Annotated in this window: 48 protein-coding genes, 2 tRNA genes, 1 CRISPR repeat array and 1 riboswitch (2 of these 52 cut by a window edge); of the genes, 7 read left to right on the top strand and 43 right to left on the bottom strand. The window is 49.6% G+C overall.

Annotated features, from left to right (window positions below):
- A protein-coding gene (locus MHB80_RS10970) for a hypothetical protein (RefSeq protein ID WP_341282172.1) crosses the window boundary here: on the top strand, positions 1–36 show its end. It extends 1,062 nt beyond the left edge of the window; the window shows 36 of its 1,098 coding nt (coding positions 1,063–1,098); its start codon lies off the left edge, out of view; it ends in the stop codon at positions 34–36.
- On the opposite strand, the gene MHB80_RS10965 is transcribed toward MHB80_RS10970, so the two are convergent.
- Both MHB80_RS10965 and MHB80_RS10960 read right to left on the bottom strand, forming a co-directional pair.
- Positions 31–1,314, bottom strand: a complete 1,284-nt coding sequence (locus tag MHB80_RS10965) for an extracellular solute-binding protein (protein WP_341282171.1) — start codon at positions 1,312–1,314, stop codon at positions 31–33. The genes MHB80_RS10970 and MHB80_RS10965 overlap by 6 nt on opposite strands.
- A gap of 422 nt (positions 1,315–1,736) precedes the next feature.
- Complete coding sequence (locus tag MHB80_RS10960) at positions 1,737–3,068, bottom strand: PhoH family protein (protein ID WP_341282170.1); 1,332 nt, start codon at positions 3,066–3,068, stop codon at positions 1,737–1,739.
- 117 nt (positions 3,069–3,185) lie between these two features.
- Here MHB80_RS10960 and MHB80_RS10955 point away from each other — a divergent pair, with 117 nt between their 5' ends.
- A complete protein-coding gene (locus tag MHB80_RS10955) occupies positions 3,186–3,803 on the top strand; it encodes a YhcN/YlaJ family sporulation lipoprotein (RefSeq protein WP_341282169.1) in 618 nt (205 codons plus the stop codon).
- 3 nt (positions 3,804–3,806) lie between these two features.
- Here the strand turns inward: MHB80_RS10955 and MHB80_RS10950 are convergent, their stop codons facing one another.
- From MHB80_RS10950 to MHB80_RS10890, 13 genes are all read right to left on the bottom strand, one after another.
- Complete coding sequence (locus MHB80_RS10950; RefSeq protein ID WP_341282168.1) at positions 3,807–4,016, bottom strand: hypothetical protein; 210 nt, start codon at positions 4,014–4,016, stop codon at positions 3,807–3,809.
- 81 nt (positions 4,017–4,097) lie between these two features.
- The gene (locus MHB80_RS10945; protein ID WP_341282167.1) at positions 4,098–5,156 is read right to left on the bottom strand and encodes an LCP family protein; all 1,059 of its coding nucleotides are present in this window, start codon (positions 5,154–5,156) and stop codon (positions 4,098–4,100) included.
- 129 nt (positions 5,157–5,285) lie between these two features.
- Positions 5,286–5,609, bottom strand: coding sequence for a YlaH-like family protein (locus MHB80_RS10940; protein WP_341282166.1), 324 nt, complete (start codon positions 5,607–5,609; stop codon positions 5,286–5,288).
- Between the two features lie 32 nt (positions 5,610–5,641).
- Positions 5,642–7,483 (bottom strand): translational GTPase TypA, encoded by a 1,842-nt coding sequence (gene typA, locus MHB80_RS10935; RefSeq protein ID WP_341282165.1) that lies wholly within the window; start codon positions 7,481–7,483, stop codon positions 5,642–5,644.
- Between the two features lie 58 nt (positions 7,484–7,541).
- Positions 7,542–8,024 carry a hypothetical protein gene (locus tag MHB80_RS10930; protein ID WP_341282164.1) on the bottom strand — a complete coding sequence of 161 codons (483 nt, stop codon included), beginning with the start codon at positions 8,022–8,024 and terminating at the stop codon, positions 7,542–7,544.
- A gap of 245 nt (positions 8,025–8,269) precedes the next feature.
- On the bottom strand, positions 8,270–8,947 hold the full coding sequence (locus MHB80_RS10925) for a TerC family protein (protein WP_341282163.1): 678 nt from the start codon (positions 8,945–8,947) through the stop codon (positions 8,270–8,272).
- A gap of 176 nt (positions 8,948–9,123) precedes the next feature.
- Positions 9,124–10,353: a tRNA uracil 4-sulfurtransferase ThiI gene (gene thiI / locus MHB80_RS10920; protein WP_341282162.1), complete on the bottom strand. Its 1,230-nt coding sequence runs from the start codon at positions 10,351–10,353 to the stop codon at positions 9,124–9,126.
- A gap of 1 nt (position 10,354) precedes the next feature.
- Positions 10,355–11,509 carry a cysteine desulfurase family protein gene (locus MHB80_RS10915; RefSeq protein WP_341282161.1) on the bottom strand — a complete coding sequence of 385 codons (1,155 nt, stop codon included), beginning with the start codon at positions 11,507–11,509 and terminating at the stop codon, positions 10,355–10,357.
- 163 nt (positions 11,510–11,672) lie between these two features.
- Complete coding sequence (locus MHB80_RS10910) at positions 11,673–12,347, bottom strand: lytic transglycosylase domain-containing protein (RefSeq protein WP_341282160.1); 675 nt, start codon at positions 12,345–12,347, stop codon at positions 11,673–11,675.
- 327 nt (positions 12,348–12,674) lie between these two features.
- On the bottom strand, positions 12,675–13,274 hold the full coding sequence (locus MHB80_RS10905) for a nitroreductase family protein (protein ID WP_341282159.1): 600 nt from the start codon (positions 13,272–13,274) through the stop codon (positions 12,675–12,677).
- Between the two features lie 197 nt (positions 13,275–13,471).
- Complete coding sequence (locus MHB80_RS10900; protein WP_341282158.1) at positions 13,472–15,097, bottom strand: DUF2339 domain-containing protein; 1,626 nt, start codon at positions 15,095–15,097, stop codon at positions 13,472–13,474.
- Between the two features lie 85 nt (positions 15,098–15,182).
- The gene (locus tag MHB80_RS10895) at positions 15,183–15,875 is read right to left on the bottom strand and encodes a response regulator transcription factor (RefSeq protein WP_341282157.1); all 693 of its coding nucleotides are present in this window, start codon (positions 15,873–15,875) and stop codon (positions 15,183–15,185) included.
- Between the two features lie 44 nt (positions 15,876–15,919).
- A complete protein-coding gene (locus tag MHB80_RS10890; protein ID WP_341282156.1) occupies positions 15,920–17,329 on the bottom strand; it encodes a HAMP domain-containing sensor histidine kinase in 1,410 nt (469 codons plus the stop codon).
- Positions 17,330–17,620: 291 nt separating this feature from the next.
- On the opposite strand from MHB80_RS10890, the gene MHB80_RS10885 reads away from it, so the two are divergent.
- A complete protein-coding gene (locus MHB80_RS10885) occupies positions 17,621–17,989 on the top strand; it encodes a DUF6713 family protein (RefSeq protein WP_341282155.1) in 369 nt (122 codons plus the stop codon).
- A 1,207-nt stretch (positions 17,990–19,196) separates the two neighbouring features.
- Here the strand turns inward: MHB80_RS10885 and MHB80_RS10880 are convergent.
- The 12 genes from MHB80_RS10880 to MHB80_RS10825 form a co-directional block, all read right to left on the bottom strand.
- Positions 19,197–20,216 (bottom strand): DUF6602 domain-containing protein, encoded by a 1,020-nt coding sequence (locus MHB80_RS10880; RefSeq protein ID WP_341282154.1) that lies wholly within the window; start codon positions 20,214–20,216, stop codon positions 19,197–19,199.
- Between the two features lie 6 nt (positions 20,217–20,222).
- Positions 20,223–21,056: a type III-B CRISPR module RAMP protein Cmr6 gene (gene cmr6 / locus MHB80_RS10875; protein ID WP_341282153.1), complete on the bottom strand. Its 834-nt coding sequence runs from the start codon at positions 21,054–21,056 to the stop codon at positions 20,223–20,225.
- 23 nt (positions 21,057–21,079) lie between these two features.
- Positions 21,080–21,448: a type III-B CRISPR module-associated protein Cmr5 gene (cmr5, locus tag MHB80_RS10870; RefSeq protein WP_341282152.1), complete on the bottom strand. Its 369-nt coding sequence runs from the start codon at positions 21,446–21,448 to the stop codon at positions 21,080–21,082.
- Positions 21,445–22,401, bottom strand: a complete 957-nt coding sequence (gene cmr4, locus MHB80_RS10865) for a type III-B CRISPR module RAMP protein Cmr4 (protein WP_341282151.1) — start codon at positions 22,399–22,401, stop codon at positions 21,445–21,447. The genes cmr5 and cmr4 overlap by 4 nt, the downstream gene beginning before the upstream one ends.
- Positions 22,398–23,696, bottom strand: coding sequence for a type III-B CRISPR module-associated protein Cmr3 (cmr3, locus tag MHB80_RS10860; protein ID WP_341282150.1), 1,299 nt, complete (start codon positions 23,694–23,696; stop codon positions 22,398–22,400). Before cmr3 ends, cmr4 begins: the two co-directional genes overlap by 4 nt.
- Positions 23,680–25,581: a type III-B CRISPR-associated protein Cas10/Cmr2 gene (cas10, locus tag MHB80_RS10855; protein ID WP_341282149.1), complete on the bottom strand. Its 1,902-nt coding sequence runs from the start codon at positions 25,579–25,581 to the stop codon at positions 23,680–23,682. Before cas10 ends, cmr3 begins: the two co-directional genes overlap by 17 nt.
- Positions 25,506–26,900, bottom strand: coding sequence for a type III-B CRISPR module RAMP protein Cmr1 (gene cmr1, locus MHB80_RS10850; RefSeq protein ID WP_341282148.1), 1,395 nt, complete (start codon positions 26,898–26,900; stop codon positions 25,506–25,508). Before cmr1 ends, cas10 begins: the two co-directional genes overlap by 76 nt.
- A 229-nt stretch (positions 26,901–27,129) precedes the next feature.
- Positions 27,130–27,361: direct repeats of the CRISPR family, unit length 32 nt; unit sequence GTTTCAATCCACGCACTCACACAGAGTGCGAC.
- Between the two features lie 214 nt (positions 27,362–27,575).
- Positions 27,576–28,745 (bottom strand): sn-glycerol-1-phosphate dehydrogenase, encoded by a 1,170-nt coding sequence (locus MHB80_RS10845; protein ID WP_341282147.1) that lies wholly within the window; start codon positions 28,743–28,745, stop codon positions 27,576–27,578.
- A gap of 103 nt (positions 28,746–28,848) precedes the next feature.
- Entirely contained in the window at positions 28,849–29,592 is a 744-nt protein-coding gene (locus MHB80_RS10840) for a hypothetical protein (RefSeq protein ID WP_341282146.1), read from the bottom strand.
- Positions 29,589–30,287, bottom strand: a complete 699-nt coding sequence (locus MHB80_RS10835) for an ABC transporter ATP-binding protein (protein ID WP_341282145.1) — start codon at positions 30,285–30,287, stop codon at positions 29,589–29,591. The genes MHB80_RS10840 and MHB80_RS10835 overlap by 4 nt, the downstream gene beginning before the upstream one ends.
- 19 nt (positions 30,288–30,306) lie before the next feature.
- Positions 30,307–30,681: a GntR family transcriptional regulator gene (locus tag MHB80_RS10830; RefSeq protein ID WP_341282144.1), complete on the bottom strand. Its 375-nt coding sequence runs from the start codon at positions 30,679–30,681 to the stop codon at positions 30,307–30,309.
- A gap of 178 nt (positions 30,682–30,859) precedes the next feature.
- Entirely contained in the window at positions 30,860–32,566 is a 1,707-nt protein-coding gene (locus MHB80_RS10825) for a methyl-accepting chemotaxis protein (RefSeq protein WP_341282143.1), read from the bottom strand.
- Between the two features lie 156 nt (positions 32,567–32,722).
- Positions 32,723–32,806: riboswitch (cyclic di-GMP riboswitch) on the bottom strand.
- A 164-nt stretch (positions 32,807–32,970) separates the two neighbouring features.
- Between MHB80_RS10825 and MHB80_RS10820 the strand changes: the two genes are divergently transcribed.
- From MHB80_RS10820 to MHB80_RS10810, 3 genes are all read left to right on the top strand, one after another.
- Positions 32,971–33,180: a YrzA family protein gene (locus MHB80_RS10820; RefSeq protein ID WP_056041703.1), complete on the top strand. Its 210-nt coding sequence runs from the start codon at positions 32,971–32,973 to the stop codon at positions 33,178–33,180.
- Positions 33,181–33,294: 114 nt separating this feature from the next.
- Positions 33,295–33,370 (top strand) — tRNA-Thr (locus MHB80_RS10815).
- Between the two features lie 9 nt (positions 33,371–33,379).
- A tRNA-Pro gene (locus MHB80_RS10810) sits at positions 33,380–33,453 on the top strand.
- A 174-nt stretch (positions 33,454–33,627) separates the two neighbouring features.
- Here the strand turns inward: MHB80_RS10810 and crtI (MHB80_RS10805) are convergent.
- Genes crtI (MHB80_RS10805) through MHB80_RS10760 form a run of 10 tightly spaced genes read right to left on the bottom strand, consistent with a single transcriptional unit; the run spans position 33,628 to position 44,760 of the window.
- Positions 33,628–35,124 (bottom strand): phytoene desaturase family protein, encoded by a 1,497-nt coding sequence (crtI, locus tag MHB80_RS10805; RefSeq protein ID WP_341282142.1) that lies wholly within the window; start codon positions 35,122–35,124, stop codon positions 33,628–33,630.
- Complete coding sequence (locus tag MHB80_RS10800) at positions 35,100–36,296, bottom strand: glycosyltransferase family 2 protein (protein WP_341282141.1); 1,197 nt, start codon at positions 36,294–36,296, stop codon at positions 35,100–35,102. Before MHB80_RS10800 ends, crtI (MHB80_RS10805) begins: the two co-directional genes overlap by 25 nt.
- On the bottom strand, positions 36,272–36,991 hold the full coding sequence (locus MHB80_RS10795) for a lysophospholipid acyltransferase family protein (RefSeq protein WP_341282140.1): 720 nt from the start codon (positions 36,989–36,991) through the stop codon (positions 36,272–36,274). The genes MHB80_RS10800 and MHB80_RS10795 overlap by 25 nt, the downstream gene beginning before the upstream one ends.
- Before the next feature lie 4 nt (positions 36,992–36,995).
- A complete protein-coding gene (locus MHB80_RS10790; RefSeq protein WP_341282139.1) occupies positions 36,996–37,721 on the bottom strand; it encodes a carotenoid biosynthesis protein in 726 nt (241 codons plus the stop codon).
- Complete coding sequence (locus MHB80_RS10785; protein ID WP_341282138.1) at positions 37,718–38,590, bottom strand: phytoene/squalene synthase family protein; 873 nt, start codon at positions 38,588–38,590, stop codon at positions 37,718–37,720. Before MHB80_RS10785 ends, MHB80_RS10790 begins: the two co-directional genes overlap by 4 nt.
- Positions 38,574–40,097 carry a phytoene desaturase family protein gene (crtI, locus tag MHB80_RS10780; protein ID WP_341282137.1) on the bottom strand — a complete coding sequence of 508 codons (1,524 nt, stop codon included), beginning with the start codon at positions 40,095–40,097 and terminating at the stop codon, positions 38,574–38,576. Before crtI (MHB80_RS10780) ends, MHB80_RS10785 begins: the two co-directional genes overlap by 17 nt.
- Positions 40,094–41,593, bottom strand: a complete 1,500-nt coding sequence (gene crtI, locus MHB80_RS10775; protein WP_341282136.1) for a phytoene desaturase family protein — start codon at positions 41,591–41,593, stop codon at positions 40,094–40,096. Before crtI (MHB80_RS10775) ends, crtI (MHB80_RS10780) begins: the two co-directional genes overlap by 4 nt.
- Positions 41,594–41,642: 49 nt before the next feature.
- On the bottom strand, positions 41,643–42,185 hold the full coding sequence (locus MHB80_RS10770) for a hypothetical protein (RefSeq protein ID WP_341282135.1): 543 nt from the start codon (positions 42,183–42,185) through the stop codon (positions 41,643–41,645).
- Positions 42,182–43,351 carry a glycosyltransferase family 2 protein gene (locus MHB80_RS10765; protein WP_341282134.1) on the bottom strand — a complete coding sequence of 390 codons (1,170 nt, stop codon included), beginning with the start codon at positions 43,349–43,351 and terminating at the stop codon, positions 42,182–42,184. The genes MHB80_RS10770 and MHB80_RS10765 overlap by 4 nt, the downstream gene beginning before the upstream one ends.
- Complete coding sequence (locus MHB80_RS10760) at positions 43,348–44,760, bottom strand: aldehyde dehydrogenase family protein (protein ID WP_341282133.1); 1,413 nt, start codon at positions 44,758–44,760, stop codon at positions 43,348–43,350. The genes MHB80_RS10765 and MHB80_RS10760 overlap by 4 nt, the downstream gene beginning before the upstream one ends.
- A 234-nt stretch (positions 44,761–44,994) precedes the next feature.
- On the opposite strand from MHB80_RS10760, the gene crtI (MHB80_RS10755) reads away from it, so the two are divergent.
- Entirely contained in the window at positions 44,995–46,509 is a 1,515-nt protein-coding gene (crtI, locus tag MHB80_RS10755) for a phytoene desaturase family protein (protein ID WP_341282132.1), read from the top strand.
- A gap of 1,167 nt (positions 46,510–47,676) precedes the next feature.
- On the opposite strand, the gene MHB80_RS10750 is transcribed toward crtI (MHB80_RS10755), so the two are convergent.
- From MHB80_RS10750 to MHB80_RS10725, 6 genes are all read right to left on the bottom strand, one after another.
- Positions 47,677–48,081, bottom strand: a complete 405-nt coding sequence (locus MHB80_RS10750; RefSeq protein ID WP_341282131.1) for a VOC family protein — start codon at positions 48,079–48,081, stop codon at positions 47,677–47,679.
- Between the two features lie 346 nt (positions 48,082–48,427).
- Positions 48,428–51,202 (bottom strand): alpha-mannosidase, encoded by a 2,775-nt coding sequence (locus MHB80_RS10745; protein WP_341282130.1) that lies wholly within the window; start codon positions 51,200–51,202, stop codon positions 48,428–48,430.
- Positions 51,202–54,468, bottom strand: a complete 3,267-nt coding sequence (locus MHB80_RS10740) for a beta-galactosidase (RefSeq protein ID WP_341282129.1) — start codon at positions 54,466–54,468, stop codon at positions 51,202–51,204. The genes MHB80_RS10745 and MHB80_RS10740 overlap by 1 nt, the downstream gene beginning before the upstream one ends.
- Complete coding sequence (locus MHB80_RS10735; protein WP_341282128.1) at positions 54,465–55,784, bottom strand: glycoside hydrolase family 125 protein; 1,320 nt, start codon at positions 55,782–55,784, stop codon at positions 54,465–54,467. The genes MHB80_RS10740 and MHB80_RS10735 overlap by 4 nt, the downstream gene beginning before the upstream one ends.
- A 286-nt stretch (positions 55,785–56,070) precedes the next feature.
- Positions 56,071–56,988, bottom strand: a complete 918-nt coding sequence (locus tag MHB80_RS10730) for a carbohydrate ABC transporter permease (RefSeq protein ID WP_341282127.1) — start codon at positions 56,986–56,988, stop codon at positions 56,071–56,073.
- A gap of 71 nt (positions 56,989–57,059) precedes the next feature.
- Positions 57,060–57,671 carry the 3' portion of an ABC transporter permease subunit gene (locus MHB80_RS10725; protein ID WP_341282126.1) on the bottom strand. The gene runs 327 nt beyond the window's last position, so the window shows 612 of its 939 coding nt (coding positions 328–939); the start codon falls outside the window, past its right edge; it ends in the stop codon at positions 57,060–57,062.

Raw genomic sequence — 57,671 nt, 5'->3', positions numbered from 1 at the left:
GGCGAGCTTATCGTCACCTTGCAAGTCAAGCTATAGGGATTTCCCTATAGCTTGTACAGCTTGGACGAATGCTTTCATCGTGATTTCGCCTTCTGCATATTGCTGCCAAAGCAGCTGCGTATGCATCCAGCGCTCATGCCAGTCAGGATCGGGCGGCTGAGCGGAAGGCTCGCCATTCAGCACCTTAAGCCACCATTGTGGCGGACCTCCGGCCCCCGCTGTACCGTTTTCCTGACTATTATCGGCCCCTGTGTACAAGGAGTTTTTGGCGGGCAGCTTCCCTGTTACAGCATAGCTTTGCTGCTGCCCGCCAATTTCCACCATTTCTTTAATCCACGTAAACGCTTCCTCTTTCATTTTACTCGTTCCCGCGACGACATAACTCCTGCTTCCAAGCCACACATCATGCATCGCACCTTTATCAAGCAGCAGCTTATTTTGCTCCTTCACGGAAAGCTTGCTGTATATGGACCAAGGAATACTCGCAGCGGCGATATGCTGCTCCTCCATTTGCGTGCCAGTAGGCAAGCTATAATCTGCCAGAGCTGAAGACGTAATTCGTCCGGAAATCGAGTCCAGACGTTTTAGCTGTTCCTGCACAGCCTTGCTGTCAAAATGCAAATAGGCCGCTCCAGCTTCTTCTCCGTCTGCTGCCCACTCATCGAGCCAGACAAGCAAGGAGGCGACATTATGAGGCTCTACATATAGTGCCTGCCAATCTTTGGCGCCACTTTCCAGCTTATGAAGCAAAATGCTAAAAGCATCCCAATCCGCTGGCGGCTTCGATAAGCCTGCATCAGTGAGCAAAGCCTTGTTCCACACCGTCACATATGGGTTGGCATCAACAGGGATGCCCCACAAATAGCTGTTCCACCTCAGCGGATCAAGCAGCCTCGCAGGCCGCTCTGCCATCGTGTCAGAGGTGCTGGGCACATCGACGGGATTCAGCAAGCCGCGTACCGCAAACTCGCGTACCCATTCGCTATCCATGAGCATAATATCGGGCGCTGCTCCAAGCTCCAGTGCTTTTTTCCACTGGGCATAGCCATCGCCTTCATCCGCAATATTTGTCAGCTTGACCGTTGTATTGGCATGCTTCATTTGATAGCTATTCGTCGCTTCCTTAAGCTTAGAAAACTCATTTTCATCCATGGAAACGGTTACATTTAGTATTTGCGATTGATCTGCCTGCTCTTCTCCGCCCGCCGGCTCGGCATTCGTATCTCTATTTAAATTTTCAGCCCGATTAAGGGTCCTATCGCTAAAGTTTAATAGAAGAAAAATAATAATGAATAAAGCCAATACCGCTGTCATTGTAGCGTATTTCCTAATCGACACAGCAACCCTTCCCCTCTGCCTTCATCTGGGCACATTTTATATCATAGCAATTAATACAAGTATTGTCCAAATTAGTAGAGAGCGGGGATTGGTGAAAAAGGAGCGGCGCTGCATGAAAGGTTTGGCTTTCGATCGCTATTGCCGATGGATTACATGGAATTTACGCTAAAGCGTAGAAATCCATCGGCAAATGCGAACGCTCCGCTTCTACAGCTCAAACCTTTCATTCCGCTTTGCCATTTTCACCAAATGGGGAAGCGCAGAGAAAAGGACTGCGCTCATTTCGTCGCAGTCCTCTATTACAGAACCATGAAAACCTAATATCCCAGACAAATACCTTGAGGATTGAAACCTAAACTTGAGAGCTAGACCTAAGAAAGAAGCCCGAGATCCTGAGCCTAAAGCAAATCTGCTGCCAACTGGGCCAGCTTGGAGCGTTCGCCCTTCTCCAGCGTCATGTGGCCGCTGATGCCTTCGTTTTTGAAATGCTCCACAATATGCGTTAAGCCATTGCTTGTGGCATCCAAATACGGATGGTCGATTTGCTCCGGGTCGCCCATGAGGACGATTTTACTGCCTTCTCCTACGCGCGATACAATCGTCTTCACCTCATGCTTGGTCAAGTTCTGCGCCTCATCAATGATAATGAATTGGCCGGGAATGGAACGCCCGCGAATATAGGTCAGCGCTTCTACTTGAATACTGCCGAGACCCATCAATATTTTTTCAATATCTCCGGATTTTTTCGTATCGAATAAATATTCCAAATTGTCGTAGATCGGCTGCATCCAAGGGCGCAGCTTCTCTTCCTTCTCCCCTGGCAAATATCCGATATCCTTGCCCATTGGAACGACCGGACGGGCAATTAGCAGCTTTTTGTATTTATGCTCATCTTCTACCTTGAGCAGGCCCGAAGCTAGAGCAAGCAGTGTTTTGCCTGTGCCAGCTTTACCCGTTAAGGTGACAAGCGGAATTTCATCGTTAAGCAGCAATTCCAGCGCCATGCGCTGCTGCGCGTTGCGGGCCGTAATGCCCCACACTGGATCATTGCTGAGGAACAGCGGCTCCAGCTTAACCCCGTCCTGCGACACCTTGAGCAGCGCGGACTTGGAGGTGCCCATTTCATCTCGCAGGATGACGAATTCATTCGGATTCAGCCTGCTGCCAAGCTGCAAATTTTTCACCGTCAAAAACCGATACGAATAAAACTCGTCAATAATCGAAGGATGAACGAACAACGTCACATACCCGGCGTATACGTCAGAAGGTGCTACAATGCGGTCAGACATGTAATCTTCTGCCATCAGTCCGAGCACATCCGCTTTAATGCGGACGAGCACATCCTTGCTCACCAGCACGACAGAGCTTATTTCCTGGCGATCCAATTGCTCTATATGATAATTCAGCGCTACTGCCAGTATTCGATTGTCATTGGACATCTCACCGAACATTTCCTGCACCCGCACGAAGCTGCGGTGATTTAATTCTACTTTGAGAACGCCGCCGCCAGGCAGCGGAATACCTTCGTGAAGCCGTCCTTGCTCACGCATTTTATCGAGCGAACGCGAGATAGAGCGGGCGTTGCGGCCAAGCTCGTCTGCCAATCTTTTCTTGGAGTCAATCTCTTCCAATACCACCGCGGGAATGATTACTTCATTATCGCCAAAGGCGAAGATCGCTTGCGGATCATGAAGCAGCACATTTGTATCGAGCACGAATATTTTTTTCATGAAAAAACCCTCCCGGCGTGGACATTCAATTGAAAGGCCTATACATAGCCATACTATACTGCGGGCACACTAGGTTCTGACATAACGATCTGCAACAAGAAAGACGAGGTGGCTCACGTGTATAAACGGTTATTGGTTTTGATCGCAATCGCTGTTATTGCGGCTGGTTGCAGCACCGTCAAGCGAAACGAAATGGCATCACCCTCTCCACATCAAAATCATGCGAATGGCGCCGTAAGGGCGCAGCAGCTTGCGGAAGATTCCGTTAAACCATTGAAAACGAATAAGGAAGTTGCAGAGCATCTTGAAAAGCTGGCAAAAGGCGTTCGCGGCGTAAACAATGCGCATTGCGTCGTGCTGGGCAAAACAGCCGTTGTCGGCATTGATATCGACAGCAAGCTGGATCGCGCACGTGTCGGTACGATTAAATATTCCGTTGCCGAAGCTTTCCATAAAGATCCGTACGGCATGGATGCTGTTGTAACAGCCGATATGGATGTCTCTCAGCGGTTGAAGGAAATGGGAGCCGACATTAGGCGTGGAAAGCCGATAACAGGCTTCGCTGAAGAAATGGCCGATATTATCAGCCGCATCATCCCGCAAATACCACGCAATGTGACGTCTCATCAGCCGGAGCGGCCACAGACGCAATCCCACACCCAATCGCCAGTCCAGGAGCAGCACCTTCATGAGAAGCAAATCCAAAAGCACGCAACGAATGGAGACAAGCATTAATCACTAACGCAAACGCACAGAAAGCCTGACGATCGAGTGATCGTCAGGCTTTCTTATAGACGTACATACTTGTTCATGAGAAGTACAGATAACCGAAATGACGTTTGGACAAGCTGCTGCCGTCATAGCCACACCTGCAGAACCACGTTTAAAACGAGGCATGCAATCAGCTTCGATGAGTTGCTCGAAATTGGCGGCTAGGAATACGGTCATCAGCATGACCTCCTTCTAACAGGAATAGCATTCGGTATCCTTAGCTCCTATTATAGCCATTATTGAATCCAGCGTCTATGGTTATTCAGCCATTTTTGCCTGAAGCACCGCACGCGCTTCTTCAAGGGATGTTGAATCAACATATACATAAGGGCTCTTCCACGTTCCGTTTAACGCTTGGAACGCAATATCGGAGCTGCCCATGCCCAAATATGTACTCAGCATATTTTTAATTTCAGATGGAGGCATATCGAGCGTCAAATTAGTACCGACTGCGCCGATAACCTTATCGTATTTCGTAACGCCCTCAAACGATTTCATTTTATCAAAAATCGCTCCGATGACTTCCATCTCCCGACGATTGCGGTCGAAGTCGCTGGATTCGGCTGTTCCCTGATTCGATTTGCGATAACGCACATAATCGAGGGCATTTTTTCCATCAAGCACCTGCTGGCCCTTGCTCAAATTAATGTTTGTGCCATCGGCCGTATCCCGGTAACGCATATCCATATCAACATTCACCTCAACGCCATCAAGCGCATCAACAACATCGGTGAAGCCTTTAAAGTTAATAATGCCGGTATACTTCAAATCAACGCCAAAATATTTCGACAGCATATCACGCATTTCTTTCTTTGCATCCTTCTCTGCCGCCTCTTTGTCCATTTTCTTCTCAGTACGGGCATTATTGAAGAAAGTGCTGTAATTCGCATTCGCCTTCCGCTCGCGATAGCCCTCTACTTGCAGCACCGAATCCCGTGGAATCGAGACGACGGAGGCTGATTTTGTATTCGGGTTAAAAATAGCGACCAGCATAACGTCGGTATTTAAACCTCCGCCATTTTCACGAGAATCAATACCGAGCAGCACCATGCCCGTAGGCTTTTTCTTAACGGACTCCTCTTCCGGCACGACAATATTATTCGCTGAACCAATCGTATCAACCGCATTGGTAGCCACATAAGCAAGATAACCGACATAGAGCATAATTAAAATAAGAACGGAAAGCACAGCAAACATAATTTTAATCCATATGCTGCCTTTTTTCTTTTTCTTCTTAGGCTTTGGAGCTGTTTTCTTCGCACCACCCGGCCTGCTTGCAGCCGTTCTTGGGGGTAATCCTTTAGAGCCTTCGGTCATAGCAGCCACCTTCAAATCCTTTGTATTTCGTTTCTGTCCTCTTTACGCAAAGAAGCAGCGATACCCACGAATTCTCGCGGATATCGCTGCTGCAGAAGGCAGATCCGATCTTAAGAACACGCTAACGTCTCATATGCCGTTACTTCCGGAGTCTGATTCCTTTACAGCGTGCTTGTCTGCCCGTTTACTTTGCAGCTTGTCATACAGCTGGCGACCGCGAAGCATAAGCATCATTAATACAGCAATTCCCATACATTGAATAATCGGCAGCGAATCCACCTGTAAAATCCAAAGCACGAAAGAACCGAATACGATCAAAATGTAAACCAGTACTTCCTTTAGAATTGGCAGCTTCGCATTATTCGCCCGAAACACGGTATTGAAAATATAAATCGTGAATCCTAATATGAGCAAATAAGAAACGACCCAATGTTCACTAAACCATTGCTGCATGCCGTTAAACCTCCAATCAGGCGGCTAGCGCCTTAAACGCCAGCTTGTGATGTTTTGCGTTGTTTTTCTGCACGCTCGCGTTCGCTTTTGTTCAAGATTTTTTTACGAAGACGAATCGACTTCGGCGTAATTTCGCAATATTCGTCATCGTTCAAATACTCAAGCGCGCTCTCCAGGGAGAACAGGCGAGGAGTTTTGAGTTTAACTGTATCATCTTTACCAGCGGAACGAATATTCGTCAATTGCTTTTCTTTACAGATGTTAACGACGATATCGTTGTCACGCGTGTGCTCGCCAACGATCATGCCTTCGTAAATTTCAGTACCTGGCTCCAGGAACTGAATACCACGATCCTCTACGCCCATCATGCCGTAGAACGTCGTTACGCCATTCTCAGTAGCAACAAGCACGCCTTGGTGACGTCCACCAACACCAGAACCAGCAAGCGGACCGTAGCTGTCAAACGCATGGTTCATAATGCCGTAGCCGCGTGTAAGGGTAAGGAAAGAAGTACGGTAGCCGATCAGACCGCGAGCTGGGATGATGAACTCCAAGCGAACTTGGCCTGTGCCATTGTTCACCATGTTGACCATTTCAGCTTTACGCGAGCCAAGGCTCTCCATAACCGCGCCCATGCTTTCTTCTGGCACGTCAATGATCAGCCCCTCGTAAGGCTCTTGCTTCACGCCGTCAATTTCCTTAATGATTACTTCAGGTTTCGATACTTGCATCTCAAAGCCTTCGCGACGCATATTCTCGATCAGAATCGTCAAGTGAAGCTCACCACGTCCCGATACGATAAATGCATCCGGGCTCTCCGTTTCATCTACGCGCAAAGCAACATCCGTCTCAAGCTCTTTGAACAGACGCTCACGGAGTTTACGGGAAGTAACCCATTTGCCTTCGCGACCAGCAAAAGGACTGTTGTTGACAAGAAACGTCATTTGCAGCGTAGGCTCGTCAATTTTCAGAACTGGCAAAGCTTCCGGATTCGCTGGATCAGCAATCGTTTCACCGATGTTAATATCTTTAATGCCTGCAATCGCTACAATGTCGCCAGCGCCTGCTTCTTCGATTTCAATCCGTTTCAGACCTTGGAAGCCGAACAGCTTCTCGATTCTAGCCTGCTTCTTGCCGCCATCACGCGTCATAACGGCAACGGTTTGTCCTTGACGAACGATACCACGGTTTACACGGCCAACCGCAATACGACCCAAGTATTCATTATAGTCAAGCAGCGTCACCAAATATTGCAGCGGCTCCTCTACATTCTCTGTTGGCGAAGGAATATGGTTGATGATCGTTTCATACATCGCTTCCATGTTTTCATCTTGTTTGTCAGGGTCAAGACTGGAAGTACCCATCAATGCGGAAGCATAAACGACATTAAACTCCAGCTGCTCATCACTTGCACCTAGCTCGATGAACAGGTCAAGCACCTCATCCACAACTTCTGATGGACGAGCATTAGGACGGTCAATTTTGTTCAATACTACGATTGGCTTCAGGTTCGATTCCAATGCTTTGCGCAATACGAATTTCGTTTGCGGCATACAGCCTTCGAAAGCATCAACGACGAGCAATACGCCGTCAACCATTTTCATAATACGTTCAACCTCGCCACCAAAGTCAGCATGTCCTGGTGTATCAACGATGTTGATCAAATAATCTTTGTACGTAATCGCAGTATTTTTCGCCAAGATTGTAATTCCGCGCTCACGCTCTAGATCGTTGGAATCCATCGCACGCTCCTGAACCGCTTCGTTCTCACGGAAAGTTCCTGATTGCTGAAGCAGTTTGTCAACCAATGTTGTTTTGCCGTGGTCAACGTGCGCGATAATCGCGATGTTCCGAATGTTCTCTCTTGCTTGCATAACTAATAATCCACTCCATTTGTCTAATTTTGTATAATCCTAACCGATTGCTTGCCTTCTACCAGCGGGATCGTTTCCCCATCATCATCCATGCTCCGGCCGCAATCAGGATAATAGCAATCGCATATATCCCCCAGCTCCAAACGAGCGCCAAAATCAGCAGTACAGCCGATGTAACAGCGAGAATGGCGGAGGCGTTAAAAAAAACGCGTTCGCGGGATGCGCCGAACAAGTGGTACTCGTACAGCCCAACCGCTACACCCGTTATAAACAGCGGCCAAACATATTTGAGCGTTTCCCATCCGAACATGATACAAAGCATGAACAAGATCGAATAAACGATCAGCATGCCTCCCGGAATAAGAACAACTGCCGGTAACAATCTGCCGAAATACAGCACATGCAGCAGAATTCCCGGAATAAGAACGAGAAGCGGCCAAAAATTGGATCCCAAAAAGCTGAACACACCCAGTTTGCCAAGCAATATTACGATACCAGCCAGCAGCACAATAATTCCAGCGGAATATTTGTTGTTAGGCATCCGCGCTTCCGCTCCTTACAACGCCTTACGCATATCCTGACGAAAGACGACAGTTTTTATCTTTACTAGTTTAAAGGAAGTGAAGTGAAAATACCAGTGCAACTATGGCAACATGAAAAAAAAATTAGCAAAGCGCCCAAAACGCCCTCTCCCTGTAGGAGTTTTACAAAATCAACAAACGCTTGTACTGCCGTTTTGTGCCTTTCCGAACTCCTGCTGCCGACTCCTCTGGCACGCATAACGGCTTACGACACCGCCGATCGGCGCATCAGGATGCCGATAATAATGACGAACGGGATGCTCAGCAGCGGAATCGCCTGAGTAGCGGTGGCTGAGCTGCTGAATAGCAGGCGGTGCATGCCTGGATCATGCACAAGCATGCCTCCAGCCGCAAAACCGAGCAGCCCGGCGCCAATATAAATGAGCGAAGGAAATTTTTGCAGCAGCTTCGTCAGTATATGGCTGCCCCAAATGATCATCGGGATGCTTAAAGCGATTCCTACAATCAATAGCAGGGTCTCCCCTTTCGCCACGGCCGCTATTGCAAGCACATTATCAAGGCTCATAATAAAATCAGCCGTCACGATTGTCCATACCGCGGCAAGCAGCGAGTTCGCTCGGCCTATTTTATGCGAAGCTCCGCCTTCGCCACCCATTTCGCCCGCATCCGCTAGCAGCTTTACGGCAATATAAAACAGCATTACAGCGCCAATGGCTTGCAAGAACGGTGTCTGCAGCAAGGAAATCGCCGCCATCGTCAGCACGCAGCGCAGGACAACAGCAGCCGTTGTTCCCCACCAAATCGCCTTCTTGCGCTGTTGCTCTGGCAGATGCTTGCTCGCCATTGCAATTACAATAGCATTATCGCCGCTTAGCAGAAGATTAATCAGAATGATCTGCATAAATATAAAAAAGCTGTCCATTATACTCGCCCCCTATACTACCACCTGTATGTCCAAGCTGGGGCGAATATGCCGGAAAGCCTAAAGCGGGCCACTCTGCTTTCCTGCCTCTTAACAAATAAAGACCGCCTTACCCTTTTCATGGTGAGACGGTCTATACATGGAAGCAGCTTACAGCAAGCCGCTATTCGTTGCTATTAGAACCAACGGTCTTCACCGGCACTTGCTTCCGGCTCCGGGTCCTCTGGCGTAAGAAACATCACTTCCGTTTGCTGCACGGCTTCATTCAGCAGCTGATCCAGATTTTTTTGCTGATTCAAATAACCTTCAACCTTTTCCACAAACCGCAAATTCGGCTTAATGCTTGGGGATTTCGGCAAAAACAACGTACAGCAATCCTCATAAGGCAAAATCGATGTGGCAAACGTGCCCAACCGCTCCGCCTCATTAATAATTTCCTGCTTGTCCATCATTACAAGCGGCTTAAGCAGCGGCAGCACGGTCGCCCGCCCAATGACATCCATGCTGACGAGCGTCTGGCTTGCTACCTGGCCCAAGCTTTCGCCTGTTACAATGCCATGAGCGTGATTGAGCTCCGCAAGACGCTCCGTAATGCGAAGCATCGCCCGGCGCATCAGCGTAATAATAAGCGGGTCCTGTCCTGACTGGGCCAGCGTCGTCTGAACTTCCGTAAAAGGCACCAGATGCAGCTTAAGCGGAGCGCCGCTGTAATAGGAAAGCCTTTTAGCAAGCTCAATCACTTTCTCCTTCGCCTTCTCGCTCGTAAACGGATAGCTGTGGAAATGGACCGCTTCAAGCTCCAGCCCTTTGCGCATCGCCATCCAGCCCGCTACCGGACTGTCAATGCCGCCAGAAAGCAGCAGCATCGCCTTGCCGTTCGTCCCAAATGGAAAGCCGCCAGGACCGTCAACGACCTCGTTGAAAATATAGGCCGCTTCCTCCTGAATATCAACCTTCAGCTCCACCTCGGGCTTCCTGACATCCACCTTCAAATTTTCCATCGCACGCAGCACATGCGCCCCAACCAAATGGTTCATCTCCTGCGACGTATGCGGGAACTTCTTCCATGCGCGCTTAACGCTTACTTTAAAGGTCGCTGGCTCCTGCGGGATGGCCTTCATCAGCGCAAGCGCTGCTGCCCGAATCTCCGCAAGCTCCGGCTGAACGCTTACGACTGGACTAAAGGTGGAAATACCGAAAACGTCCTTGACCTTTTCCGCGATGAGTGCATAATTTTCCCCGTTCAAATTAATATAAAGCCGGCCGAACATTTTCGAATACGTCAGCGCGGCGAAATCCTTCAATCGCAGCTGAAGCTGCTGGAGCATCCGCTTCTCGAACATCCCGCGGTTGCGTCCCTTCATAGCCAGATCGCCGTAGCGAATAATCACTTTATCATACATCACTTTACCTTGCGCTCCTTTCAAGCGGCTTAAGCTTGCTAATTGTAAGGCGCAGCATTTCGCACAGCTGCGAAATATGCTGCTCCGTATGCTCGTCGCCCAGACTAATTCTTACGCCGCTGGCTGCCCGTTCCTGCCCTAGTCCCATCGCAAGCAGCACTCGGCTTGGCTTATTGTCGCGCGAGGAGCAGGCCGACTTCGTAGAAGCGATAATGCCATGCTGCTCCAGCATGTGAACGACAACCTCCGGCTTCATGCCCGGATAGGAAAAATGGACAATATGCGGCGCCATGCTCTCCGGCGCTCCGCCAGTCAAGCTCAGCTCCGGCGCAGCCTCAACGAAATCCGTCAATTGCTGGCGCAGACGGTACATCCGCTCGCGCCGCTCCGGCGCCGATTGCATCGCCATGCGCAGCGCCTTCGCTGAAGCTACGATGCCGGGCACATTTTGCGTCCCCGCGCGCATGCCCTGCTCCTGCGAGCCGCCTGAAAGCAGCGGCGTCAGGGTAACACCCTCGCGGACATACAAATAGCCGATCCCTTTGGGTCCGCGCAGCTTATGCGCAGAGCCGCTGAGCAGATCAATACCCCAGCCTCGCAAATCAATCGGCAGCTTGCCGATGCTTTGCACCGCGTCCACATGCAATAGCGTGCGTGGATGCCCTTGCAGCAGCTTGCCAATGTCTGCGAGTGGCTGCACACTGCCAACTTCATTATTCACATGCATAATGCTGACGAGAATCGTGTCGTCGCGCAAAGCCATCCGCAGCGCTTCCAGGTCTACCTGCCCCGCCTTGTCAATGGGCAAATAAGTGACCTCGTAGCCTTCCTGCTCCAGCTGCTTGAACGTATCGTAGACGGAGGCATGCTCCATTTGGGTCGTAATTAGATGCTTGCCGCGGCTCTGGTACTGCTTTGCCGCTCCTTTAATCGCGAGGTTGTTGCTCTCCGTGCCGCCAGAAGTGAACAGCCACTCCTCAGCCTTTACGCCAAGCAGCTCGCCAAGTAGCGAGCGTGAGCGCGAGATTAGCTTATCTGCGTCTGCACCGGCATGATGAATCGATGATGGATTTGCATAATGCGCCTTCATCACCTCAGTCAGCGTATCAATAACCTCCTCGTAAGGAGGCGAAGATGCGCAATGATCGAAATATAACATGAGCCGAACGTTCCTTTCCTACTAAAAAAATAAAAAGATCAGCGACGGCAAGCGGGTTGCCATTCGTGATCTAAAAGAAGTGCTTTTACAGCCTAGAGACTGCGACGAAATAAAGTACCGCTAATTTGTTGACAAAAGCGGGTACTCATTTCCTCGCAGCTCCTTAGTAACGTGCTGCTTGTACTTTCACAATATAGCGCTGCGTTTCCTCAGGAAGCTTGTCCAAATTCGCCATCAATTCGCTGTCTGTCTTAATACCGAGACGGTCGATACGACCTGGGCCGGCATTGTACGCGGCTAGAGCTACTTGCTCATTGCCATTGTATTTGCGAAGTAGAAAGGATAAATAACGGGTCCCGCCATCGATATTTTGCTGCGGATTTAAGGAATCTGTTACGCCAAGGCCGCGTGCCGTGCCGTCCATTAGCTGCATGAGCCCTTTGGCGCCTGCACCGGATACGACATCTGGCTGGAAACCGGACTCCGTGCGAATGACGCCGCGGATCAAAGCGGGATCTACGCCATATTGGGCTGCTGCCTGGGCAATCATTGCATCATAGTCAGTCGAGCCAGCTGCAAACGTCTCGCCCTCCGCCTGATAAGCGTTATTCAAGCTGGCAAGCTGCGCCAGCGCCTCGGACGCTTGAGCGGATACATCCGTGTCTTTACTTGAGCCATTCGAAGCTTCATGCATATATTGGGACAGCAGCATGTCGAACAATGAAGTTACACTTTTGTCCTTATTCGTGCCTAGCGGATTCGCTACTGTCTTAAAGTCAAGATTAGGAGCAAGCTGTGTCTTGATCATTTGCTTCATAATGCGCGGATCGATACTCATAATTTCCTCCTTGAACCAAATCGCTTGGCTCTGCTGGTCTAAGCGTAAACGGCTGAAGCCGTCCTTTGGCGGCAAAGTAACCGTTTCGCGATGAAATATAAGCCTATTTATAAGGGAAAACTTATAAATGCTTATATTTTAAAAAAGCTCTATAATGATGTATCGGTTTTTATTGTACATGTTTTTACCCCTATTCGCCAGCAAATCGTAAAATACGCAAGTTTATTCGATTGGAGGATTAGCGAATAGCGCACAAAAACAACCTCCCAAGCTTGCTTCGGAGGTTGTTTAGGTTCTATTTTAAGCTTATTCGTTCTATATTAAAGCTTATTTGAATACTTTAACGCGATCTTCAAGCGGCTGGAATGTTTTCTCGCCTGGCTCTGCTGTCGGCTTGCCGAAAGGCATTTGCGCAATCAGGCCCCATGATTCTGGCAGGCCAAATGTCGATTTCACCTTTTCGTCGATCAGCGGGTTGTAATGCTGCAGGGAAGCGCCGAAGCCTACTTCTTCCAACAGATTCCATACTACAAATTGCAGCATGCCCGAAGATTGGTGCGACCAAAGCGGGAAGTTGTCAGCATACGAAGGGAATTGCTGCTGCAAGCCTGCAACAACATTGTGATCCTCGAAGAACAAAATCGTGCCGTAGCCATTATTGAAGGAAGCAATTCTGCCTTCTGTCGAAGCGAATTGATCAGCAGGAACGATTGCGCGAAGAGCCTCCAGCACAATGCTCCACAATTTATCATGATTTTCGCCGAGCAGAACGACTGCTCTAGCACTTTGAGAGTTAAAGGATGAAGGGGAATGTTTAACGGCTTCGTTAACCAATTCTACGATTTTCTCATCAGAAACAACGGATTCTTTGCTAATTCCGTAGTAAGTACGTCTTGCTTGCACTGATTCCAAAAAGCTTTGTGACATAATCAAATACCTCCAGTTAAATGGTTTAGTTCCGTGCTTGATTAGATGCACACCAAAGTAATATTAATTACTTTACGTAAGTAACAATAATATATTACCCCTCGATTTGTCAAGCTTTTCCGCTGGATTTTTATCAAAATAAGCCTTTCGCACCGCTTTATTCATTCCCCAATTGTTCATCTTTCATGAGCCGACATTCACACATTATCTTTCTTGTTATCAGTGTCTGCACCATGCTGCTCCCAAGACTGGTCGCCAAGCTCTCTTACTTTATTCCATTTGCCATTGATCCAAGCGATGAGGAAGGAGATTCCCCCCAGCAATAGCAGCACAAGCACCTTGTACAAGCTTTCCTGGCCGTTCAGGTCGAAGAAAATGGCTTTAATGGCTGTCAGCCCCAAAACCGAGAAGCCAAACCAGCGGAACACCGATTGACCGCGATTGACGCCCCACAATACGAGCAGCAGCGCATATACGCCCCAGGAAGCCGACAGGCTGAGCTGCATATAGAAGCTTGGAAGATCGTAAAGATGCTCCTGAAACAACCGAATCATTTGAACAGTCAGCAAACCGCCGATTATTAAATGCGAGCACAACGCATACATGTTCCCCATTACGCGATTGCCTGCATCGCCAAGTGACGCAAATTTCTCCCGTGCCGAATAATAGAAGCCCAATGCCGCAAGCGCCAGCCATGCCATCGCGCCCCAGTTCAGAAACGGAATGAAGACGCCGAACCATTCGCCGCGCGGTGTAAACCATGTGATGACGTACCAATAGCATACCGTCGTAAACCATATAATGAGCGATGCCAGATTCAAAGCTTGCCAGCGGAACCTTTTGCCCGCTAATACAAGCAACGCGGCCACAGCCGACCATAGGAACACATTAAAGATCGGTTTAACAGCAAGACCGCTGCCAACCTGATTAAGCGCAAGCAGCATCAGCAGCACACCAGCAGAACCATACGTAGCCGAGGCTGGCTCCATGCGCTTCATATGATAGTGAATAAACCAGCTGGCAAGCAGCAGCACAAAGCCGATAAACGCCAGCGGATATGCATAATGCACTTCACCATGAATGAGCAGCAGCGACCAGAAGCCAAAAATAACGCCATTGGACAGTCCCGCAAACATATTCATCCCGTCAAAGCTTTGCTTGTTTGCCCGCGAAGCAAGCAGAAAGCCGATCTGATAAAACAAAAATGCGGCGAGCGCGTAGCGCAGCGGCAAATTCCATACCCCTTCCACTACGGGATCGAAGGTGAAAAAGTAAACGATATACATGATCCAGCTTCCTATAAAAGAGGTCAGTCTGAGCTCATTCCAGCTCTTCACCGTGCTGAGCCAGAAAAAAGCGGAATTGAGCACGAGCATATACAGAAATAAAGTAAATGCTTGATCCGTTTCCGGACGCATGAGCAGTGGCGACAGCAGGCCGCCCGTTAAAGCAATATTGATTAGCAGACGCGATTCAAAGCGGTAAGCATAAACCGTAAGCGCCGCAGTAACGGCTGTCATGCCCAGCAGCACTGTCATCGAGTCCCACATTTCATAATAGACACCGGCAAAAGCGGCCGTCGTATAAAGCAGGCAGGCACCTAGTCCGATTAACAGCTCGCCGACGAGCGGCCATTTTTCCCGCTTAATCAACGAAAATCCTGCTGCGGCAAAGCCTGCACCGCTCAGCAGTCCCAGCCCGATTTTCATCGCATTCGTTACCCAGCCCTGCTCCACCGTATATTTGAACAAAGTGACGAACGCTGATAGGACAAATAACACGCCGAGCAGCAAAGTCCATTGTTTGCGAATCCATACATTCATTGGTTGTACCTCCGTTTAGCTGCATTTTTGTGACTTGGTCTTAGTTCTATTTTAGAAAAATAGGGCAAAAAAAATAGTACCAACTTTACGTGGTACCATTTCCATCCTTATTTTCTTTTTCTAATAGACCAAGCGCTTTCACCTGCTGCGCAGCCTCTTTCGAGCCGCCCAGCTGCAGCTTCTTCAGTATATGGTTAATATGGTTTTTGACCGTTCGAATGGAAACGAACAGCTTATCTGCCATTTGCGACTGCGAATAGCCTTGATCGACCAGCTCCAGCAATTGCAGCTCCGCAGGCGTAATCAGATCGCGCACCTTCTTCACTTCAAAATCCCGCTCCAGCTGCTTCAGCCTGCGGAATTCCTCGCGCATCTGCTCCGCCGCCGCCGCACTGATCGGAGACTGGCGCTTTGCCGCCGCCGCTATTGCCGCAGGCAGCGATTCAAAGTCGGATTTGATCTGGTAATCGATCGCCCCCACCTGAAAAGCTTGCAAAATCAGCTCCTTCTCCTCCATCGACGTCAGCATAATGACCCTTGCTCCCGTCGACATCGCCGTCGCCTCCGCCAGCTCAATGCCGGCAGGCTCATCACCAAGCATAATATCCATTAGCACGACATCTGGCGCCTTGCGCTCGCCCGCGAGCGCATCCCGTACTTCCTGCGGATTATCCGAAGTGAATACGACTTCAATGTTCGGCTGGGCCGCTAGAAAAGCTTTTAGCCCGCGCAGCCAATCTTTGTCGTCCTCCACAATCCATACTTGTATGTTATCCATCGGCATGTTCCCCTTCTCTCAGCCTTATCTCTGTCTATTTCTATTTATCTCTCTGACTCTTTGTGCCCGGATGCAGAATCGGCCCCCGATACGTGCCGCGCCTGAATCGCCTTTTTCTTGAATATCATCGATACGAGCGTTCCTGCTCCTATCCTGCTCTGAATATGCAAAGAGCCGCCATGCTTGCGCATCACATGATACGCATATGGCAGGCCAAGGCCGAAATTCGTACTGCCCCCGCGTTTGGTCGTATAAAAGGGCTCGAACGCTTTGGCCGTCTGCGTACGATCCATACCCGGCCCCGTATCGCGCACCTCTATCATGATATCGCGTTTCGTCTCTTTCATTATAAGACTCAGCGCGCCTTTGCCATCCATCGCTTCAATGGCGTTCGAAATCAAATTGCCGAGAGCTTCGGTAACCTGCGCGCGGTCAATCATACAGCTCCAGCCATCAGGCAGGCTGCTTGTAAAATGAACGCCTTCGGCAAGCAGCTTATACGGCTCAAGCGTCATGAGCAGCAGTTCCCCAAGCTCTTCCTGCGTAGGCTTCAGCGCCAAATCCTCGGTGCCATGATGGACACGGCCAATCATTTCCTGGATGTGCCGCGTCGTCCGCAGCATCGTCTCCGCATCGGCAAGCAGCTCCTCCTGGTTCGTGGATGCCGCGTAAGCGCGCATCTTCTCGCCGAAGAGCCGCATTTTTCCGACATCATTTTTAATCGCATGATTGAGAATAGCCGTACCTGATGTAACCGCTCGCAGTGTCGAATCCAGACGGCGACGGTCGATAAATACACGCACCCCCAGAAATCCGTAGGTAAACAGACCTACAACAAAAACGAGCGCCCCTATGCCGACAAACCAGGTATTGTACACCCACATCCGCAGGAAGCCGAGGCTTGGCAGTACATAATTCATCGTTGCGCTAAACAGCACCGGAGTCAGCACCGATGTGCATACGATCCAGTGGCGTCTTGCTTGAGCCAAATAGCCCGGATTTTTCAATAAAATATTCACAGCTCCGACCGCTACATAAGGCACAGCCCACCAGACAACAACTGTAAATGTAATCGGATACGTTTCCATGTAGCCCGGTGTAAACAGCAGACAGGCCGCAATCGGAATAAACAGCAGCAGCGGCAATACACGCTCATAAGGCTGCAAACGGTCAATTGGACGATACGCTAGGGCAAACAGCAGGAAGGTGTACGGCAAGCCGTAGTAGGACAGCAGCGAGCAAAAGGCTTGCAGCATGTACAACAGTTGGTCAGCCGTTTCATTCATATAATGTTGACTTACATAAGGAATAATTCGCTCATCCAGCACGACAGACATCGCCCCGGCTCCGCCCGTAAAAGGTACCCCGCTAAGCCGCCTGCTCACAACCGAACGTGGGTCGGACAGCATCAAAATCAAAGCAATTCCCCATAAGGCAATTAGGACAAATAACACGCCGCAGCCCTCTTCTCTCTATGTGCTCTCTTTAATGCTCTGCTCTAACCATATAGCGGAGCGCGGAAAGCGTCAAGCCTCTGAGAAAATATGTGCGTCGATTGGCATAGTACTGCCTGCCTATTCATGAGATTAAGAGTTCAGACATTTTTTGTACATACCTCAAAATGGTTATTTTGTTACTTTGTCGTCATTTATACGTATAGAGAAGGCGGCTTATATATTTTCAACATAAATTAAAGCTGAAGTATCTGAAATATCGTACTGATATAAAATTGTAGGAGGCCACTTATGCCCGATTTTTTGCTTGTGCTATTTTTGTTCAATCTATCTTTATTTCTGCTCCACGAAATGGATGCGATCCGCCATTCGGAATGGCGATTGTTTATCTTCCTTAAGGATATGGAGGATGCGAAAGCCTATAAGGTGTTCACCTTTATTCATCTTCCGATGTACACGATCATACTCGCTCTGCTATTCAGCGATTATCAGACGGTTACGTTTTGGGTGCTGGATTTGTTTTTTATCATCCATGCTATTTTGCATCTCTTTTTTGAAAAGCATCCGCGCAATGGCTTCAAAAATACGTTCTCGCGCGCCTTTATTTATCCAATGGGGATAATTGCGGCGATTCATTTATTGCTGATGGTTATGGAGTGAGTGCCTGGATATGTTCGGATATGTTTAGATATGTAGGGTTCAACGAGGTTGAGAGTTGTTGCGCTTAGGGGAGCCAATACGAATCGTTATAAAAATGCGTGACCGCCTGTGACTTTTGGCGGTCTTATTTTTGTTTATTTGGTGATTAATAGTCATGAAATTGAACGCTCATTTGGACCACGAATCCTTATACAAACCTAAGTTGCTCTGCTCCACATTGCATCGGACATTTGTTTGAGGCACGTACCTTCTAAACTAATTATTCAAGTTCGCGGACTGGAGGAAGTGATAATGTGAATGAATGGTCAGATGGGAACCGTTTCCTTTTTAGAAGGACTGAGGTTCCGCTATTTTAGCTTTTTATTTGTTTTCAGCCTGTACGCGGACAGGAGATCCGCTATTGCCTTCCTCATTCCTTCAAAAGGGCAATTGGCAGTGCATTAGCGGCTCCTGTGTCCGCCTAATTCTCAATGAAGCGTTATCCGGTTAAATAGCGGATTCTGTGTCCGCCAAGTTGCCGATATCCCTTTTATCGTATGCATACACACCCTGATATGGCAATCGTTTATTCGCTCCACCAAGACAATAAAGGCACATCATTCGAAATGGATATGGCATATCGACCAAATGTAATCCCTCAGTTAAATATTAGCTTGAAAAGAAAGCATAACCTATTTGAGAATCAAAATATGTTTATTAATATTGTTACTTAGCAAAAAGAAGCCTTATACAACAAAGCTTCTTATGCTTTTAGATATATGGCTATTAACAGATTTAACAAGTTTCCCCTAACCTTTTAAGATGAGTAGCTTAATTACGTGAAATTTCACCCACTCATATAGAGTGCGACGAGCAGGTCTGAATACATGGGAGGGAACGACAGTGGTTTCAATCCACGCACTCACATAGAGTGCGACGGCGATAGCTAGTAGGTGACGAAAATATTTTCGATGTTTCAATTCACGCACTCACAAAGAGTGCGACGACTTGAAGGGAAGTAACTCATGGTATCGCGAAAGTTTCAATTCACGCACTCACACAGAGTGCGACAGCGAAAAACAGATAAATAAGTGTTATTATGGCATTCAATTGTCTCAATCGCAAGAAAATAATGCTAACATATCCACAGAAAAGTCTTGACTTTTAAAGAACCGACTCATTTCACCCTTGTTTCGACAAATTTCGAGGTGCGAATCCCCTAGGGATTTCATGTGAGCTTCACATTCGCACCTGCATCAGACGGTTCAAACTCATCATTAAACATTTTCACATAAGCCATATGAGGGAACAAAATTGGATTATTTATAAGCATAAGTAATTGATTTAATTGAAACGTAAGTGAAAGCAGGGAAATCTCTTCCTTTTCGCCTTCTGCTCCACCATAGACACGGTAATTATCAATTTTCAAAACGTCGTTGAAATCTTTCGATTGATTGTCCACTTTAAACGGCTCTCTAATGTTTTTATATTTCTGATCATTCACATGATTCAATTTATCGTACCAAGCAGGTAGTGTTTTCAAGTCCGAAGAGATTTTGACTTTCAAGCGATCACCGTTCTCATCAGGGCAGATATTGATGTCAAAAGGCTCAATGAAATCGTTGGCACTTTTGTCCCGAATATGACATAGAATTTGAATCGGACGAGTGGATGTTTGTGTTAGAGATTTTCCATCTCCAAGATTCAAGCTCTCGCCATCTTTATTGACTTCATAGGCATATTCGCCCAAAGCCATATAGGCATGCATCCTAGAAATTGATTTTAACGACGTTCTCAGTTTAGTTATACTTGCAGCCCATTCGGTTAAATTCTGGAGGTTCTTTTTTCCTGTTACATTGTTGCTTTTGCACTGTACGACAACAGCAACAGCCTCAATCGGAACATATTTAATACGGCCCAGGCGAAAAATATAGGGGGTATACTGTTCATCAAAAATAGCCAGATCAACTTCCTTGGATACTTTTCCATTGGAATCAATAATGAATACGGACTGTTCAATCGTAAATTTGCGAGGGATAATCTGCTCAAAAAGTGTCTTCCATATATCTTCACGAAATGTACCATTGGTTACGTGATGCTTTTTGATGCTTACACGCAGTTGGCTGGAAATACTCTTCTCCAATTGAACATAATTTTGACCAATCTCACGGATAATTTCTTGCTCTTCTTTCTTAATATCCTTTTCCACTTGTTCCTCTGACTTGGCTTGTTTTTTATTTTTAGCCATGATTACCTACCCCTCCCCCTTTTTTAATCGCATTATGCCGTATCCAGCATTTGTTTTCCCCCCGACGCCCTCTTTCTCAAGTGCATGCATCAAAATCTCTTGGGCGATCGACAGCCATTGCTCTGCATGATCCTCTGGCAAAGCATGATCCGGACAAGTGAGCATAATGCGGAACTGACCTCTCACAGCGAGAAACGGAATCGGTACAGGATCATCGTCATCACGCGGAGCGAAATCAGCATAGTTTTGCTTATTGTCTGGTCGAATTGAATTGTACTTCTGATGATGAGGGGTCAGAACGTCCAACAACAAGGAGGAGGCTAGGCTGTCCGGCGTGATCCACGCATCATGGAATTCAATATATCCAGCGTTGGATGTTGATCCGAATAAAGCTGTGTAATAGGGCTGTCCCTCTTGAAACAAAGGATTATCTACACCAAGAAGGCGACGACAGTACTGGGCTGTTAACCCTTTCAGAGTACTGCCCGGGATATAGGGAACACCGTAGGTGCGGTGCAGCATCAGCGACGTTTCGAGCACTGATACACCTCCGTGACCGACAACCATTGGAGAAACGTTCTCCATTTCCAACGTAATTATACGATTAGAAGACAAACTTCCCACCAAGGCCTCCTTCATTTGATCATAACGGAGTTTATAGCCCTTCTGGTATAAGGGAGATGCCCACTTTTCTTTAGACTGACGAATGACGTCTTGATAAAACCTTGTTTTGGCGCTACCCGTGTCCTGGGAACTTTGAATAATATTCAAAAGGTTCGGGGAGTCGGAGCGACCGGATTCAAGCCCAAATCCTTTCGAAAGTGCCAGATATACATTCATTTCGCTTCCTCCTCTCCTGTAACTTAGTCTTCTGCCATTTCAGCCGCATCCACTTTCAGAATAGCTTCTGCATATCGTTTAAACCAGACCGCTGCATCCAGCGAATGTTTGGTCAGCTTTCCGTATTCTGTAACCCCGGATGGCAAATCTGAAAATAGATCAGTATCAAGGGCTTTCCCCAGATCATTTATAAAATCGGCATGACAAGGCTCCTTAACAGATTTACTTTGAAAAAAAGCAACGGTTAAGCGCAGTCCGTTAACCTGTACCATGGAAGGGAAAGAAATACACAATCTCCCATAGTCTTTGCTGTATTTTTCGTGCTCCTTCATCTGTACGTTGCGTATGCTGTTTAGAGCTTGAACGGCATAGGTATGTGTGATGGATTTCATTTGGCTGCACCTCTCTGGATATAGTTGCAACGTACACGCCCTTTGCCAACAGTAGCATTGCCACCGATTTGGAGAAATGCTTGATCAGGAAGCTTTGATAACAAATTTTCATCCTGATTTTTCAAACTGCTTTTTCCACTCAAACTGGTGTCGCACCATATGATTCCATATAGAATGGCTTCCGCTGGCAAATATTCTTCATTCCACAATGCACCCTGCCCAACGGTTTTTGTGTTGGTATCCATTCGAATACGGGGTACAATCTCACTGCACATTGTTACAAAATATTGAAATGCTTCGTCGCTAACCAACACAATTCGCTCAGTTAACATCGTTTGTGAAATGGTATCATCTTCAGGAAAGATTTGCTTTGCCAGAGAGGATGCCCATTCCGTAAATTCAGGATTTTTTTCAGCTTCAAACTTAAACTCATCCAGAGACAATGTATCCGTTGAAGAGCCGCTATTTGTCCCCTCTGCCTGAAATAACAGCTTGCTGTCTTCATGAACAAGCGCGGTTTTCTGTAGAAGATTAACTTTATCGAGAATATTGTGAATTCCCGGCATGTCCATATGGGTAGCCTTTAAGTCACGATGCAGCCGCTTAAGAACAAGTGGACAAGTCACATACGCAAATGTGCCATGACCGCTCGCCACAGGGAAGACCAATATTCTGGCATCCGACATCACTAGCGCACCTGCAGCGCCACCGTCCGTATCACTCCCAGAGCTTTCTTTTCCAAAAGCTATATTCACATAAGCATCAGAAGATAGCCCAGCATTGTTACGGAAATAATCTCGATGCACACCCTTGATACTTGAACCGGGGATGTATGGCCACTGAGTCACTTTTTCTCGAATCATTGGCATATCAATTGCACCAACACCTTGCCCTGCTCCAACATGAACCGGAGTCATGCAATGCAGCATATAGATCACATTATCTGTTTTCATTGGGTATCCTCCTTGGATTTCTGCGGGGTCCAGATGCCCCATGTAGCCAGTCCATAACCGTCTTCCTTATCAAAAAAAGCAAGCCGACGATCCCTGTCTGACATCGATTGCAGCCAAAATTTCCTGACGAATTCCACAGGATCCCCCTCCAGCACTTCAAAAAAGTAGACACTTCCAGCTGGTGCCATCCTTCTCACAGCCTTGGGTTTCTTAGCTCCGTAGCTCCAGCCGGATACCGCATTCCAATGCGGAACACAGGCCCAACGAAGCTTAAGTTTAACCAGCGGAGGGCATTGTTCTTGGTGATCAAGCTTCAGCTTGTCCGTTGATTCCAGATGCTCATCCAACCAGCCAGGTATCCACCCTTTAGAGAAGAATGCAGGTGTAGCCAACACCATGCGTAAATAGGTGGTTTGTTGCGTTACAGTCTGTTTCTCTACTGCTTGTAAAATAGCATCGGGACATGTCCAGATATCTTCTGAACAATCTGTACTAGTTAACTCTTGAAAATGGGCAAGCCGACGTTTACCTCCAAATGAATGTAACTGATTAATATCTTTCGTAAGCTCAAGCCACTCCGGTGTTTTGAATTTGGCAATAAACGATAAATCTGGGGGCAATACAAGAGACTCTGTCGAGAATAGCTGTTTATCTTTAGCCGTATAAGTTGTTTCATCTATAGCCGTGTGTGTACGAATTTCCTTAGGGAACGCTTCAATAAAACTGCTACTTTGCTTTGTCGATCCCCAGGAATCAACCTTCTTACTCCACTGCTCCTCATTAAGTTCATCACACAACCATCTAATCATCAGATCCGCTGAAATGTAGGCTGGAGGTGATTTAAGAGGTTTCAATAATTCTACGGGCATCTGAACAGGCCAAAGCTTGTCTTCATGAAGTCCGGTTACACCTGTGCCCAGAAACCCAAATCCCATTTCATCTTGATGTTCTTTTTCCTCGACAGGCCTCCTCAAAAAAGTCACAGCTCCTTGATCAGAAGCATCGGGTTCGTAAAATCCCACATCCTGGGGCATTGGGAAATACACACTCTCCCCGAGTGTATACAATGGTCCGCGCACAGTTATTTGGGAAACAGGGGAACCTTTCTTATTTGTGGAAACTGATATATCCTTGTTTAGAATTTCCTGCCTTAACAAGCTTCGTAGTGTTCCAGCTACTACCCCCGGAGTAACTGTATCTAATGTGTGTGCACGGGCACCTGCTGTTTTGCCAAAAGGCCGTCCATCACGGATCATAAGTGGATCAAGTGGTTGAATCTTAATCGTATGTTCCATCAGTTTCACCTACTTTCTTAAGGGTTATGGCGAGAATACTTTGTTCTGCAAGTCGGTTCAACATGCTTAGGGGCTGTTGTTGAGACTCTCCGGCTGATGACAGTCCGACGAAAATAGTCATGATTTTACGTAATACGAATCCACTGACTTTTTCCTTAGGGACTCCCTCTGTTTTTTTCTTAAGAAGCAGACGACGAATTTCAAGCTCCAGCAATGGGAGCAGCTCATTGTCCGGGATACTTGACCCCACTTGCTCAAGTTGGAGATATTCTGTATGCAGTTTTCTCAGATCATAGGCAAATGAAGATGAAATATATCCTTTTTTATATAACAACTGCAGCTGAACGATGCTCTTCACGGGATCCGGCTCAAAAGGAAGACTAACTCGCATTTCTTCACTTCCGCTTCGTTTTTGAAAATGAACAGCCAGTTCATTCCGTTTCTGTTTTGCCAGCTTCTCCGCAGCTCTCGCGAGCTTAAGCGATTGTTCCAGCGGCTCCACCATATGCACAATGGTTACTCCAATAGATAAGGTGGGGCGGCGAATATGTTCAGGTACAGCTGCATTCATTTGACTTGTAAATGCTTGTTGGATAGAACGTGCTGCTTTCAGACAATGATGCAGCGGGAGAATGGCCATCAGATCGTCACCACCGCTGTAAATCATTTGCCCTGAGCATTTCTCTGTAACAATGGTATCAACAGCCGAAGCGAAATCGGAAAGTTTACGTGTGAACTCCTGATGCTGTTTAATCGACTTCATATTTCGCAAGCAATCTCCCATATGGTCGCCATCTCCAACCAGCAGCGCGTAATAGGATGTAGGCCGCATACTCGTATTGGCGAGTAAATTATTCAATTTTTCAGTAAAGGTATCAGTCAGTTGGATATGGACGTTGTCTTCCAACATTTGATAAGCCCTCACTGCCGGCATCAGCTCTATAATGGCCTCTTCTATTCGATTCGGATAAAAGAAATCATATGCGTTTTCTAAATCAAATTTATTTAGTTTGTTTTGTTCCATCCCCATAGATTTCAGTTTACTGACGATTTCTTTTATGTAACTGTTCGCCTGCTCACGAAGATTTTGGTGCTGTTCCTGAGCCAGTGCATCTGTAAACTGTCGAAAAGCAACCTGGCATACGGATCTAAAATTTCTTTTTTCTTCCAGAGTGCGATTGGAAACACGTTTAACCAGTGAAATGGAATCTAGATATTCACTTGGCTTAATGCCTAAACGCTGATATTCACCATTTTTCTTTAATTTCAGAACAGACTCTCTTCCACCATCCAGACTGGATTTAGGATCACCAAGCAAATCGGCGGGTTCGTTGGGTTTAAAATCACGCAAGGTTTTGCGTGCTGACATAAGTTGCTCTGCTTTTTTTAACGTTTCGGAATATTGATCCTCATGATGAAGAGTACACCACACAGCATAAAACTCAACAAAATCCTTGACTTGTCTATCCCACATGGGGCCAATGATGCTGGTGCCCAGATGTTCCTTGGCATCCTTAGCGTAATTCAGCCATTTCAAGGTCACAGCCCGTCTTACATCCAACGCGACTTGTTTCGGATTGCTGGTATTAACAATCGCAACGACTTTATTCGCAACTATAAGGTTATCAACACCTTGTTCCAGCATTTCTTGATTTAAATAGGGGAAGATCATTCTGGCTTTGTGAACTTCCACTAATTGACGGGCGGCTGCCTTGCTAATCTCGGATAATACATGCGACCCAAACCACAGATCCCGCGTCTTACGTGCCTGGGCAATAAATTCCTGCACAGGACCAATGGAGAAGAGCATTATTTTTTGCTGGGATACTTGTTGGTTCTCGTGCGAGATTGTGTGGTCTTTTGGCTGTGAGTTTCCGATTTCCACTGTTTAACCTCCTCACTTTGTAGAAATGCCTCAATTGCAGAAGTTGTGTTTATTTTTTTATAAGGATTTTTGGAATAGTTTAGCTCTTTATAAATATGTTCTCGTGTGAGGGTATACTTTTTGATACGTTCCTTGACTATGTTTAATTGTTTATCGTTTTGTTTGGTCCATTCCTCTGAAACAACGATGTCCAGAGCTTCCAAATCTGGATGAATTAATTGAAAGATTATCCCAACGCCCATGGTCTCACTCGTCGCAAGCGACTTTATGATTAGCGGGGATGAAAGCCGGTTTTTGCCACCAGGACGAAGCTGTATCGTGTAGGGTTCACGTTTGTCGGAATGTGACCGGGATAGCTCACGATCTTGTTTGAATTGAAAATTAATTGGTAGTCCCATTGCAGCACGTGGAAACGCAATGTTAGTACCCTTATCTTTTGGGTGCGTATCATGCCTTGCTTCCCGCATACCTGTAATATCGCGCAACGCATCAGCTTCCGGCCAAACACTCCGTTTACCGTTAGCCTTGTAGGTCCTGAAGGATTTCAATTGCTCAATGGCATTCCTCCATAAAACTATAATATTGCCTTCGTTTTGTTGAACACATATATCGCTAGGCAAGGTCGCCCATTCCCGTTTGTTGTCGGATGGGACCATATCAATATTGAATCTGGCTACTTCCCCTTTATACCATTCTTCATAAGTTTTATATTGTGGAAAAAGCTTTGGAGAAAAATTTTCGCAATATAGACTGCCGCAACCCCGCCTTGTTCTGCTGCCTATTCCTCCAAAATTAATCCACGCCCAGAGGGCAGGATAAAGCTCATCTTTTATCATTTTTTGGTCGCTAGTCTGCACATTCAATTCAAAGGTACATGAAGCTAACATATTCATACCATTCATTTGACTGTAAGGGAAAAGTGCGTATGAAGACCATTCCTTGCTAATGACCTGCTTTTTTTGTTCATTTAAGTTGGTAGCATTTCCATAACGAGCATCTTTGACATAGTTCACCCGAATCTTGGTATTACTCGGAATTGATGTGTCGCCAAAAATCTGAACCTCTCGTTCCCTAAGCTCACCTACAGTTTTGAAAAAAGCTCCCCGAGTCGCCCGCCACCAAAAGCGCAAATGTCCACGAATGGAAGATTCACGAACCGGTCTTTCCTTGTTGACTTTTCCTGCCTGCTCCCCTCCTCCAAACATAGGGGTAACAATACTGATAAGGAAAGACTCGGTACTCTCTTTTTCAGGAGGCTTGGCAAGAATATCCCTCACCATTTTCGGATTAGGTGGTTGAATTCGCTTATTGAAGTCCAAATATCTCACCTCACAAATGATTTTTCACGAAAAATAAAAAATTTTACCTAAAAGGAAGAATGGGAGGATTTAAGCATCACTCCGCTAGGTACAGTATACTATAAATTGGAATCAGTATACTTTTTTAAATTTATTATCTTCCAATTTTCCCTATGTATCGATCATTTTCCACAAAAAAAAGGCTTGCAGCTGGAGTATACTACAAGCCTTTAACATATTGGGGAGATTAGTATTTTTGCATGCGCACATGTATAGTGCGACTACCTTTTATCATTGATCATGCAAAGACTCTGCAGTTTCAATCCACGCACTCACACAGAGTGCGACGAGAGGGTGTTATCTGTGGCCAAGTCTAAAGATTTGTTTCAATCCACGCACTCACACAGAGTGCGACGCTTCCATATGTAACAATATGTTTGGCATAAAAGCGTTTCAATCCACGCACTCACACAGAGTGCGACAGCGAAAAATAGATAAATAAGTGCCATTATGGCATCCATTTATCTAAATCACATCAAAATAATGCTAACACGTTCGCATAAAGTTCTTGACTTTTAAAGAATAGACTCATTTCAGTTGTCATTCGACAAATTTCGAGGTGCGAATCCCCTAGGGTTTTTATGGGAGCTTCACATTCGCACCACGACCCAACTCTATTCTCTATCTACAAAAATATTACTTTCCCGCCCCTTCGTTATACGCTCTCAGCAGCGTATAACGATTTGGCCGCACTAGATGCGCCTGACTCAAGCTTCGGGCAAGCAGCTCATCGCTCACACCTAGTTCAGCCGTTGTGGATGGACCACCAACCAGACTAAGCCAGCCGCGTATCGTCTCCTCATTCGGAATTTCCGCGATCAGCTGGCTGATGCGCTCCGCATGCTCCGTGCCGCTAATCGCTGACACCTGCTCAGCAGCCAAGCGGTGGTACAGCCCAGAAATTTCTGCACATGCGACGCCAACCTTCGCTCCATGCAGCAGTTGACGATTGCCAAGTCGAATATATTCCATTTCCCAGTAGTGGGACAAATGATGCTCCGCGCCCGAGGCCGAATGGGACTGCCCGAACAGCAGCATAGCAAGGCCCGATTCGATCAAGGCGCTGATCAGCACGCGAATGCCCTCTTCGCTGCGCGATGCAATCAGCTCTACATTTTCCACACACTGCATTAAAGCGTCACGCGTAATCGTCGCCACGATATCCGAATAAGCTTCGTCGCCCGCTAGCGAGCCGTAGGACCAATCGAACAAGGACGTATATTTGCCGAGCATATCGCCAAAGCCTGCGGCAACCATCGGGACAGGAGCCTGCGTCAGCACATCGAGATCGGCAAAAATCGCGTCCGGGCCAATCGCGGCGATCGTAATCTTTTCACCACGAATAATAATTGGAGCTCCCTTGGAATTGAACCCGTCTACAGACGGAGCGGTCGGGACTGATACAAACGGAATGCCCGCCGTATAGGCCGCATAACGCGTAATATCATGAAGCGTTCCAGAACCAGCCGCAATGACTACCTCCGCAGCATAATGCTGAATATCAAGCAGCAGCTGCACAATGGATACTTCGTCCGCAATGACATCTCCCTGTTTGTCAGGCTTGATCAGCGTTGCCTTAACGGAAATATCACTAGCAGCAATTGCCTCTTCCAGTTTTTTTCCAGTTATTTCGTACGTGATGCTGTCGGACACGATTAAAACGTTGCGATAGCCCTTCTTTTGCAAATAAGGTGCAACCTGCCCAGTAGCTCCACGTTCAATAAGCAGCGGTTCAATTACAATAGACTGAACGGTAGCGGCATCATAGCCTGCGACAGCCAGCTTGAATTTTTCCATTAGCGTCATGAGTTCGTTGTCCCTTCTATCTTCGAAGTTGTATACGAATATTGTCACGCGCTAATGGCAGGTTTGTCAACCTTTGGCTTGCAGGCCTTCGCTGCGCCTTCCTCTACGCATCCAGCTTTTTGCTGAGCAAGTACAGCATGATGCTCACAAGGATAGCACCGATCACGATTTCAAACGACATAACGCCCCAGTTGCCAATCGAAATTTCGCCTGTTGGGGACTTTAAGATTGTCAAGCTTGAAGAGGTAAGCTCTGAGGCCATCGTGCCGAATAAATCATCGTTAAACAACCATTTCTCCGCATAGCCCATGAAAAATTGCAGCAGGACGAAGACCGCTATTGCTACCCATGGAAAAAGCTTTTTATTAAAGAGATGCCCTACAGTAATCGAAAAATAGACCATCAGCATCAAAAATAGGAGCGTCCAAAATATCAAAATAAAAAATAGGACGCCTGTCTCGAAATTAGGCAGATTCAATAAATCCAGTGAGGCGCTTGGAGAGAGCCATTTAAACAACCAAATATGAAGCAGCACGAGCCCACTCAGCGCAGTTGATAATATGAATTGCAGCAGAAGCGGCGAAGCGATTGTTTTCCACGTGGCCAGCGGCAATAAGCGGCGACCGTACGATTTAAGGTTGTGGGAGTACGTCTTTGAGGAAAATATGATCAACATGAGGGCAACGAATAAATAGCCCATGAACATTAATGTAAGCGACATTGCAGGCTGCCAATTACGAGTTGCAGTAAAAAAGGAAAGTGCTCCCTGCAAAATAATAAGCGCCGCCGCCGAGCCCATAATTAAATTCGCATTGCGTTTCCAGTCATATTTCAATAAGTTTATCATTCTGAAAATACCTCCCTGAATAGTTCATCTACACTTTTACCATGCTTGGAGCGTATGCTCTCCACATCCTGACGCAGTGAAACTTCGCCGTTTTGAATAAAAATGACTTCATCGAAAACCCGTTCGATATCTGTAATTAAATGCGTCGAGATGAGCACACAGCTGTCTTCATTATAAAATTTAACGATGGCGTCCAAAATTTTGCCCCGCGCGACGGGATCAACGCCGCCTATCGGCTCATCGAGTAAATAAAGCTTAGCCTGACGCGACAGCGCCAGCGTTAGCTGCAGCCGCTCATTCATCCCTTTGGATAAAGAGCTAATGCGATCATTGCGATCCAGCTTCAAAAAGTCGAGCATGCTCCCCGCTTTCTCCTGATCGAAATCCTTATAAAAATCACTGAAAAAACGAAGGGCATCCTTCACCCGCATCCACGACTCGGTTACCGGCTGATCTGGCATAAAGGACGTAACCGCCTTTGTCCCGATGCCAATCGGCTCTCCGCAAATTCGAACGCTTCCTGAGGTTGGCTGAATGAGTCCTGCCGCCAGCTTCATGAGTGTACTCTTGCCGCTGCCATTGCTGCCAAGCAGACCAATAATTTTGCCAGCTTCCAGGTTTAAATTAATATTATGCAGCGCTTTTCTCGATCCGTAGTTTTTCGTTACGGCTTGCAGTTCAACAATCTTCTTCATTCGTATATTCTCCCCCCGCCTATTTCTGCTCTTCCTTGCTAACTGCTTCCGATACAATCGCTACAATGTCCTCCTGCTTAAAGCCCAAATCCCGCATCCCCTGTATGAAACGTCCAAGCAGATCAGCCGCCATCTCTTTCTTAATGCTCACAATCGCCGCCTCCTCGCTCGTTACATATCTTCCAAGTCCGCGCCTTGTTTCGACGATGCCTTCACGCTCCAGTTCCTGAAAAGTACGCTGTATCGTATTCGGATTGATTTGCAGCTCCACTGCAAGCTCGCGCACCGAATCGATTTTATCGCCGGGATTAAGTTTCCCGCTAATAATTTGCTGTTTAATGTAGTTCATGATCTGGATGTAGATTGGCTGGTTGTTGTCAAATTCAATCGGCATAAGTCACCTCCGTGTTAATGTGTTAGTGTTATATCTAAATAGTACACTAGTATTCTGTTGTTGTAAAGGGCTGGATAAAAAAAAGGCTGCCTCCAATCGCCCACGGGCGCTGAAAGCAGCTATTTACTCTTTAGTATTCCTTTTTATTGCTCCATTTACTAATCCATTAAAAGCGAGCTTACACCTTGAATACAGCCGCTTTTTCGCGCAAATTAGTGGAAGAGCCCTGCAGTTTCTCAGCCAGCTCTTGAAGCTGAATCGATACCTCAAATTGATCCTCGGACATTCCGCTCATCTGCTCCATTTTGCCATTCACCTCGGAGGAGGTTTGCAGCAGCTTGTCTACAGAACCAACAATATCGGTAATACCCTTTGTAATTTCATCAATACCGACGGAAATTTCGCCCATTTGCTCGGACAAGACGCTGCTTTGATTTTCCAGGCCATTAAACATTTCGCTCGCGGTCACCGATGCCTGCTTCGTCGTTTCAATCACTTCTGAGAAGCTGCTCAAGCTCTGGCTGCTGTCGGCAAAATCGTTCTGAATAAGCTTAAGCTCCTTCGTAATATCTTTGGAAATGATATCCGTCTGGCTCGACAGCTTGCGAATCTCCTCTGCTACTACAGCAAACCCTCTGCCATGCTCGCCTGCACGCGCCGATTCAATCGAAGCATTCAAAGACAATAAATTCGTCTGAGTGTTCAAATCCTGAATGCCGCCCAAAAACTTCGTTACATTATTGTAGCGCTCATTAATCCGGTCAAAGGATTCGGTTACTCGGGCAAATTGCTGCACCGTCTGATTGACCATTTGCACGACGCCCTTCATATCGGTGGAGCCTGTGCGCGACGACTCTCTCATTTCTTTCATATCGCGGTTAATATATTCGGTCGAAGCAGCAATTTGCTGCGAGCTTGCCGATATTTGCTCCGTTACGGCAGAGATGGAGGTGGCATCATCATACTGGGTCATCAAAATCGTTTTGCCGTTGCCAATCTCTTCTTTCACCTGCTCGGAAGCATTCTGATTGCGAACAATCATATCGCCCATATTGCGCGAGGCTTGCAGAACAACCGTACTGACATCCATAGTCGAACGAAGCGTGTCGCGAAGCGCACTTCCCATTTGCTCCAGCGAACGGTCAATTTGACCAAATTCATCTTGGCGATCCAGCTTCCCATCATACGTAAAATCGTTATTTTGATAGGAGGCAATTCGCTTCATTAAGCCAACGATGCCTTTTTTCACATTCTGGCTTAACGAATAGGACATGAGGAACGGCAAAACGGCAAGCAGCACAATATTGATTATAATAATCGTATTGGCAGCCGCAAGACTTCTGTTCAATGCATCTTGAGTTGCAATCGAATCCACTTCAAGCCATTTTTCTACCGTTTCATTCGCAAAGCTGAGAACAATCGTATATGTACTAACAAGCTGTTTGACCTTGGCGGAACGATCTTCAATCGTCAGCTGGCTATAATTGCCGTTTTCATTGTTGAGCTGCTCCAACGCAAGACCAAACACATTGCCTTGGTTCGAATAGGCATTGCCATTATCTCCGTGAGGATATTTCGCATCCAGAGAGGCCAGTATAGACTTCAGCTTTTCTACCCGTTCCGGCATCGTCTTAAGCGCCAGATTGATTCCATCATCGCCAGTGCTGCCGTTTTCTACTGCATCAATCATCGAAAGCAGCGTGCGCAGCATCGAATCCGATACACCTTGATATTCCTTTTTGGCCTCCTGAAGCTCATTTGAAGCATTCACTGTACTTCTAACCGAAGCATTTTGCATAAAAATCCAACCGCCAGCCACCACGTTAAACAAAGTAATTAATGAAGTAATGAACAGCAGCTTCGTTGTGACCTTTTGTTTCTTCAAGAAATCAGAAACCCCTGATGTCCATTTTAACCATTTTGCCTTTTTCAATCGGTTAATCACCATTTTCACTCCATCTCTCCTACTTACACTGAAAAAAAACAAAAGCTTTTCAATCACCGTTACGAGTTGGATAGCTGAATCAGCCTATAGTCCTGTACCGGTAGTTTGGCAGCCATAGCTTAATACCTTAGGCCCATAACTTTGCGCCCTTATTTTTCAATAAGTTTGCCTTTTTCAGTATGTAATTTTCTATTTATTTCGACACTTTTAAAGTATAATTTAGGAAAACCCTTTTGTAAATTACAAAAAACGTGATTAGCCGACATGATACTTTGAAACTAGTGCTGAACAACGTTATACTATTAACGAAAGCTAGGCATGCAAGAGATTTGAGGGGGTTAATGATGGATTTTCGACTAGATTTAATTGAGGATAAAATCGAATTCTTTGAGGCTTTTGACTTACGAACGCTGGAGAAGCATATTGACCAGCAAATTGAAGCGAATAAGGCACTGCTTTTACAAGTTCACGCTATTAGCCATCATGCGGTCTTTCATCCCGATCGCGGGAAAATGCTGTACAGCGCAGTCGTTCATTTTAAAGTTAAAAAATAGGCCGATTCGGGCATTTGACTGCTGCCCGAATTTTTTTTCGAAAAATTAAAAAAAGGTATTGCATCCTCCTAAACTTCTGTGGCATAATACATCTTGTGTCCGATTCATAAACACGCCGTTGTAGCTCAACTGGTAGAGCAACTGACTTGTAATCAGTAGGTTGGGGGTTCAAGTCCTCTCGACGGCACCATTTTTTTCCCGGGACGTAGCTCAGCTTGGTAGAGCACCTGGTTTGGGACCAGGGGGTCGCATGTTCAAATCGTGTCGTCCCGATATTTAATAAGTTGTTTCAAGCAGGCCCTCTAATCCTAGAAGGGTTTTTTATTTTATTTGACCCTTTTTAGTTTGTGGGCATGAGCCCCATGTTATAAAAAATAAGCCGCGCTTGGCTGGATGCATTACTGCACCCAGCCAGACGCGGCTTTTCTTTTGCACCATTAGATTCTTTCAAGAATGCTGCCGAATCATCGCCTCTGCGGTGAGCAGCCCTGACATGGCAACCATCGGCGTTCCTCCGCCGGGATGGGTCGTTCCGCCTGCAAACCACAGTCCACGCAAATCCGCACGATTGGACGGCCGCATAAACGTCTGCTTCGCTGAATTCGAGGAAATGCCATAGATGGCGCCGCGAAATGCTGACGTATCCCGCTCCAGATCCTCCGGCGTATAAGCAGCAAGCTGCTCCATATTCCGTTCCAGTCCCACCAAGCCATAGGCAGCTAACTGCTTCAACAGACGTTCCTGATAACGCTCCGCCTCCCTCTCCCAGCTCCAAGCGTCCGACGTATAAGGGGCATTCGCCAAAATAAACAGGTTGCTGCCGCCTTCCGGCGCCATGTCCGGTTCTGAATAGGCAGAGCAGCATATATAGATCGCAGGATCAGCGGGCGCCACGCGGCGCTCGAAAATCGCCTCAAATTCTTCCCCATACCGCTGCGGATAAAATACAGTATGATGCAGCAGCTTATCGTAACGTCTGCGAATGCCGGCAAGAGTGACAAAGCCAGACAGCGAAGGCTCGTAGCTTGCCATTTTGCGGTCTGTCATCGCGGGCCGCAGCTGCTCGCCGAGCAAATCTCGGCATACGGAAAGCACATCACCGTTCGCGAGAACCAGATCAGCGGGCACAAAACCGCCGTCCGTCTCTACCCCGCTTACACGGCCGCCACTGGCAACAATGCGCTGTACACGTGTCGAGGTGTGTATTTCCGCCCCCATTTCCTCCGCCAGCTGGCGAAGTCCTTCAATAATGCTGTACGTGCCCCCACGAACGCCGAAAATGCCAAGCTCCGCCTCCACATGCGGCAGCATCGCGAAGATGGCTGGCGCCCGATTAGGGGCCGAGCCGACATAGGTCGCATAACGTCCAAACAAGGCCAGTGTATTGGGATGACGGAAATAACGGCGCAGCAGCACGGACAGCTTCGTCAGGGGGCGAATGCGGACAAATGCTGCCGCTAGCCCAGGACTCAGCTTATCCTGCCAGGAAACCATCATTTTGTTCATAAAATGACGCTCCGCCTGTCCATACATCACCGCTGCCTCGGCCATAAAAGCCCGATACCGCCGCGCATCCTCCGGACTATAGCGGGAAATTTGCTCCTCCATCACAGCCGGGTCAGCGGATAAATCCACGACCGAGCCATCTGTAAAGCAGTTGCGCGTTCCATGCTCCAGTCGATAAAAATTAATATAATCCTCGATGCGGCGGCCTACTGAAACAAACACCTTGCGAAAAGCATGCGTCATCGTTATTGTGCTTGGCCCCCGATCAAAGCGATATTCCCCAAGCTGGATACGCTGGAGCTTGCCTCCCACTTTCTCCTGCTGCTCCAGCACAGTGACCGCATAGCCTGCATGCGCAAGGCGGGCTGCCGCTGATAAACCACCGATGCCGCCGCCAATGATGACAACCCGCTTCATAGATAACGCCTGCCTTTCCATAAATACCCTTCCCCGCTCGCCGCTGCACGCCATGACGCGGCAGCTATGCCAAGAAGCATAACAATGCCAGCCGGCAGCAATAAAGCAAACCACACCGGCAAGCGGCCGCGATGATCGATCACCCCTTTAATGATGATCGCCAGCAGCCAGCCTATCGCGGCCGGCAGCAAGCAGGCGGCAAGCGTACTTGCCAGCGTCCCTGCCGAAAAAACGGCGTAAGCAAGCAAAGCTGCGATGAACATAGCAGGCGGCAGCAAATAGATGAGCGCATAAAATATACCCAGTGCCGCGAGAAGGCCCGTTTGGCGACCCGTTCCGGCAAAAATATTTTTCTTATAGCCGTTCCACACGCCCGCTGCATCTGTATACATGCGCATGCTCACCTGCCCCGATACATCGGCGAGCGTCATGGGCAAGCCCGCCCGCTTCACCGCACGCGCCATCTCCATATCATCGAGCAGCTTGGATTTGAAGCTGTGGTGTCCGCCAATCGCCGCGTAGCTTTCGGCATGGATCAGCAGAAAAGCGCCATGCGCCGCCACGAATTTGGCGTCAGTAGAGCCACGCACCAGCCCGATCGGCAGATGGCAGGCGATGGTGAAATTCATGAGCGGCACGACAAGCCGCTCCAGCCAAGACCCAGTCTGCTGATGGGGGAAGCCCGTAATCAGCCCCTTCCCTTGACGCAGCGCCGTGTCCATCGCGGCAGGCAGAGCCCCCGGCCGCAGCGTCGCATCGGCGTCCAGAAACAGCAGCCATTCGCCGCGCGCCTCCTGCGCCAGCTGCTGGCAAGCATGCGACTTGCCCAGCCAGCCGTCTGGCAAGTCCGCTCCCCGCAGCACGCGCAGGCGCCTATCTCCCTGCGCGGCCAACATCGCCACATCAGCCGTGCCATCGGCAGACTGATCATCCAGCACAAGCACCTCAAGCAGCGGCGATTGCTCCGCCGCCAGCACCGCCTGCACGCAGGCCCCAATTCGCTCCGCTTCGTTGCGTGCTGGAATAAGCACGGACAGCCTTGGCGGAATGTCAGCTACCGCTCCCTCGCCTCCAGCAAGCCACAGCCGGCCTTCCCCCGTGCCGCCTAGCTGCGGCAGCTGGCGCAAATTCCAAAGCACGAACAGCAGCTGCAGCGCCAGAACGGCTGCTATCGTCCAAAAAACGATTTCCATTTCGCCGTCCTCCCCTTCATCTGGTCGAACGTCTCATTGACCGAGCGCCCGGTCGCCAGCAGCAGGCGGAAGCCATCCCGCTCGCCGTCTGCACTCGCAATAACAGCCAGCCGATGCTCGCCGAGCTGCTGCTCCAGCCTGCGTTCCAGCAGCAAAGTCGCTTCTTTGCGTCCCAGAGCGCACCAGTCCGCCTCGATCATGCTGCCAATAGAGAAGGAGGCAGACGTTTTCTGATGCAGCCCCATCGTATAATACAAGCTTACAGGCAGCACAGCAGCGTCCGGGCAGCGCTCCAGTAAATAGCCGACCCCCGTCTGAAATTGCAGCGGGCGGCTTTCCAAATGAAAAATATCGCCCTGCGGAAACAGCCAGACGGCTCCACCGCTTCGCATGAGATCAGCTGCATAACGCAGCGAGGCTGCCGTTTCCCGCAAATTTTCCTTATTCACCGAAAAAGCACCAATGCGGCGAAAAAAAGCATATCGCTTCATCTGCCGCTCATCCATCATCATATAATGCTGCCGCTGCGACTCGCTCCGAATCATATGGTAGACGAGCAGCCCGTCCCACCAGCTGCTGTGATTCATAATAATCAGCAAAGGACGATCGGCCAGAGCCTGCTCCAGCTCCCCTCGCAGCGACACTTCATGAAAATGCCGTTTCAGCAAATAGTGTTTATTGTAACGGAAAAACACCTCCTCAAACCACCTGCTCTTTTGCGATGTGATGATAGCGAATCACGACTCCTTCCAGCACAGCAGCCGCAGCGACAGCTATGAGCATTGGCACATACAGCCCTTCCTTCATGCCAAGCACACCGAACATGAGCAGCATGAGTTGGCCCAGCCTTGCCGACTCCCGGCGTACAGCGTGCGTAATTTCGCGAACCGGAAACAGCAGCGACAGCGCCGCTGAGATCATAAACCAGCTGATGAAATTCGTCGCCGGAATGCCAAAGTAGGCACCGCCCTCTTCCCACAGCCAGAAGCCCCGAGCATAAGCTACCGGATCGAGCACCAAGTCCAGCGTAACGGTGAAAAGTCCGGTTTGCAGCGCCCGCACCCAACGATTGTCGCCCTTCGATAGCAGCATGCCGTTCAGAAATACGCCGACCCAGGCGCAAGCAATCGTTACCGGCACGCCGCCAAGCAGAAAACCGAGCACTGGCGTATAGTTGTACTCACCAAACGGCCAGCCCGTTGTAACGCTCAGCCATTCTACACCGAACGTCGAGAGTCCGACAAATGCGATGCGCCCCCAGCTTAAAGGAGTCCGTTCCCGCAAGCCTTGCTCTAGGCTAACTGCATACATCGCATAAAAGACGAGAAACAAGCCGTTCGAGAAGGCCAGCGGCGCCGGAACGCCAATCGTCAGCATAAGAATGAGGCCCACCACATACCAGAATAAGAACAGCTGCCGCATCATAACGATACGGCTCCGCTTTCCAGCATAATATCCGTTAAATATTTCTCTTTGATCGATTTATAAATTTTCAGCTTCGTCAGCGGCCCCACGACCGCCCGCTTCGCATACACCTCATAACGATTCGCAATCACCTGATCCAAAATAGCCCCGTAAAAGCCAGCCGCAAGCTCCACCGCAAACGCGCTTTCCGGCGGATAGCTGCTTAAATTCGCCAGCCCCTTGTGAAACCAATCCTTCGCTTGGCGCTCCAGCGCATGAATAAGCGCCCGAAAATGATCGTCAATGACCCCGGCCTCAAAGCTTTGCTCGCTATAGCCGTACTGACGCAGCATTTCAAGCGGCAGGTAGCGACGGCCACGGTCTTGATCCTCGCCAACATCGCGCACAATATTGACGATTTGCATCGCCTTGCCCAAATAAATGCCAGCCTCTACAATTTGCTCATCCGGATGGTTATGCAGGACGGGCAGCAGCATTTCGCCAACCGTTCCCGCAACCAAGTAGCAGTAGTCCTCAAGCTGCTCCATCGTCTCGTAATGGGTCAGCACCAAATCGCGACGCTGTCCTTCCATTTGGCGAAAAAAAGGCTGCTTGCTGACCGGAAAATGATGAAACAGCCAGCGCAGCGCCGGCCATATAAAATGCCCGTCCGCCTGCTCCAAATGAGCGAACCGCGCCTCCAGCTCGTCTATCGTATAGGGAGACTTCTCCGGTTCATCGACTGCATTGTCTATAATCCGGCAAAAGGCGTAAATGACGTAAACCGCTTCTTTGCGTGGGCTTGGCAAAAAACCAAATGCCTTATAAAAACTGGATGAACCTTTGCGAATCATCGCCTCGCACTGATTTAGGCTAAATGCTGTTTCCATCCTGCACCTCCTGGATCATTGTAGGCATTGCTGTTGCTCTTTGAGCCGCAACGGCGGTAGACAAATGCTGGGCAAGCATTCTCGCGCCCTGCATAACGATCGGCACCCCACCGCCGGGATGAACCGAAGCGCCTGCGGCATAAAGCCCTTCGATGCCATACGGCACAATTTGCGGACGAAAGACGGCGGACTGGAGCAGCGTCGGCGCAATGCCGAAGCTGCCTCCCTTGTACAAGCCGTCAGCCTCGGCATCCGCAGGCGTGCGAACTTGCTGCCAGCGAATCGTTTCCCGCAGCCCAGGAAAGCCGCGGCGCTCCGCTTCGCTAAGCACATGCTCGACCAGCTTAGCCGTCTCCTGCGCCCAATCGACATGCGGAGCGGCAGGCGATGGAATCAGCACATACATCGCGCTCTCCCCCGCTGGCGCAGCGGTATCATCAAAGGCGGACGGATAAAAAACATAAAAAGACGGATCATCGGGCAGCCGGTTTTCCTTGAAAATTTCCCCAAGCCCCTTCTCAAGCGAAGGCGGCAGAAAAAACTGATGCGCCGCCGCTTCCGGCCACTGCCTGTTCAAGCCCAAATAGACAAGCACGCAGCCGGAGGAAGGCTTGTAATCCTTCATTTTATTTTTCGGGCGAGCCGCCTCTTGCACAGGAAGTACGCCAGCAATAGATGGAAATTCGCCGTTATAGATGACCGCATCATAGCGCGTATCCCCTTCGGCAGTCCGCACGCCATAGCAGCGTCCATCGCTGATTAGGAGCTCCTTGACGGCCGCCCTCTTTTTCACAGCAACGCCTTGGCGCTCAAGCTCCTCCTCCAGCAGCGGAATGAGGCTCGCATAGCCGCCCTTCAAGCACCAGACGCCAAATTCATGCTCGGCATACGGGAGCAGCGAATACAAGCCCGGCGCTTCAAATGGCGCGCCCCCGATGTACAGCGTTTGCAGCGAGAAGGCGTCGTGCAGCCGCTTATCCTTAAAATATTCGGCAGCGAGGGCGCGCACGCTTTTGTAAGCCCGCAGCTTGGCCAGCAGAGCGATATTGCGCACGGTGAAAAAATCCCTTTTGCGCAAAAACGGCCGCTCCAAGAAAGCTTTTTTCCCCTGAACGAAGGAACGCTTCATCTCTTCCATATAGCGAATAAACCCTTCCTGCTCGCCTGGAAAAAGGCGTCCGAGCTCCTCCAGCTGGCGCTCTCTATCGCTCCACTTATGCAGCACGGTGCCGTCGGCAAAATGAATGCGGTACATCGGATCGCAGCGCACGAGCGGGATTCGCGAGCGCTCAATGCCTGCCTCCGCCAAAATGTCCAGCAGCATTTCCGGCAGCAGCACAATCGTTGGACCTTGATCGATGCGGTATGTCCCATGTTGCTCGAAGGCAAGCCTGCCTCCGAGGCGGTTCATCCGCTCATAGATCGTTACGAGCTTTCCTTGTCGCCTGAGCAGCAGCGCCGCAATGAGGCCGCCGATGCCACCACCTACTATAGCGAAGTTATTCATATGGCCCCCTCCTTCAGCCGATCCTGCTCCATAAGCAGCCGGGTGCTGATTCGCGCTGATTCAAAAATCGTTGGCAGCCCGCTGCCGGGATGCGTTCCGCCCCCAACGAGCCAGCAGTTACCGTATTCCTCAAAGCGGTTATGCGGGCGCAGCATCATCATTTGATTAAAGGAATGCGCCAAGTTAAATGTGGCTCCCTCGTATACCCCGTGGCCCTGCTGCCAATCTTGCGGCGTAATCATCGCTTCGATCTCAATATGCTGGGAAAGGCCGCGCATTTCCGGCTCCTGCTCCATGCGGTGCAGCATTTTCTCCCTAATTAGCGCCCCCTGCTCCTGCCAGTCAATACCGCTCGTCAAATTCGGCACAGGCATGAGCGCGTACAGCGCCGTCTTGCCCTGCGGCGCGAGCGTCCGGTCATGAATGCCCGGATTATGGACATAGATGGACGGATCTGCGGACAGCTTTTTCTGCGCCATCATTTCATTGACATTCGTCTTATAATCGCCGGCAAACAGTACCGTATGATGAGGCATTTTAATTTCTTGGTTGATGCCAAGGTAGAGCATGTAGGTCGAGCAGGAGTATTTTTTCTTGGCAAGCTTCTCGGGCGTATATTTCTTCAGCTCACCCGGCTCAAACAGCTCATTCATCGCCGTCGCAAAATCCGCGTTTAAAACAACATGGTCAGCTTCAACTTTCTCCCCATTGGCAAGCAAAACCCCACTAGCTTTCCCGCCCGTTGTCAGCACGCGCTGCACGCCGGTTCCGGTAGAAATGACGCCGCCATACTCACGAATGACCTCGCCCATTGCCTCGCAAAGCCGATTCAAGCCACCTACTGGATGAAACAACCCGTATTTATGCTCCATATAGGATAAAATCGTAAAGGTGCCCGGACATTCCCACGGCGACATCCCTAAATATTTCGCTTGGAATGTAAAGGCGTATTTGAGCCGCTCGTCCTTAAAATATTTGGATAAACGGTTATACACCGTATCCGTCGCATGAAGGCTAGGCAGCGCTGCTAGCACATCGCGAGCCATATAATCGCGCGGCTTGCTGAAAGGACGCTGCAGCAGCGGCGACACGCGGCCAAACTTGATCTCCTCATCGCGCATAAACCGCCTATAGCCTGCACCGTCTCCGGGAAACAGCCGTTCAATTTCTGCATGCGTCTGTTCCATATTACGAGAAGGCTCGAACGCCGAATCTCCGAACTTCAATCGGTACAGCGGGTCCAGCTCAATCAGTTCCACGTAATCTGCAAGCTTTCGGTTCACTGCCGTAAACAATTCCTCCAGCAAATGAGGCATCATAAAAAAGGTTGGGCCGCGGTCAAACTTAAAATCGCCCACCTGCAGCAGCGAAGTCCGTCCCCCAATGTACGGCTGCTTCTCCAGCACCGTAACCTTATAGCCTTGACCTGCTAGCAGCATGGCGGCAGCAAGTCCTCCTGGTCCGGCGCCTACAACGGCAACATGCCTTGTCTTCATTTATAGTCTCTTCCTTCCCATGCTAGAATCAGCTTTCTCTATTTCCCTCTCATAGGCGCTCGCCCTTGCAAATTCGCCTGAGCCTCAGCCGGTTATATCGCAAAATCGCTATAAACGGCAAATTGGCCGCCAGCGCGTACCCTACCATTAAATAGCCATACAATGGCTCGTTCCAGATGAAAAATAACGGAGCAGGCACGATGGACAGCCAATGCGCCCATTCCCCTCTAAGCGTTTCCCCATGGTACTCCTGGTAATAGGCCTTGCCTCGACGAGCAAGCCTTTTTTTCTGGAATCCCTTGCGGAATAAAAAGCTGCCATCCGGCATGCGATCCTTCCAGGCACGGATGAAGAGCACCTGATCGTAGAAGCGCTCCTCGCCGCTTTTAAAAGACTGCTTCGGCTTTGCCCCTCTCTCGAAGTACCACTTCCCTTTGCTGCTGCGCCCCGTTTCAAGGCTTCGCCAGCCTTCGCCTGCAAACCAGCGCTGCGGCAGGCTCGCGAGCAAATAGGAAACACCGAGATGGACGATCAGCCACCCGCCTATATTCAGAGCGAGGACAGCAAGCGGCGGCAATTCCTGTACACTCATAGCTTGCCTCGTTCCCGTCTGCCGATGGATACGACTCGCCCTCTCCAAGCCACCTTCCGCCTAATGAAGGTCGAGAACAGCGAATAGACGAAAAATAACATAAACAAACCGAGCGGAAGCGGGTACAGCAGCGCTGTCCACCACTTAAAGCTCCCCACATTGCGCAGCCACAGCGCCAGCTGCAAGCTATATGCCGCATAGCTTGCGATGCCTATGCCCAGCAGCCAATAATCCGCTTTGACCTGCCCCGCAAGTGAAGAAAGCATAAGGGATACAGCCGAGAAGGCTCCGGCCAGCCAGAGCGATACGGCACAAGCTACGAAAGGTGCGGTCGATGCAGCGCCTGCTCCGAAGCTCTTGCTCCAGCCCCGGAACAAGCTGCTCAAACCGTCCGGGTACATGCGAAAGGCAATTCGGCCATAACCCATAAAATTGGACACCGGCATTTGATCGGAGCTAAAAGCTCGTCCCAGCTCGAAATGCTCCAATACTTTGCCGCGCACAGCCTCATGCCCGCCGATGCGAAAATAGTCATCCCGGCGGCATATGAGGCAAGGCCCAAACGCCCCAGCCCGGCTGTCGCCGTCGCCAACCGAAGCGACGACGATAAGATTAAAGAAAGCTGACAGCTGCTCGTAAGCTCGCTCCATACGGTGGTAAGGCTGCACCGATACGAGACCGCCGGCTTCCTTCTGGCTAGCGGCTAGCAGTTGCAGAGCATCATTTTCCAGCTCCACATCAGCATCCAGAAAAACCAGCAGCTCGCCTTGCGCCGATTTGGCTCCCGTCCAGCAGGCCCAGCTTTTGCCGACCCAGCCTTCCGGCAGCTTCTCAGCCCTAATGACAGTAGCGCCATTCGCGGCAGCAAGGCTTGCCGTTGCATCCTCTGAGCCATCATCGACAACGATAACTTCCACACTAGGCAGCTTCTGCTGTCCTAAGGAATGCAGCAGCTTGCCAATATTAGCAGCTTCATTGCGCGCAGGAATAATGACGGAGAGGGAAATCGGAGCAGCGTTCTTTTTCATGCTCGCTCCATGGGCACCCTTTGTCCCAGCCCATTCATGCTCGTCTAGAACGTCCCATTCCGGCAGCCGGCTTACCCGATTTTGCAGCAGCCACCCGCATAACCAGCCAAAAACGGCCCAAATCATCGAGAGGCTCATCGCTTCCCCTTCTTTCTCCCGTACATATAGCCAATGGCCTGCTTTAGCCCGTTGAATGCCTGCTCCCGATAAGGAAACCAATTGATTTGCGAGCTTCTGCGTCCAGCATTCACCATGATCGACTTCGAGCGGCAAAAGGCGCGCAGCCCTTCTTCGCCATGCGCACGGCCGAAGCCGCTCGCCTTCACCCCGCCAAAAGGCAGGTGCATGTTGCCAATATGCCGTACAACATCATTTATGGAGCAGCTTCCCGTTTCCAGCTGAGCTGCCAGTGCAAGCCCCTTTTTTCGATTCGCGGTAAAAATGCTTGCGCTAAGCCCATAAGGCGAAGCATTAGCCAGCCGAATGACTTCCGCCTCTGACTGAAAGGCCATAACGGGCAGCAGCGGGCCGAAAATTTCCTCCTGCATCAGCTGCATCTCCTCAGTCACTCCGGTGAGTACCGTCGGCGGAAACAGCGGCGGCTCCGCTCCGGCCAGCAGCCCTCCTGCGGCGATGCTGGCGCCTTTGGCTACAGCATCGTCCAGCAGCCGTTTCACTTTAAACCAGCCTTCTTCCGTGCCTAATGCGCCTAGCTCTGACCAGGAACCGCCACCCGCCTGCCTGAGCTCCTGCGTATAAGCGACGACCGCAGCCAGAAAAGACGCATAAATACTTTCGTGTACGTAAACCCGTTCCACACTAATACATACTTGGCCGCTGTGTAAAAAAGCACCCCATACTGCCGCGCGAGCTGCTCGCTCTACATGGGCATCCGCACACACAATTAGCGGGTCCTTGCCGCCAAGCTCCAGCACGCAAGGAATGAGCAGCGCCCCTGCCCGCGCCAGCACGCTGCGCCCAGCCGCCTCGCTTCCGGTAAACCAAAGCTTGTCAGGACGTGCATCAATTAAGCGCTCGGCTTCGCTCTTCCCGCCTTCAATCAGTTGAATGACACCTGCTGGAAAGCCAGCCTCCTCGATGAGTGCAGCAATACGCTTGCTCAGCAGCGGCAGCTTCTCCGATGGCTTGAGCAGCACCGTATTGCCCACCGCAGCTGCCGCAAGTGCAGGAATGAGCGTTAATTGAAGCGGGAAATTCCACGGTGCAATAATGGCCGCCACGCCGCAAGGCTCGTATGTAATATGCGAGGAGGAGCCTGCGAGCCAGAGCGGTGTGCGAACACGGCGGGAACGCAGCAGCTTCGCCGTATTTTTTTCATAATAAGAAATAGCTTGAATGACCGTGAGCAGATCCGTCGTCAGCGCATCCATTGGCGTTTTGCCCGCCTCTTGGCCCAGCAGCGCAATCCACTCGTCCAAATCACGGACGAGCAGCTGGCGCACCGAACGGATATGCCGAATTCTGCCCTGCACAGGCAGCTCCCTCCAGCTCGAAGCAGCAGCGCGGGCAGCGAACATTTCCTTCATCCTTCCATCCCTCCAGCAGGAGCCGCCTTTATACCATTGGAAAATGAGCCTAGCAGGTTTTAATTCGCCAATAATGGGCAACACCTTAAATACAGGCCCCCACCTGCTAGATTTATAGCTATCTAATTATTAATTAACCATACGGTATATTATAAAACATCTTTTTCGTTTATATAACTATTTTTTTAAAAAAATTACGTTTGGCTTTAGTAAAAAGGGAGGCAGAAACGATCGATGAGTAAAAAAATCGTAGTAATTGGCGGAGGCTTAGGCGGTCTGTCCGCCGCCATCAGGCTAACGGTTGACGGCAATCGCGTCACCGTGCTGGAGCAGCAGGAGCGCGTTGGCGGCAAGCTGAACATCCGCTCGGGCGAAGGCTTTCATTTTGATACGGGCCCGTCCATTTTGACGATGCCTTGGGTGCTGGAGCAGCTGTTCGCTAGTGCAGGAAGACGGCTGGAGGACTATATGACGCTGGAGCGGGTTGAGCCGCAGTGGCGGACTTTTTTCGAGGATGGATCGCAGCTCGACGTGACCGGAGATCTGCCGATGATGCTGGAGCAGCTCGCAAGCGTATCGCGTGAGGATGCCAAGGGTTTTCTGGCTTATTTGCAATACTGCCAGCAAATGTATGAGCTCAGCATGAAAAGCGTGTATGGCAAAAGCCTCAGCGGCCTGCAGGATTTGCGGGGGCAGCACAGCATGAAGGAGCTTCTGGCAATGGACCCGCTTCGCACGATGCATCAGAGCACGAGCCGCTTTTTCAAGGATAAGCGATTGCGCCAGCTGTTTGATTTTTTCATTATGTATATTGGGTCCTCGCCCTATGCAGCTCCAGCGGTGCTTTCTCAGCTCATCCATGTGCAGCTTGGTCTAGGCATTTATTACGTCAAGGGCGGCATGTACAATATTGCGCTTGGCATGCTGAAGCTGCTGGGCGAGCTTGGCGCGGAGGTTCGGACGAACGCGCCTGTCGCAGCGATCAATACGCTGGGCAAGGCGGCAACGGGCGTTACACTTGCGGATGGCACCGTGCTCGGCGCCGATCTCATCGTCTCGAACTTGGAAGCCATTCCGACCCATCGCAAGCTGCTCGGCCACCATCCCGGCGCTGCCGCGGCGGCAGGCGGCATGAGGAAATATGCTCCTACCGTATCCGGCCTTGTGCTGCTGCTCGGCATCGACAAAACCTATGATCAGCTTCGCCATCACAATTTCCTGTTCTCGCAAAGTCCAGAGCGGGAGTTCCAGGATGTGTTCGTCTCTGGCATCCCATCGCCTGATCCGACCGTCTACATTGGAGTGTCAAGCCTATCCGACTCTACGCAGGCACCTGAAGGACAGCAAAATTTATTCGTGCTGACCCATGTTCCCCCGCTTAAGCCCGGCGAGGACTGGGACATTTACAAAGAGACATATCGCGAGCTGGTGCTGGATAAGCTGGAGCGGATGGGACTGGATGACCTGCGCTCGCACATTGCGTTCGAATACAGCTTTACGCCTAATGATCTAGAGCAGCTTTATGGCGCCAACGGCGGCTCCATCTATGGCGTTGTCACCGACCGCAAGCTGAACGGCGGCTTCAAAATTCCGAGCAAAAGCGAGCTGCTGGACAACTTGTATTTTGTCGGCGGCTCCACCCATCCCGGCGGCGGCGTGCCGATGGTTACGTTGTCGGGTCAGCTGACGGCTGACCTCATTAAAGAGCGGGCGGATAGCCGCTCTGGGGGCAGAACAACAGCTGGGTAGGATTTTAGTTTTAGAGTTAGAGTTAGAGTTAGAGTTAACCTTCGAACCTCGCAAACGAGGGGCGACGGGAACGTATGAGGGGGTTATGCTAACGGATCAGCTTCGATTTTAATAGCGTATTGGCTAAAAGGTGGCGGCTGAACTTGGGCGGACACAGCAGCCGTTATTTCCTCCAAATATCGTGATTGGAGAGGCTGGCGGACACAGAATTCGCTAAGGGCTCCCGAATCGCCTTTTTATCGCGATGATTAAGGAAATAAGCGATTTCCAGTCCGCTCACCTGCCAAAATGGGGGAAAATGCTCCATTAGCGGAACGTCAGTCCGCCAAAAGCGAGAGCACTTCCTATCCATGCTGCCCCAAAAACAGAGATATTCTCTCTTTCGTCCACCTTGGATCGTCAAGCTGCACGAGCATTAAATTAATATACAAATAAGGTATTTCCCTAGGGCGTGTCTGAAAACCCGTTCAGTGGCACCTTTCACCGCCTTTTCGCCCCCTGCTTCGTTCCGTTTGCTTGACGTACCCCCGGTACGCCTTCACAAGCGCGCCTTGCATGGAACGAAAATTCGGCAAATTTTGCTGTCCTCAGAGTTCTCAGACACGCTATGCGGGGTGTTACAATAGCAAAATCAACAACTAGCGGAGGAATGCAACTTTGAACGTCACCAATCTATCTGCCTATGTACAATCTGTGAAGGAGAGGTGACGATTATGGTTAGTAAAGAAATAAAGGACATCATTGAAATTTATATTGAATCATACCATTCATTTGAAATTGAAAGAATGGTTGAACTCTTGCACAAGGAACATCATGTTCAGGAATATTTCCGATGGGGGAAACCACCACGTTATAAATGACAAAGTAGAGGTTGGAGCGGATACGCTGCAATTAAAAGAAAAGTCACAAGTCAAAATTAAAAAAGGAAAAATTTCAATGATTGAAGATTACAGCTGAGTAATTCACACGTTATTGAATTAACTGGTCAGGATAGCACAATTACAAATAGGCTACCAGCATCAGCGAAGATCGCGAAATAGATCCATTTCTCTAAAATTATGAAGTACCTAGACAAAATGAAGAGACCATAGCTCGTCGCTATGGTCTCCTTCAGCAGTCAGTAAAATTACGTATTACGAAATTCGCCTCACTCACTTCAACTGTACTTCAAGGCCTACCACTGAACCGTTTGATTGCTTCCTCGGTCACCGGCGTGAAGAGGTTAACAAGATTGCCGTCAGGATCGCGAAACAGCACAGCACGATTCCCCCACGGCATTGTGGTAGGTTCCTTTACCCACTCATCGACAAACGGCTTCAAGCGCTCGTATTCGGCATCGACATTGTGGACGTGGAACTCGATGATGACAGTGTGATTGTTGGCCGCCACAGCGGAACCAGCGCCGAACAGTTGCACCGTTTGGGAGTGGCCGATCGCCAGGGTGCACGATGGCATAACGAGTTCGGCAAAGACAGGCGCAGGGCGTTCCGCCGAAACACCCGTGATTTTCTCATAGAACTCGACGAGACGATCCACGTCATCAGTAATGATGCGTACAGAAGCAAAATTCACGAGATACCATCCTTCCTATAATAAGTGATACAATATCGTATATATCATTTTGGACCAAAAATGCTTCGCAATTACTCCTACTCCTTTACGATTAATTACTCCGACTATACAAAAACACTACTGACAACAGTATGTCAGTAGTGTTTTATGAAGAAACCATAGGAAAAGAGTGATAGGACCGAACCTTATTGAGGGTGGTTGTTCACCTATCTCATTTTTCTTCGAAAAAGCTCAGCCAAACTGCTAGTTTTCTCAAAACAGCACAAAAAGACCCTTATGCCTCCACACTACCGGCATAAGGGTCTTCCTTCTAATCCTTTTGAATCACAATTTATTATTTAATTTACTACAGCTTAAACCCAACCGTCACAATCTCACAAGGACCAACAGCCAAAGCTGCCCCCTGCTCCGCGCTCACTTCAATCGCTTCACCTACGCGCTCCAGCACATCGCTCTTATATAGCTGCTTGAACGCATCAGCGTTACCGCCACTAAAGCCAACATTCGACAAGCTAAGCTCTGCCGCCTGCTGCTTCATATTAAACCAGCGCAGCACAGCATCGCCCGACTGCTGGCTTACTTTCAGCGAGGAGAATGCCACTCCTTCGCCTTCCCAAGCAAGCAATCCGCCAGCTGGTGCAAGCACGCCTTCATGAACCGCTGTCTGGCTCGCCGTCCAAGGCACTTGGAACTGGTACGCCTGTGCATAAGCACCTGATGAAGCACCATCGCCGTTATGCGGAATGATCGACAAACGGAAGCTTTGCTCGCCCAGGCATTGTGCTTCTGGAGTCGGGAATACGCCCCAGTCGCCCAGCTCGGAAACCGAACGAAGCAGCGTAACGGCAATCGTATTGCGGCCATCGCGGAGCACTTCATATTCGTTCAAGCCAAGGTTCGCTACAACAAGTCCGCCCTGCTCGCCGCTCACATCAACAAATGCTTGCTGATGCTGGGTATTGCTCGGGTTTTCCCACTCTGCCGAAGGCTCATTGTCACGCACAGCTACTTCAAAAATCGAATCCACATGATGAACCGCCGTCTCTACATCCGTCGGGAACAGCACGCGCACGCGATGATCCTTCGCCTGATTGTTAAACGAAGCCTGTAAGTCTAGGCTTCTGGAGCTGCTGGAAAGTGCTATAACCGTCTTAATCGTCAAAGGCACCATGTCGGAAGCACGCTGCGCTTTACGCTCAGGGTAATAAACAGCTTCCTGCTTCTCAATCTCAAACGATTCATCCGCCGATGCCGGAACCGCCCATTCATGGACGATTTCAAAAGCTGTACGGTAAGCGTTTTGCTCCACTAGACGAATCGCCGCTTTCAAGCCTTGCGTCGTAAGCGCCTGCTCGCCATCCGGCTGCTTGTACATATATTCATTACCGATATCGCCTGTATTCTCATAGACGCCAAGCCCGCGGTACACTTGACCGCTCTGCTTGTCCGTCAAATCGAACGAGCCATCTTCTCCAATGGAGACATGCAGCCATTCATTTTCAAGCACAGCCGATTCCGCAAGCTGATTCACTGCAACAGCAGTCGCTTCGCCAGCCAACGCTTCATCTGCTCCAGCGCCATTGCGAACCCATGCATATGACGACAGTCCAAGCGCTGGTACATTCACCGCATCAAACGTCAGCTTAACTCGGCGGCACATATAAGGCTGGCGGAACTTATCATCCGGCAAGTCGTAGCCAAATTGCAGCCCCAAATCCTCTACAGAGCAAGCAACCGCTGCGCCGTTATGATCTACAAGCACTCTGCCTGTAATATCTACGGCATTCATCCGGCGATTAACCTCTGGAAGCGGCAAGCCTTCACGGAAGTACAGACGCTCAACATCAAGCTCAATTTCAACAACGCCGCTGCGATCCCAGCCAGTCGTGTTATAAACAACGAACGGCAGTGCAGCTTCGCCAAACGAAGCGAATACCGATGTATCCACCGCTTCGGCAATCGCCTGCGTGCTACCTTCCACAATTGTCTCTGCAACATGGCGGCTCTTGTCAAAACGAGTGACCATCTCACGGTGAACCTCATCCACGCTGCAGCCGCAAATGCTGTCATGCGGATGGTTTTGCATCAATGTCTTCCACGCATAGGTAAACAGATGATGCGGGTATTCCTGTCCAAGCTTGTGCGCAATGGTCGCAAGCGGCTCGGCTACCTTTTCGAGCATCGCTTGGCCAAGCTGATTCATTTGCTTCAAATAAACACGAGCCGAGGCCGTGTTCACAAGCGTAGACCAGCCATCCGTCCGTTGGCTGCGCAGCTCGCCCTTCACGACCGAAAGCTCGCGATCAAGTCCACTGTTTACCGCTGCCAAATAATCTTCAAAGTTGGAGTGGATAAAATCCGTATCCGGGTACAGCTTTCTTGCTGTCGCCAGCGCCGCAGATAAATCCTGCTGGATAGGCTGATGATCACAGCCGTTCATGAACAGCAGCTCGCCAGTAGCCGCATACTTCTCGGCTTCCTCCAGCTTTTTGTCCCAATAGATTTTCGCCTCTTGCTCATCTACCGGAACTTCCATGCCATTGCAATACCAGTTGGCAAAAAGAATGCCCAGCACGCGCGAGCCGTCAGGACCTTCCCATTGCAGCTCTGAGAACGAGGATTCATAGTTAGAATCTGCTACCGTATTGTTAAAGCCAGTCGGCTTCACGCCTCTGCCAAATACCGCATTATCAATGCCGGCTTGACGCAAAATTTGCGGCGCCTGCCCGATGTTGCCGAAGGTATCCGGGAAGTAGCCAACCTTGGCTATGATGCCGTAACGGCTCGCATCCTGATGTCCCAGCTGCAAATTGCGCAAATTCGCTTCACTGCTCGTCAGGAAGGCATCCTGCAAAATATACCAAGGGCCGATCGGAATACGTCCTTCTTTAATATATTTTTCAAGGCGTTCCCTATTTTCCGGGCGTACCTGCAAATAATCCTCGAGAATGATCGTCTGCCCGTCCAAATAAAAGCTTTTGAAATCGGGGTCCGTATCCAGCGTATGAAGCAGCGTATCCATTAGCTTCACGAGGAGCACATGATGCTTCTCATACGGCAAATACCATTCGCGATCCCAATGTGTGTGGGAAATAATGTGGGCTTTTCTTTTAGAAGCCATTACTGCGCACCTCTTCTTTCTTCATGTTGATCGGGCAGCGAAACCGCTACCTCTACTTGATGCGGGCGATAGACAGCGAGCAGCTTTCCGCTTGCATCCGTTGCGAACAGCACAGAACGTTCCTTTTCCAGTGAAAAAGCGTACCGCCCTCCCGTCGCCGGGTCTTGTACTTCAATGTTGGCGTCGAATCCGGATTCGGATACGAATACGAACAGCGCGCCGCTCTTAAATGTAAGCTTGCGCCCATAAACACCAGGCAGCTGGCCGCCTTGCAGCCAATTCAGCTCCTGCTCGCAGCCTGCCGAGGCAAGCGCATAGCGATACAGCTCCTTGATTGGCTCCGTACGCTCGTTCAGCTCCAGCGGCAGCGGACTCCATAACAGGCGTCCCTTGCCTACAGCCAGCTCAACGAGCTCGTCGCCACCCTTTGCTGCTCGATGAACAGCGGTAGCAGCACTGGCAGCCGCTTCACTCGCAGCAGCGCCGCCAACTAGAACCTCTTTCCATACCTCAGCTATGCGGCGATTGCCGTAAGATACAGGGAAAGTGGCTTCGCCAATGCGCAGCTGTTCCTCGCGCTGCACGTTGCGGAGCTCCACCCTGCCAAGCAGCTCCGAGCAGCGATTGCTCGCTTTCCAGTAAGCGTCTAGGCCAATCGGTCCCATCCATAATAACGTAATGCCCACCCGCTCTACAAGTGCAATAAGGCGACCAAAGGCCGCATCATCCCAGTTATGCGCACTCGGCACAATGAGCAGCTTCGGCGGATTCGCCTCCAGCTCCTGCAAATGATATTCCGAAGCGCCGCGGAATGGCGTGTTCAGCTCATAAGCAAGCACCCGCGTCGCACGCGTTGTCGCATCAAACGCCAGCTTGCGATTGGAGAAGTCGTTGGAATACGGGAACAATACCGCCGTATCCTCCAGCTTGCGATCCTCGAATAAATCTCGGATTTGCTCCATAAAGCTGCCAAAATCATACGATACATCCGCTTCCGGCTTTTCCGTTCCATCCGCCCGCAGTGCGCCGATATGAGATTCATTGGCATTGTCCATATAGAAGTTTGTATTCCAGATCCACTGCACGGCACCCGCGCCACCTGTTGCAAAAGCATACGCATACTTGCGCTCCAGCAGGCTGTGCAGCTCCGTTTCCGAGCGCTTCGCTCTGCCATCTGGCGTCTCCACATACATAATGCCAGTTTCCTGCACGACATTCGGTTTGTTTGCTGTTTTGGCAAACAAGCTATCCCATACGAGATTGTCGTTCAGCCACCAGGAGTGAACCGTTGTATAATCAGCGGCTTCCTCGTAGAAAAACGGCGAAGGACGCTGTGCGCCAAGCGCTTCATCCTGACCGACCGTTACCATATGGTCTGGACATTCGTCTTTAATCGCCTCATACAGCTGCTTCGCCCAGCGATTGTGCATATCCATCGAGAACAGCACATAATCGAGCCAGCGCGTGCCATTTTTACCCTGGTGCATGTCCTGTACATCGAAGTTGATCTCTTCTGGCTCCGGCGGCACAGCCGCTTCATAGCTTGGCAGCTGCTCCGGTGACATATTCCACAGCTCTTGAAGCCGCTCAAGCGATCCGTGGCGCTGTTTCAGCCATGCGGTATACGCCTTCTGTTCAAAAGGGTCGCGCGCCGAACGAGGCCCATTCGAGAAAATCCGCGGCGGATCAAACATCGATGGCTCATTGATCAAATCCCAGTCGACATTCATCGTCTGCTTATGGCGGGAAACGATAGCGCGCACGAAACGCTTCTGGGCCTCTACGCTGCGCGGATCAAGATACGGGTTTAGCCCTTCCCATGTTTCCGGCGTAAAGGAGAAGAACGTAAAGGTCACCTGCAAATCATGACGCTTCGCCGTCAGCAGAAAAGCATCGATCGATCGCAGCGCCTCCTCGGACGCATGGCCGTCCACCTGCATCACATTGCGGTATGCCGTCCAAATGCCTGTACGAATCCAGTTGATGCCGGCTTTGCGCATTTGCGCCATGTCACGGTCCCATACCGAAGCATTCGGCAGAAACAGAAACTTCCGTGCCACATCCGACGTCATGTACGTCATGCCAACAACAGGCAGCGGACGCCCGTCCTTCTGAAAATAATCCCGTCCGCTCGTCACCGGGCTTCCCTCTGTAAGCAGCTCCTGATCAAAGCCCCAGAAGCCTTGACGCAAAATACGCACCTCGCCCGACGTCGATTCCGCTCGGCATACGACCTTATAGTAGCCGCTTTGCAGCTCAAGCGGCACGGGCAGCCTTAGAATTTGCTGCTGCTTGCCCGCCTTCTGCTGCAGGCTATAAGTCCATTTCTGCTGCGAGTTTTCATGCTCAACCGTTATAGCAAAATCCCACTCCGCCGCCGTGTACAGGTCAGCCTGTCCATCGACAGCCGCTTCCTGCTCTGCACGCTCATTAGCAGATGACTCACATCCATCAGCAAGCTCTTGGCGAAGCTGCTGCACCTGCAGCGTCAGCATAGCCCGCTCGCCCGGCTCGAAGGAAGCGTAGTTCGGCTTCAGCCACAGCTCCGTTACGCCAGCGGCACAAAAAGCTGCCCAGCGCCCAAGCTCTGCCGCTCCGCCTTCCAGCCAGAACGCCTTCGTCAGCGGCTGGTTAACGAACAGCCAGCGCGCGCCAGCGAAAATCCCCTTCGTGTTTTCCCAAAGTACGACAGGCGCCGCTACCTCGCGTCCCTTGGAGGAAATACCCTTCAATAGCGGGTAAATGTGGGCATCCATCGGCCCAGCAGAGCCCATTTGATGCGGCAAATCGCTGCTCTTCGTCACATGCGGCACCAGATTCCAGGTTGGCGACACGGCAAACAGCGCTTCCTTGCCCGCAAGCAGCGGAAGGTCCTCCGCTGCTGCCAGCGTCGCTACCGGAGCAGCAGCGACAGGCAGCATTTCATGAATATGAAGCTCGCGGTGATAGGCCGTCTGCTCCGACTCCACCTGCCACTCGCCTGCCTCGCTGCGGCGAACAGGACGCTTGAACGGCGCGCCGCCCAAGCTGATCAAGCCGCCGCCGCGCCGCAAATAGCCGATGATAGCACTCCATGCCTGCTTCGGAAAGTAAGGCGCATGCATATTAATGAAGCTTCCTTCTTTCGCAGCGCCAAGCGCATCCGCCAGCTCGCCTGCCCGAACAACACGGCCTGCTCCTGCAAGCAGGCCATCTAATTCGATCGGGGACTCCGCGGCTATAGGAAAGGACGGATCATAAAAGATGATGGCATGCTGCTTTCTCATAGCAGTCCATCCTTCATCGCCCGATAAACGAGCTGCGAGAACAAGCTGTTCGACCAAGCAAACCATTTTCGCGTAAAGATGGCTGGATCATCCGAATGGAAGCCTTCATGCATAAAGCCGGTATCGGCATCAGTCGCTTCCAGCATGGCAATCATGGCCAGCTTCTCTTCATCGTTATTCGCGGTAATGCCCTGCATCGAAAGCGCCATATGCCAAATATAGCCTGGCGGCGTATGCGGGCTTCCGATGCCTTTGGCGATTTTTCCTTCATAATAAAAAGGATTTTCCTTGCTAAGCGCGAATTTGCGCGTATTCTGGTAAATCGGATCGTCAGCAGTCGTATAGCCCAAATAAGTAATGGAGAGCAAGCCCGGCGTGCCTGCGTCATCCATCAAGCAATAGTTGCCGAAGCCGTCCGTCTCATAAGCATAAATAGGGCCAAATTCTGGGTGACGGTATATGCCATACAGCTGAATGCCATGCTCCACATCATCTTCCAGCTGCTTAAGCTCCTTCACAAAATCCATATCGCGGAATACCCACTCGGCCATTTCTCTCATCTGCCGCAGCGTTACAACCGCGAACATATTCGCTGGAATGTTGTAATGAAAGTCGCAAGCGTCATCGCTCGGACGGAAGCCCGACCAGATCATTCCGGTATAATTTACCGGCATACCCATTCCGCTATTGCGCAGTGAATCGGTAGGAATGCCGTTGTCCCTTACAAAACGGTAAGGGGAAAGCTCGAAGTGGCGCTGCTCGGTTTTCCAAAGCTCCACGATACGGCGCATCGCTGCCTTAAAGCCGGAGTCAAAAATATCGGTCAGCTCCGTCTCTTTCCAATACGCATAAGCAAGGCGCATCGAGAAGCAGATCGAATCCAGCTCAAACTTGCGCTCCCATACCCACGGCGACATATCCGTCTCATCCGTCGTGTTCCAGTGCCAATCATTGGCCGATTCATTAAAGGCGTTCGCATAAGGATCAATTTGGATGTTGGCCATATGGCGCTTGATTAAGCCGCTAATGATACGCTGCAAGTCTGCATCATTTTTCGCCAGCGGCACATAATGAATGACCTGCTCAACCGAGTCGCGCAGCCACATCGCGGGAATATCCCCTGTTATGATGAAGGTTGTGCCATCGTCCATTTTTTTCGTCGTCGTTTCCAGTGTGTTCGGGAAACAGTTTTTGAACAGCTGAAGCAGCTTCGGGCGGTGCGCCAGCTTCTGCTCTGCTTCATCTAATACCTGCTGAACCGCTTGCGGCAGAGCAAGCTCTGGCAGCGGGATTTTTGGCAATCTGAATTGTTCCATAGTGGGTGTAGCTCCTTTGACTATTTATCTATTTTAGACTATATAAGTTGAACGATTGATAAGCATGATGGCGACGGTCGTCACTGCGAGAAAGGTTGGACTTCCGGCCGCTGTTGTTTTCTGATTTCTTTCATTATCCCTCTTTGAGGTTGAAATAAGAAAACAAAGGCGGACGCTATCGCTCTCTCCAGTTCCAACCTTTCTCTCCGTTTCCTCCTGCCACATTGCTTCCTTCAGTTCAACTTATATAGCCTATTTATATTTCTAAACTTTTCAAGCGAAGCATTTATTCTTTAACAGCGCCTACCGTCAGACCTTGAATGAAATAACGTTGGAAAAACGGATATGCGAACACGATCGGGCCGGTTGCCAGCACAACCATCGCCATCCGCGACGTATCCTGCGGCATCGATTGCAGAACGCCTACGCTTAGCGAAGCGTTTTGTGAATTTTTCATAATAAACTGCATGCTGTTTTCGATCCGCATCAGCATCGATTGCAGCGGCACCAAATTAGGCGAATCAATATACAAGAGCGCATTGAACCAGTCATTCCAGTAGCCGAGCGTACAGAACAGAGCAATGGTAGCAAGACCTGGCAGCGACAAAGGCAGTACAAGGCGGAAGAAGATGCCGAACTCTCCGGCGCCGTCGATTTTGCCTGATTCAATAATGGCATCCGGCACCATCGTCGAGAAAAATGTCCGCAGGATCATAATGTAAAAGGCATTAACTGCTAGCGGCAAAATGAGTGCCCATAAGGAATCCTTCAGCCCCAGCAGCTGCGTCATAACGATATAAGTAGGTACGAGGCCACCATTGAACAGCATCGTGAAAAAGGCAAAAAAGGCGAAAAAGTTGCGATACTTAAAGTTGCGCCGCGATATCGCATAAGCGAACAATGCGGAGCATACGACACCGATAATCGTGCCTACAATTGTAATCGTAATCGTCACGCCATAGGAGCGGAGCAGTTGGTCGCCTGCCTTGAATAAATAGCGGTAAGCCTCCACACTCCATTTTTCCGGAATAATTTGATAACCATTGCTGGCCAGCGTCGCCTCATCCGTGAAGGAAATAATCGTCACGAACAGGAAAGGAAATACGCATAACAAGGCAAAAATGCCGGCCACGGCATGAAAAATAAAATTCCACGCTGGCGAGAGCTTATGAAAATCACGGCTCTTAATCGTTCCAACAGACACAGCCGTTTCCCCCTTTTGTTTTGGACTTCTGTTCCTAGAAAATTCAATAAGCAAGGTTGCTGACATCCATCCTAAAACAATGCGTTGTCTTTATTAAACTTGCGCACGATGCCATTGGATGTAATAACAAGAATGAAGCCGATAATCGACTGGTACAAGCCCGCAGCCGTTGTCATGCCGATCTCACCCGTGGACTTAAGCCCGCGGTAAACATAAGTGTCGATAACGTTCGTTACGCTGTAGAGCGTACCCGAATCGCGCGGTACTTGGAAGAAGAGGCCAAAATCGGCATAGAAAATTTTCCCGATCGCCAGCAGCGTCAGAATCGTCATGAGCGGCATCAGCATCGGAAGCGTTACATTGCGAATTTGCTGCCATTTGTTGGCCCCGTCAATCATCGCCGCTTCATAAAGCGACTTGTCGATCCCCATAATAGCGGCCAAATAGATGACGCTGTTATAGCCGACCGATTTCCATAGGAAAACGACGACAATCATAACCGGCCAATAACCCGGGCTCGAATACCAGTTGACCGGGTCCATGCCCAGCATCTCGGCGATTTGGTTGAACACGCCTCTATCCAAGCTCAGAAAGCTGTAGACGAAGTAGCCCACGATAACCCACGATAGAAAATAAGGCAAAAACATGCCCGTTTGATAAAGCTTAGCGAGCCGCTTATTCGT

The sequence above is a fragment of the Paenibacillus sp. FSL H8-0537 genome (assembly GCF_038051995.1).
GTDB lineage: Bacteria > Bacillota > Bacilli > Paenibacillales > Paenibacillaceae > Pristimantibacillus.
The sequence above is the reverse complement of the archived record's forward strand: the minus strand, read 5'-3'. Positions and strand labels throughout refer to the sequence as shown.

Excerpts from the sequence above, each read along its gene's own strand:
- MHB80_RS10965 (WP_341282171.1), bottom strand. The coding sequence starts at position 1,314 with ATGACAGCGGTATTGGCTTTATTCATTATTATTTTTCTTCTATTAAAC.
- MHB80_RS10960 (WP_341282170.1), bottom strand. The coding sequence starts at position 3,068 with ATGAAAAAAATATTCGTGCTCGATACAAATGTGCTGCTTCATGATCCG.
- MHB80_RS10950 (WP_341282168.1), bottom strand. The coding sequence starts at position 4,016 with ATGACCGTATTCCTAGCCGCCAATTTCGAGCAACTCATCGAAGCTGAT.
- MHB80_RS10945 (WP_341282167.1), bottom strand. The coding sequence starts at position 5,156 with ATGACCGAAGGCTCTAAAGGATTACCCCCAAGAACGGCTGCAAGCAGG.
- MHB80_RS10940 (WP_341282166.1), bottom strand. The coding sequence starts at position 5,609 with ATGCAGCAATGGTTTAGTGAACATTGGGTCGTTTCTTATTTGCTCATA.
- typA (WP_341282165.1), bottom strand. The coding sequence starts at position 7,483 with ATGCAAGCAAGAGAGAACATTCGGAACATCGCGATTATCGCGCACGTT.
- MHB80_RS10930 (WP_341282164.1), bottom strand. The coding sequence starts at position 8,024 with ATGCCTAACAACAAATATTCCGCTGGAATTATTGTGCTGCTGGCTGGT.
- MHB80_RS10925 (WP_341282163.1), bottom strand. The coding sequence starts at position 8,947 with ATGGACAGCTTTTTTATATTTATGCAGATCATTCTGATTAATCTTCTG.
- MHB80_RS10915 (WP_341282161.1), bottom strand. The coding sequence starts at position 11,509 with ATGTTATATTTCGATCATTGCGCATCTTCGCCTCCTTACGAGGAGGTT.
- MHB80_RS10910 (WP_341282160.1), bottom strand. The coding sequence starts at position 12,347 with ATGAGTATCGATCCGCGCATTATGAAGCAAATGATCAAGACACAGCTT.
- MHB80_RS10905 (WP_341282159.1), bottom strand. The coding sequence starts at position 13,274 with ATGTCACAAAGCTTTTTGGAATCAGTGCAAGCAAGACGTACTTACTAC.
- MHB80_RS10900 (WP_341282158.1), bottom strand. The coding sequence starts at position 15,097 with ATGAATGTATGGATTCGCAAACAATGGACTTTGCTGCTCGGCGTGTTA.
- MHB80_RS10895 (WP_341282157.1), bottom strand. The coding sequence starts at position 15,875 with ATGGATAACATACAAGTATGGATTGTGGAGGACGACAAAGATTGGCTG.
- MHB80_RS10885 (WP_341282155.1), top strand. The coding sequence starts at position 17,621 with ATGCCCGATTTTTTGCTTGTGCTATTTTTGTTCAATCTATCTTTATTT.
- MHB80_RS10880 (WP_341282154.1), bottom strand. The coding sequence starts at position 20,216 with ATGGCTAAAAATAAAAAACAAGCCAAGTCAGAGGAACAAGTGGAAAAG.
- cmr6 (WP_341282153.1), bottom strand. The coding sequence starts at position 21,056 with ATGAATGTATATCTGGCACTTTCGAAAGGATTTGGGCTTGAATCCGGT.
- cmr5 (WP_341282152.1), bottom strand. The coding sequence starts at position 21,448 with ATGAAATCCATCACACATACCTATGCCGTTCAAGCTCTAAACAGCATA.
- cmr4 (WP_341282151.1), bottom strand. The coding sequence starts at position 22,401 with ATGAAAACAGATAATGTGATCTATATGCTGCATTGCATGACTCCGGTT.
- cmr3 (WP_341282150.1), bottom strand. The coding sequence starts at position 23,696 with ATGGAACATACGATTAAGATTCAACCACTTGATCCACTTATGATCCGT.
- MHB80_RS10845 (WP_341282147.1), bottom strand. The coding sequence starts at position 28,745 with ATGACGCTAATGGAAAAATTCAAGCTGGCTGTCGCAGGCTATGATGCC.
- MHB80_RS10840 (WP_341282146.1), bottom strand. The coding sequence starts at position 29,592 with ATGATAAACTTATTGAAATATGACTGGAAACGCAATGCGAATTTAATT.
- MHB80_RS10835 (WP_341282145.1), bottom strand. The coding sequence starts at position 30,287 with ATGAAGAAGATTGTTGAACTGCAAGCCGTAACGAAAAACTACGGATCG.
- MHB80_RS10830 (WP_341282144.1), bottom strand. The coding sequence starts at position 30,681 with ATGCCGATTGAATTTGACAACAACCAGCCAATCTACATCCAGATCATG.
- MHB80_RS10820 (WP_056041703.1), top strand. The coding sequence starts at position 32,971 with ATGGATTTTCGACTAGATTTAATTGAGGATAAAATCGAATTCTTTGAG.
- crtI (WP_341282142.1), bottom strand. The coding sequence starts at position 35,124 with ATGGAAAGGCAGGCGTTATCTATGAAGCGGGTTGTCATCATTGGCGGC.
- MHB80_RS10800 (WP_341282141.1), bottom strand. The coding sequence starts at position 36,296 with ATGGAAATCGTTTTTTGGACGATAGCAGCCGTTCTGGCGCTGCAGCTG.
- MHB80_RS10790 (WP_341282139.1), bottom strand. The coding sequence starts at position 37,721 with ATGATGCGGCAGCTGTTCTTATTCTGGTATGTGGTGGGCCTCATTCTT.
- MHB80_RS10785 (WP_341282138.1), bottom strand. The coding sequence starts at position 38,590 with ATGGAAACAGCATTTAGCCTAAATCAGTGCGAGGCGATGATTCGCAAA.
- crtI (WP_341282137.1), bottom strand. The coding sequence starts at position 40,097 with ATGAATAACTTCGCTATAGTAGGTGGTGGCATCGGCGGCCTCATTGCG.
- crtI (WP_341282136.1), bottom strand. The coding sequence starts at position 41,593 with ATGAAGACAAGGCATGTTGCCGTTGTAGGCGCCGGACCAGGAGGACTT.
- MHB80_RS10770 (WP_341282135.1), bottom strand. The coding sequence starts at position 42,185 with ATGAGTGTACAGGAATTGCCGCCGCTTGCTGTCCTCGCTCTGAATATA.
- MHB80_RS10765 (WP_341282134.1), bottom strand. The coding sequence starts at position 43,351 with ATGAGCCTCTCGATGATTTGGGCCGTTTTTGGCTGGTTATGCGGGTGG.
- MHB80_RS10760 (WP_341282133.1), bottom strand. The coding sequence starts at position 44,760 with ATGAAGGAAATGTTCGCTGCCCGCGCTGCTGCTTCGAGCTGGAGGGAG.
- crtI (WP_341282132.1), top strand. The coding sequence starts at position 44,995 with ATGAGTAAAAAAATCGTAGTAATTGGCGGAGGCTTAGGCGGTCTGTCC.
- MHB80_RS10745 (WP_341282130.1), bottom strand. The coding sequence starts at position 51,202 with ATGGCTTCTAAAAGAAAAGCCCACATTATTTCCCACACACATTGGGAT.
- MHB80_RS10740 (WP_341282129.1), bottom strand. The coding sequence starts at position 54,468 with ATGAGAAAGCAGCATGCCATCATCTTTTATGATCCGTCCTTTCCTATA.
- MHB80_RS10735 (WP_341282128.1), bottom strand. The coding sequence starts at position 55,784 with ATGGAACAATTCAGATTGCCAAAAATCCCGCTGCCAGAGCTTGCTCTG.